Genomic DNA, 57671 nt, shown 5'->3' with positions numbered 1-57671 from the left:
AATGCCCTGAATAAAGTGCGCAACAAACCCGGCAACAGGTAAAGCAACAAGTAAAACAACCCCTAACATTGCTGCTAAAATTGGTGAAAAATTAATAATATCGTGGATTATCGTCGAAATTCGAACATCTATCGTGATGGGAACAGAAAGCTCAGCGAGGGCAGCTAAATTGAACTGTGTTTGCACAATGCTGCCAACCAAAGCACCCGATAGGACCGCACACAAAAATGCAATGACCACTCGGAACATCGTGCCTCCTTATTAAGGAATTAATCGTTAAAAGTTACAGACAACCACTCATCGTCCTTATTAAATTGTAGACTCTTAATCGCACCTTTGCCTTCAATGTTGACCAAGTTTTGTTGCGCAGGCCACAACTCTTGTAGTGCTTTTTGCCGCACACGCAGTTCAGTCAAGCCTGCAATCTGCGGCGTTTCTTGATACACCCAAAAATCGCGGCCATCGATTTGGTAGCCAACACTGGTCAATGGCAAAGCTTCCCCTGCCGCCGACTCCAGCGCAAAGGCTTGTAACACATAGGCCGCAAACAACGCACGTGTCGCTTCATCGGTATGAATATCCGCCTGCTTTTTATTAAACAACTCACCCACTGCGTGTTCTGCATCATGTAGAACAAAACGATGCATCACCTCAATGTTACCGGTGCGCTCATTAAACAAAATAGTGGTCACAGCTGATTTGAGCTGATGGGCAGCAAGGCTCCCCATCACCAACAACGTGCCTATAACAACCGCGAATACTCTAATCGTCATTGTTCACAGACTCTAATTCAGTCTTCGCATCTTGCATAAGATCACGGCGAATATGGTCGCTACCGCGCTGCGCTTTGAATGCCTCAATGCGTGACGGGATGATCTGCCGCGGGTAGTAGTTATTGTCAATTGCGACATCCGCAGTTTCCCAATTAGGATCGACCGCAAAACCAACCACTTCTTTATCGGTCACAATCAGCTTGCTGACCTGTTGTGGGTTGCGACGCCAGATTTCAGCAGGAATGCGATAATCTTCAGTCGAGCCATCAGCATAGGTCATTTGCAACAAGATCGGCATGACAAGACCACCAAGGTTGCTAAAGTCCAACACATAGTAGTTTTTATCTTCTGCCACCGCGCGCTCGAATACCCGCCGCTCCCATGGTTCCAGCTTGGCAAGAAAATCTTGGTACGCATTACGTTGCTTATTGGTTACCGTAAAACGGTCATTTTCATCATGGAAGTCACGAACATCAGGATTCATTTCGACCCACGTTTTACGCCCTTCTGCACGATTACGCGCGACAAAGAATGACGTTGGCTTATTCGCCTCTTCGTCACGACGACGCTGCCAATCGATGTCAGGATCTTGTGTATCAAGTCGTAACTTGTAAACACGATCAAGACTAATATCGACATGATCGGTGCTGTAGAACCAACCACGCCAGAACCAATCTAAATCAACACCTGACGCTTCTTCCATGGTACGGAAGAAATCTGCCGGCGTCGGACGCTTGAACATCCAACGTTGCGCATACTCTCTAAAGGCAAAATCAAACAGTTCACGGCCAAGAATCACCTCACGCAGAATATTCAACGCTACCGCAGGCTTAGTATAGGCATTAGGACCAAGACGAAGCACGCTATCCGACTGCGTCATAATCGGTACCTGTACCGATGACTTCATGTAATCAATAATACTACGCGCCTCAACACCCCAAGGAATAGAAGGGTCCCATTCACGTCCGGCCACGCCGTCTAAAAAGCTGTTGAGTCCCTCATCCATCCACGTCCACTGGCGCTCATCAGAGTTGACCACCATTGGAAAGTAAATATGACCAATTTCATGAATCACGACACCAATCAAAAACCGCTTTTCTGCTAACGAGTAGGTACGAGAACCGTCCTCTTGCAATTCCGTTCGCGGGCCATTGAACGTGATCATCGGATATTCCATACCACCGACAGGGCCATTGACCGATTGTGCGGTTGGATAAGGGTAGTCAAATGCGAAGCGACTGTAGACTTCCATCGTGTGAATTACCGATTCAGTGGAATACTTCTTCCACAGATCGCCACCTTCTTTTGGATAAAACGACATCGCTAATACTTCAGGCTGAACACTGCCGCCTTGCTGATAACCTTTCGCGTCCCAGATAAACTTACGCGATGAAGCCCAAGCAAAATCACGGACATTTTCAGCAACAAAACGCCAGGTTTTACGTTCGTTAGTGCCAGCCTTCTCGTTTTCTAGCGCTTCTTCTTCAGTTACGACAAAAACGGGACGTTTCGCATCTTTGGCTTGCTCCAAGCGACGGCGTTGTTCCGCCGTTAAGACTTGTTCAGGGTTTTGTAGCTCACCTGAAGCGGCGACGATGTGGTCGGCGGGCACATCAATGGAGACCTCAAAGTCACCGAACTCCATCGTAAATTCACCGCTACCTAGAAACTCTTTATTGGTCCACGCTTCATAATCCGTAAAAGCAGCTACCCGCGGATACCATTGCGCCAGTAAGAAAATGGCATTGCCACCTTCGCGCGCATCATCGGGAAAGAGTTCGTAGCCAGAGCGCGCATCCATAGCGTCTTCTTCGACGATGTTATAACCAAAATCGATGGCTAACTCAGTTGTTGCGCCCGGTCCAATCGGCTCTGCTAGATCAACACGCATGTTGGTGCCGACAATGGTAAAGCGTAACGGTGCTTCCTCGCCATTGGCCACGCGACTGATCACGAAGCCAAGCGCGTTATCACTCATAAATTGCTGGCGCCGCAAATCACCTAACGATAGTTTTGCCGGCGTATCGATGCCATCAAGACTAACTTCCGGACGGCTGCCAAATGTTGCGCTGCGTTCAGCTCTTGAATCACTACGAAAGATATTTTGATCCAACTGAATCCAAATGTATTTCAGCGTATACGGCGAGTTGTTGGTGTAGGTGATGGTTTCTGTCGCATCCAAACGACGCTTTTCTTCGTCCAAACGTACGTCGATGATGTAGTCCGCGCGTTGCTGCCAATAGTGTTCACCTGGTTCACCCGCTGCACTACGGTAAACATTCGGGGTAGGCAAAACTTCGTCCAATTGACGAAACTTGTCTTCAAAACTCCCTTTGGTCTGCTGAATCGCAGAGGCTTGGGCCAGATCACTCAGACCAAAACTAGTGAGTCCAACAAGGGTACAAACGAACCACAGAGAAATACGGTGCATGGGCGGTCTCTTTCAAATAAAGGTCGAAAAAAAGTACCAAAATTTGTACACAAACACCATTTCATTAATCGTAAAAACTTAACGTTTGTCGCTTTCATTACTTTACACTACGCTTATTTATGTGAAGCTACTGATATTGAGAACCCTGTGACCGCATTTATTCAGTCCTTTTCTGCCTCCTCGCTGCGTTACCTCGCGTTTATCGCACTGTGGTTGCTGGTGTGGTGGGCCGCTGTGCTCATGGAATACCTGCCCTATATCAGCCTTTGGTATCCACCTGCAGGGCTTTCTTTAGCAGCGTTTATTTTGATGGGAGCACGGGCTTTTTTCCCCGTACTTATGGCCAGTTTACTTGCCGGGTATTGGATGTACTTTATGGACGGCAGTAGCTTGTCTTTTGTTCAGCAATCGAACAATAGCTTAATGTTAGCCGCTGCCCATACCTGTGCATTTGCCATGGGTGGACTGTATTTTCGGAACACCATTCATCGCTGGCATACCCGACAGTTACCCCAACGTATTTTGTATTTTCTTATCATCACCATAGTGACAACCCTTGTGGGCGCCTGGTTTGGCGTGCTGGCGTTCTACGCCATCGGCAGTATGACGTGGGCACAAATCAGCCATAATTGGATTGCATGGTGGGTCGGTGATTTGGTCGGAGCTATGGTGCTGGCGCCGTTATTTATTCTCATTCTCAGCAGAGTTTGGAAACTCGACGTATCATGGCTCAAATCACGTGATGCCAACCCAATTAAAGCCAACGTCTACCGCGAACTTTGGAGTCGTAAACTCACGCTAATAATTACCATTGTCGCCATTGTCATGGTTGCCGATTATTACTACGAAGACCCAGCCATCGCCTACTTCATATTTTTTATCAGTCTGCCTCAGGCATGGCTGGTGTTTACCGAAAGCATGGAACACACGCTGATCAGTTTAGCAATCACCAGTACCTTGATTGCCATTTGGTTCGGGGTGATCGGCGTTACAGAACACGCATTGACCTATCAATTCGCCATGTGTGTTATTGCCGCAAACGCCTATTTCAGCTTGTCAGTACCCACCTTACTCAACCAAAACCGCCGACTCGACGCGAAAATAAAAGTTGATGCCTTAACCCAAGTTGCCACTCGAGAGCATTTCTTAAAGCAGGTTGAACATAAACTTGCGAGCAAACGTGAGCGTGACTTCCCTGTGTCTGTCGTATTGTTCGACATTGATCGTTTTAAAGTGATCAATGACACCTTTGGTCATTTAGTCGGTGATCAAGCCCTCGTCCTTGCCGCACAAAGCATACGATCAAACATCCGCGATTATGATCTGATTGCGCGCTATGGTGGCGATGAGTTTCTATTACTCCTGCCCGAGCAACGTCTTGAGCAAGCAACACTGACTGCAGAACGCCTCAAACACCAACTTCCAGCAATTGCGACCCCAAAAGGTATGGTACAACTCAACGCCAGCTTTGGGGTTGCAGAACTACAACCTAATGAAACTTTTGAAGACGCGTTCCAACGCGCCGATACAGCCTTATTGATCGCAAAGCGCAAAGGTAAGAACCAAGTGGTATCATCGGCGTCTCACGCCTAATAGAACCACTTAGCGATTACAGGATCCCACTATGGCAACCATCGACATTCTTGTTGGAACAACATCTGGCAATACCGAATATCTCGCTGATCAACTCAGTGAACAACTCGAACAAAACGGCCATACCACCCGGTTACACTACGAACCTGACTACACCGAACTCACTCAAGAGCTGACCCAAGAAAGCCTTTGGTTAGCCTGTATTGCAAGCCATGGTGCCGGTGACTATGGCGACAGCATGCTCGACTTTGCCGATGATCTGCACCAGCAACACGCCGACCTCGAGCCCTTACGCTATGCCGTGATCGCCGTTGGCGATAGCTGCTACGATACCTTCTGTAAAGCTGGACGCGACTTTGATCAAGAACTTGAGAAACGCAACGCAAAACGACTCGTTGAACGCCTTGAGATCGACATGGCAAATGACGATCCGGAGGAAAAAGCATCAACATGGTTAAATAGTTTCCTCCAAGCTTTGTGAGTAACAGCTGGATAAGATCCTTTGAGATCTGTAGATACACACTGTACAAACCTGTGAATAACTAAGCTTGTGGATAAACAGCCAAGTTATCCACGGTTTGATCAGAACAAGGATCAGGTATTGATCACAAGTTAACGGATCGTTTTGATCCTTATCAGACATGGCTTAGCGAACCTTATCCACAGAAATTCGAAAGCTAGTAGTAATAGTAATAAAAGATCAAAAAAAAGATCTTACTTATTTTATTTAGATCCTTTTTTAAAGCTGAACAAAATTTAACCGTTTCGATCTACGTCATTTCAAGTTAAACTATACGGCTAGGTTTTGCGGTGCATGACCCAACCCCATTTGCTTACGTTAGACGTTCTAGGATTACATTTATGTCGAATACCTCTACATACCATCAGCATTATGACGTTATTGTCATTGGTGGTGGACATGCTGGTACTGAAGCAGCTTTAGCAGCAGCTCGTATGGGCTGTCAGACATTACTTTTGACACATAACATCGAAACCTTAGGACAGATGTCATGTAATCCAGCCATTGGTGGTATTGGTAAAGGCCATCTTGTCAAAGAAATTGATGCGTTAGGCGGTGCTATGGCACACGCAGCAGATCGTGCTGGTATTCAATTTCGTACACTAAACTCTTCAAAAGGCCCAGCTGTTCGTGCCACACGAGCTCAAGCTGATCGTGAACTCTACAAAGCTGCCATTCGACGTTTTTTAGAAAACCAACCAAACCTAAGCTTATTCCAACAAGCTTGTGATGATCTGATCGTTGAGAATGATCGTGTGGTTGGTGTTATCACTCAAATGGGACTTAAGTTTTCTGCAAAAACTGTCGTATTAACCGTAGGAACTTTCCTTGGTGGCCAAATTCATATTGGTTTAGAAAACTACCAAGGTGGACGCGCTGGAGATCCTCCAGCAAATGCACTTGCGAAACGTTTACGTGAGTTACCTTTGCGCGTTGATCGTTTAAAAACGGGTACGCCACCACGTATTGATGCGAAATCAATCGACTTCACTGTAATGCAAGAACAACCGGGTGATACACCAACACCATTGTTCTCATTCATGGGAAAACCAGAAGATCATCCACAGCAGATCAGTTGTTATATCACGCATACGAACGATCAAACCCACGACATTATTCGTGGTGGTATGGATCGTTCACCTATGTATTCTGGGATTATTGAAGGCGTTGGACCACGTTACTGCCCTTCAATTGAAGACAAAGTAACCCGTTTTGCAGATAAAAATTCTCATCAAATCTTTGTCGAACCGGAAGGGCTCAATACTCACGAAGTCTACCCAAATGGTATTTCAACCAGTTTGCCATTTGACGTGCAAGTAGCCTTAGTTCGTTCAATCAAAGGTTTTGAAAATGCGCACATTACGCGCCCTGGTTACGCCATTGAGTACGATTACTTTGATCCTCGAGATCTCCAACAAACACTTGAGACCAAATACATTCAAGGGTTATTTTTTGCCGGCCAAATTAATGGCACCACAGGGTATGAAGAAGCTGGTGCACAAGGCCTCATCGCTGGTTTGAACGCTGCGCTACAAGCGCAAGATAAAGACGGTTGGGCGCCACGCCGTGATAATTCCTATATGGGTGTCTTGATCGATGATCTATCCACGCTTGGTACCAAAGAACCCTACCGAATGTTTACGTCACGTGCTGAATATCGCTTATTGTTGCGTGAAGACAACGCCGACATGCGTTTAACTGAGCAGGGTCGTGAACTTGGATTAGTGGATGATGCCCGCTGGCAACGTTTCAACGAAAAACTTGAAGCGATCGCGCAAGAACAACAACGTTTACGTAGCTCTTGGATCCACAAAGATCATCCTGCCGTTGCAGCAGTCAATGAATTGGTAAAAACACCGATCACCAAAGAAGTGAATGGTGAGGATCTGCTGCGACGTCCTGAAGTGACGTATGAGGCGATGATGGCAATTACTGATCTTGGTCCAGGTTTAAGCGATCGTGAAGCCGCTGAACAAGTTGAAATTCAAACCAAATACGCAGGATATATTGCGCGTCAGCAAGACGAGATCGCTAAGCAGCAACGCCATGAAACTACGCAGCTGCCTCTAGGGTTTGATTACGCTGGCATTAAAGGACTATCGAATGAAGTGATCGCTAAATTAAATGAGCATCAACCAGAAACCGTCGGCAAAGCCGCACGTATTTCGGGAGTCACACCAGCAGCGATTTCAATGTTGTTGGTGCATTTGAAAAAACAAGGACTGTTACGGAAAAGCGCCTAATGACATTGCAACAAAAATTAACGCAACTGCTCGATGCAGCTCACTTGGACATTGCTGCATCGCAGCAACAGCAGTTGGTGCGTCTGGTAGAGTTGCTCAACAAATGGAATAAAGCTTACAATCTAACTTCGGTACGCGACCCGATGCAAATGGTCAGTCGCCATATTGTGGATAGTTTGGTAGTGTTACCTTACCTCTCAGGTCAACGCTTTATTGACGTGGGTACGGGGCCAGGCCTTCCGGGCTTACCTCTAGCCATTGCACAGCCCGATAAAGAATTTGTGTTGTTAGATAGTTTGGGCAAACGCATTCGTTTTATTCGCCAGGTTTGTCATGAACTGGGTCTTAAAAATGTAAATGCTGTGCAAAGTCGAGTGGAAGACTATCAACCAGAAACTAAATTTGATGGTGTCATCAGTAGAGCCTTCGCATCGCTTAGTGATATGCTCACTTGGTGCCAGCATTTACCGCAGCCTCAAGGTCACTATTTTGCCTTAAAAGGTCAGTATCCTGAGGCTGAAATTGCAGCTTTGCCAACCGCGTTTAAGGTTGAAGACGTTTTCGCATTAGATGTGCCTGAGGTGGACGCTGAACGTCATCTCGTCATTATCTCAACAAGAGGTTAATTCCGTGGGTAGAGTAATTGCCATAGCAAATCAAAAAGGCGGAGTCGGTAAAACGACGACAGCTGTCAATTTGGCTGCGTCCATGGCCGCCACCCGTCGTAAAGTGCTCTTGATTGATCTTGACCCACAGGGCAACGCAACTATGGGGAGTGGTGTCGATAAATACGACGTGGAGAACACTGCCTATGAACTCTTGGTTGAGCAAAAACCCTTGCAAGACGTGGTCGTCACCGATACCAATGGCAAGTACCATTTGGTTGCTGCCAATGGTGATGTAACTGCTGCTGATGTGAAATTAATGGAAGAGTTTGCCCGCGAACAACGCTTGGCGAACGCTTTGAAACCGGTACTCGATCACTACGATTTTGTGTTTATCGACTGTCCGCCGTCATTGAGCATGTTAACTGTTAATGCGATGGCAGCAGCCGATTCAATTTTAGTGCCGATGCAATGTGAATATTACGCGCTAGAAGGACTTACCGCGTTAATGGATACCATTGAGCGCTTGGCCGAAGCTGTGAACCCTCGCTTACAAATCGAAGGTATTTTGCGTACCATGTACGACCCACGCAATCGCCTTGCGAATGATGTTTCGGAACAGTTGAAAGCCCATTTTGGCGATAAAGTGTACCGAACTGTGATCCCACGTAACGTACGTTTAGCAGAAGCACCTAGCTTTGGTGCTCCGGCCATGTACTACGATAAATCATCGACAGGGGCGAAAGCATATTTATCCCTCGCTGGCGAATTGATTCGTCGTGCGGAACAACAAAAGAAAGCCGACGCAGCGGCTGAAGCTTAAGGAACCAACGCTTTATGTCTGCCAAAAAACGAGGACTAGGACGCGGTCTAGATGCGTTATTAACGACCAGCAAGAATGTGCGAGAGCATGAGCAACCAGCGGTCGATGACGTGGAAGATTTAACCAAAGGTGAATTGCAAAAATTACCGATTGAATTCTTGCAGCCGGGTAAATACCAGCCTCGTAAAGATATGTCACCAGAAGCACTGGAAGATCTTGCCGCGTCAGTGAAAGCGCAAGGTATCATTCAGCCGATTGTGGTGCGTGAAATTGGCAAAGATCGCTATGAAATTATTGCTGGTGAGCGTCGTTGGCGCGCTGCACAGATGGCGCGTTTGGAAGATGTTCCATGCTTAGTGAAAGCGGTTCCAGATGAAGCTGCAGTGGCGATTGCGTTGATTGAGAACATTCAACGTGAAGATTTAAATGCGATGGAAGAAGCCACCGCATTACAACGTTTGTTAGAAGAGTTTCAACTTACCCATCAAGAAGTTGCTGACGCTGTTGGGAAATCGCGCGCAACAGTAACGAACTTGCTGCGGTTGAATAATTTAGAACAAGAAACCAAAACCCTTCTTGAGCGTGGCGATATTGAACTTGGTCACGCCAAACTCCTCCTTGCCCTTCAGGGTGATCAACAAAGCGACGTCGCGCGGACTATTGCCGCGAAAGGGATGACCGTACGTGAAGCTGAAAAGCTGGTGCGAGCGACGCTAGAGCCGAAAAAGGCACCTGCGCCAAAACAGCCAGATGCGGATATTCAACGGTTAGAACAACGTCTTAGCGAACGTCTAGGTGCTGCAGTAGCGATCAACCATGGCCGTAAAGGCAAAGGTAAAGTGGTCATTAATTACAGTAGTTTAGACGAGCTCGATGGCATCCTTACTCACTTTCAAGCGAGTGAAGACGCTTAATTGGCTTGCATTTTGTTGCAATTAAAACGCAAATCTTTATACTATCGCGGGCTTTTAGCCGAGGTTTGAAGCACGTGAGTGAGACGTTAACAAAAACCGGAAAACAACTCGCAATTAAACTGTTGCGCGTTCAAGCAGGCGCCTTATTTTTATTGGCCTGTACGTTTTCTTTGGTGACATCGTATGAATATTTTTGGGGTGTTGTTGGCGGCGGTGTAGCCGTGATGATTCCGACAGCACTCTTTGCATGGCGCGTTTTTGCCAAAGGCGGCGCGCGTGCGGCGCAACAAGTCGTCAGTAATTTTTATGCCGGTGAGGCTTTGAAGTTAAGCCTTACCGTGGTCTTGCTAATAGGCCTGCTCGTGTTCACTTCGCTCCCGCTGGTTGCGGTTAGTAGCGGTTACGTAGCAGTGCTTGTTGTGCAATGGCTGGCACCGATTTTGTTTTTAAAATCAACTTAAAATTGTGGGAATTAAGATGGCTGCAGAAGAGTTAACGCTCCAAGGCCACATTCAGCACCACTTAACGAACGCCAAGATGTGCTCGACCGAAAATGGTATTGAGTTCAACAAAGCGTGTAGTGAAGCAGGTTTCTGGACGTGGCACATTGACACACTCGCTTGGTCGATCGGACTAGGCATCCTGTTCTTAATGATTTTCCGTAGCGCAGCGAAGAAAGCAGACACCGGCGTGCCGGGTAAGCTGCAGTGCTTTATCGAAATGCTCGTTGAATTCGTTGGTGACAACGTTCGCGATACCTTCCACGGAAAGAGTAAATTGATCGCGCCATTGGCGTTAACCATCTTCGTCTGGGTTTTCCTGATGAACTTGATGGATTTGATCCCAGTTGACTTCTTGCCAGCATTTGCCGGTTGGGTCGGCGCGACCTTCTTCGGAATGGACTCGCACGATGTGTACATGAAGATTGTACCTACGGTCGATATTAATATGACCGGTGCCCTCGCCCTTGGCGTGTTCTTACTGATGATTGGCTACGGTATTCGCATGAAAGGCATCGTCGGCTTTATTAAAGAGCTTACCTTGCACCCATTCAGCGCTAAAAACGTCTTCGTACAAGCCCTATTGGTTCCATTTAACTTAATTTTGGAAATCATCGCGCTAATTGCGAAGCCGTTCTCATTGGCACTACGTTTGTTCGGTAACATGTATGCTGGTGAGCTGATCTTCATCTTGATTGGTGCGATTGGCTTGTTCCAGTTGCCATTGCATTTCGTTTGGGCGGTATTCCACATTCTGGTTATCACGCTGCAAGCGTTCGTATTTATGATGCTGACCATTGTTTACTTGAGTATGGCCAGCTCAGAAAGCCACTAGTTTTTGTAATTAACGTTTATTTTTTAACTTAACCTTTGAAATATCGGAGAAAATCATGGAACTAATGTTAGGTCTTAAATATATCGCTGTAGCATTGTTGATCGGTTTCGGTGCAATCGGTACTGGTATCGGTTTCGGTAACATGGGCGGTAAATTCTTGGAAGCGTGTGCACGCCAGCCAGAATTAGCACCTTCATTGCAAGTTAAAATGTTCATCTTGGCGGGTCTGATCGATGCGGTAGCAATGATCGGTGTTGGTATCGCCATGGTTCTGTTGTTCGTTCTTTAAGGCTCGGTACTTTTTTCGAACAACTGAACGAATAGGAGGGTGGGTCGATGAATATTACCATGACCCTAATCGGTGAATTAATCGCGTTTATCGTCTTCGTGCTGTTCTGCATGAAGTTTGTTTGGCCACCGCTGAACAATGCGATTGAAGCTCGTCAGAAAAAGATTGCTGATGGCCTTGCTGCAGGTGAAAAAGCTGAGAAAAGCTTGGAACAAGCGCAAGCCAAAATCGCTGACGAACTTAAAGACGCGAAAGCGCAAGCTGCTGAAATCATTGCTCAGGCGAAAAAACGCGCCGATGAGTCGATTGAAGACGGCAAGAAGCGTGGCGAGCAAGAGCGCGAGAAAATCGTTGCTGCCGGTCATGCGGAAGTCGAAGCTGAGCGCAACCGCTTACGCGAAGAGCTACGCAAGCAAGTTGCTGTATTGGCAGTTGCTGGTGCTAGCAAAATTATTGAGCGTGAAATTGATCAAAACGCTCACAGCGACATCGTTGAAAAACTGGTCGCTGAACTCTAACCAAAGGGGTTTGTGCAAATGTCAGAATTGACTACGGTTGCTCGCCCCTATGCAAAAGCAGCTTTTGATTTTGCACTAGAGCAAGGCGCTATCGAAAAGTGGCATGAGATGATCGTTTTCGCTGCAGCAGTAGCAAAAGACGAAGCTATGGCAACTTTTTTGAGTAGCGCCGAAACGCTAGATAAGAAGGTAGAAGTTTTCATTAACGTCTGCGGCGAACAGTTGGATGAAAAAGGCCAAAATTTCGTACGTTTGATGGCGGAAAATGACCGCTTGAAAGCTCTCCCTGCTGTGGAAAAACTGTACAGCGAATTCCGTGCCGATTACGAGCGCGAAATCGCAGTAGATGTAACCGCTGCTGTCGAATTGACACAGCAACAGCAGGACAATCTAGCACAAACGTTAGAAAAACGTTTTTCACGCAAAGTTAAGCTGAATTGCAGTGTCGATGCAGCGATTGTCAGTGGCTTATACATTAAAGCTGGTGACACCGTGATTGACGGTACGGTGCGCGGTAAGCTCGAACGGCTTACTCATGCACTGCAATCCTAATTGGGGACTTGAGCATGCAACTGAATTCAAATGAAATCGCAGAACTGATCAAAAAACGTATTGAACAGTTCGAAGTGGTCAGTGAAGCTCGTAACGAAGGTACTATCGTTTCTGTAACCGACGGTATCATCCGCATTCATGGCCTTGCTGACTGTATGCAAGGTGAGATGATTGAGCTTCCTGGCAATCGTTACGCTATCGCGTTGAACTTAGAACGTGATTCTGTAGGCGCCGTAGTTATGGGTCCATATGCGGACCTGCAAGAAGGCGTAAAAGTAAAATCAACCGGCCGTATCTTGGAAGTACCAGTAGGTCGTAACTTGCTAGGTCGTGTTGTAAACACCCTAGGTGAGCCGATCGATGGTAAAGGTCCAATCGACGCGGACGGTTTTGAACCTGTTGAAAAAATCGCACCTGGCGTTATCGAACGTCAATCGGTTGATCAGCCAGTACAAACTGGTTACAAATCTATCGATGCGATGATTCCAATCGGTCGTGGCCAGCGTGAGTTGGTGATCGGTGACCGTCAAACGGGTAAAACCGCTTTGGCAGTTGACGCCATCATTAACCAGAAAGACTCTGGCATTAAGTGTGTGTACGTAGCTATCGGTCAGAAAGCATCGACCATCGCTTCAGTGGTACGCAAACTTGAAGAGCACGGCGCATTGGAAAACACCATTGTAGTTGCAGCATCTGCTTCTGAATCAGCAGCGTTGCAATACTTGGCAGCCTACTCAGGTTGTACCATGGGTGAATACTTCCGTGACCGCGGTGAAGACGCGTTGATCGTCTATGATGACTTGTCGAAGCAAGCTGTTGCTTATCGTCAAATCTCATTGTTGCTACGTCGTCCGCCAGGTCGTGAAGCTTACCCAGGTGACGTGTTCTATCTACACTCACGCTTACTTGAGCGTGCAGCACGTGTTAATGCTGACTACGTTGAGAAGTTCACCAACGGTGAAGTGAAAGGCAAAACCGGTTCATTGACTGCGTTGCCAATCATCGAAACCCAAGCGGGTGACGTATCAGCGTTCGTACCAACCAACGTGATTTCAATCACCGACGGTCAGATCTTCTTGGAAACTGACTTGTTCAACGCTGGTATCCGCCCTGCTGTTAACGCAGGTATCTCGGTATCGCGTGTTGGTGGTGCAGCACAGACCAAGATCGTTAAGAAGCTTGGTGGTGGTATTCGTTTGGCATTGGCCCAGTATCGTGAACTTGCAGCGTTCGCGCAGTTTGCTTCTGACCTTGATGAAGCAACGCGTGCACAGCTTGAGCACGGTCAACGTGTCACCGAATTGATGAAACAGAACCAATATGAGCCAATGAGTGTTGCGGAAATGGCAGTGTCTATTTTCTCAGCTGAAAAAGGCTACCTCAAAGATGTGGCGCAGGACAAAATCCTCGACTTTGAAAGTGCGTTAATTGCGTACATGAAGAGCGAGCACGCCGATCTGATGGCTGATATTGATAAAACTGGCAACTATAACGACGACATCGAAGCTAAGCTGCATGAAGGTTTGAAAACCTTCAAACAAACGCAGTCTTGGTAAAGAGCAGTGGCCGCTTTCACAAGTGGCCACACGTCGTTGAGTTAACAGGAGATTATCATGGCCGGCGGTAAAGAGATAAAAACCAAGATCGGGAGTATTAACAATACTCAGAAGATCACTAGCGCAATGGAAATGGTTGCTGCGTCGAAAATGAAAAAGGCGCAGGAACGGATGGCTTCAAGTCGTCCGTATGCCGATAGCATTCGCAAAGTGATCGGCCATGTTGCCCATGCCAACCTCGAATATAAGCATCCGTTCCTTGAAGAACGTGCTGTGAAGCGAGTTGGCTATATCGTCATTTCAACCGACCGTGGTTTGTGTGGCGGCTTGAACACTAACGAATTTAAAGCGGTAGTGAAGCATGCCCAAGCACAGCAAGAAAACGGTGTGGAAGTTGATTTCGCGGCGATTGGCAGCAAGGCAACGGGTTTCTTTAAACGCTTTGGAGGCCGTTTACTGGCGCAAACGTCAGGTCTTGGTGATAAGCCAAGCGTGACCGATGTGCTCGGCACCGTGCAAGTGATGCTTAAAGCTTTCGACGAAGGCAATATCGATCGCCTTTACGTGGTGTACAACAAGTTTGTCAACACCATGAAGCAAGAGCCAACGATAGCGCAATTGCTACCGTTGCCAAAAGCTGAAGGCGAAGAGCGCGAGCGCGTGCAATCAGGTAGCTGGGACTACCTGTACGAGCCAGGCCCACAAGCCATTTTGGATACCTTGATTCGTCGTTTCGTTGAATCAACAGTGTACCAAGGCGTGGTGGACAACATCGCTAGTGAACAGGCAGCGCGGATGGTGGCAATGAAAGCCGCTACCGACAACGCCGAAGACCTCATTGATCAGTTGCAGCTTGTGTACAACAAAGCACGTCAAGCAGCGATCACGCAGGAAATTTCGGAAATTGTATCGGGCGCCGAAGCGGTTTAAGGCGAAGCTTGCAAGAATTTTAGAGTTAGAGGAAATGTCATGAGTCAAGGTAAGGTCGTGCAAATTATTGGCGCGGTTGTGGATATCGAATTTCCACAAGACGCAGTGCCAAAGGTATACGACGCGCTGAAGGTGACCGACGGTGACCTCAAGGGTTTGACCTTGGAAGTTCAGCAGCAGCTAGGTGGTGGTATTGTGCGTGGTATCGCACTTGGTACTACTGATGGCTTGCGTCGTGGTATCAACGTAGAAAACACCGGTGAACCTATCATGGTACCAGTGGGTAAACAGACCCTCGGTCGTATCATGAACGTATTGGGTGACCCAATTGATGAAGCGGGCGACATCGGCGAAGAAGAGCGTATGTCAATCCACCGCGAAGCACCTTCGTATGAAGAGCAGTCAAACGCAACTGAGCTGTTAGAGACCGGTATCAAGGTAATCGACTTGATTTGTCCGTTCGCTAAGGGTGGTAAAGTTGGTTTGTTCGGTGGTGCTGGTGTTGGTAAAACCGTAAACATGATGGAGCTTATCCGTAACATCGCTATCGAGCACAGCGGCTACTCAGTATTCGCAGGTGTTGGTGAGCGTACGCGTGAGGGTAACGACTTCTATCACGAGATGAAAGATTCAAACGTACTCGACAAAGTAGCATTGGTCTACGGTCAGATGAACGAGCCACCGGGTAACCGTTTGCGCGTTGCATTGACAGGTTTGACCATGGCGGAAAAATTCCGTGACGAAGGTCGTGACGTTTTGTTCTTCGTAGATAACATCTACCGTTACACCCTAGCCGGTACCGAAGTATCTGCATTGTTGGGTCGTATGCCATCTGCAGTAGGTTATCAGCCTACCCTTGCAGAAGAAATGGGTGTACTGCAAGAACGTATCACTTCAACCAAGACAGGTTCAATCACGTCAATCCAGGCCGTATACGTACCTGCGGATGACTTGACTGACCCATCACCAGCTACCACGTTCGCTCACTTGGATGCGACCGTAGTATTGTCACGTGATATCGCGTCTTTGGGTATCTACCCAGCGGTTGATCCACTTGATTCAACTTCACGTCAGCTTGACCCGCAAGTTATCGGTAAAGAGCACTATGAAGTTGCCCGTGGTGTGCAATCAGTATTGCAGCGTTACAAAGAACTGAAAGACATCATCGCGATCTTGGGTATGGACGAGTTATCTGAAGAAGACAAGATGACCGTTTCACGTGCACGTAAGATCCAGCGTTTCTTGTCACAGCCGTTCTTCGTAGCAGAAGTATTCACCGGTTCACCTGGTAAATACGTCTCTTTGAAAGACACCATTGCTGGCTTTAAAGGCATCTTAGGCGGTGATTACGACGACCTTCCAGAACAAGCGTTCTACATGGTTGGCAGCATCGAAGAAGCGGTCGAAAAAGCCAAGAAAATGTAAGGACCGGGAGGTTTAAATGGCAGCAAAAACTGTACACCTTGACGTGGTCAGCGCCGAAGACAGCTTGTTTACTGGCGCCGTTGAGACCGTGCAAGTGACCGGTAGCGAAGGTGAGTTGGGTATCTACCCTGGTCACGCGCCTCTTATCACGCAAATCAAACCAGGTATGGTTCGTGTCGTGAAAGAAGGCGGTGAAGAAGAAATCATCTACGTTGCTGGTGGTGTGCTGGAAGTGCAGCCTCACAACGTCACGGTTTTGGCTGATACAGCCGTTCGCGGTGAAGAGCTTGATGAACAACAAGCTCTTGATGCGAAGAAACGCGCTGAAGAAGCAATCGCAGATTCAAGTTCTGACCTCAGCTACGCAGAAGCTGCGGCAGAATTGTCTCGGGCGTTGGCACAATTGCAGATTATTCGTAAATTACGTAAATAATAGGCACCAGCCCAAAGTAACTCGTAAAAGCCCATTCGTTTTCGGATGGGCTTTTTTGTCTTTACGGCAGGAGCCGAAAGAGCTTCCGAAAAGATTCTGCAAAGGCACTAAAGCAGTGGTTTTCGGAAGGTTTTTCACCTGTTAATTTGACGCAATACCGCTAAAATAAGCGGATTATTTATTTAACCAGCATTCAAGGGACGGACCCATGTCATTAAGTGTAGTCGTGTTGGCCGCCGGAAAAGGCACACGTATGCGGTCGGCATTGCCGAAAGTACTCCACCCCGTCGCCCATAAACCTATGGTGCAGCATGTGATTGATGCTGCGCGCAATTTGCAATCCGACGCGATTCACGTGATCTACGGTCATGGCGCGGAGGCGTTGTTGGAGCGCTTAGGCGAGCAGCAACTGAACTTTGTCGAGCAAGCCGAGCAACTCGGTACAGGACATGCTGTACAACAGGTCGTCCCCCACGTTGGTGACGACGAGCACGTGTTAATTTTGTATGGTGATGTACCGCTTACCCGCGTCGCTACGCTTGAACAGTTGGTTGCAGCAGGGCGTGATACTGAGTTGGCGTTGCTGACGGTTACGCTTCCGGATCCAACCGGCTATGGACGTATCTTGCGTGATGCTGATGGCAAGATCACCGGTATCGTTGAACAAAAAGATGCCACACCCGAGCAGTTGCAGGTTTGTGAAGCCAACACCGGCATGATGTTGGTGCAAGGCAAGGCCCTAAAACGCTGGCTAAGCCAGTTATCCAACGATAACGCACAAGGGGAATACTACCTGACGGATATCGTTGCTATGGCCTCGGCAGAGGGCGTAAACATCGCTTCAACTCAACCTCAGGACATTCATGAGGTAGAAGGCGCCAATAACCGTGTACAACTGGCCGCACTTGAACGTGCTTACCAACAGCGCCAAGCCGAACAATTGATGATTGATGGTGCGACTCTCCTTGACCCAGCGCGCATTGACGTACGTGGTAAGGTACAGATTGCCAATGACGTGGTGATTGACGTGAATGTTATTTTCGAGGGCGATGTGGAACTTGGCGAAGGTGTTGTCATCGAAAGTCACTGTATTTTACGCAATTGCCGTATTGCCGCCGGTACACGGATTAAGTCGCACAGCATTGTTGAAGATGCTGATGTGGCGGAACACTGCGAAGTAGGTCCATATGCGCGCTTACGTCCAGGCTCGATTCTCGAGCAAGGCGCTAAAGTCGGCAACTTTGTCGAAATGAAGAAAAGTAGATTAGGCAAAGGTTCGAAAGCGAATCACCTCACCTACTTAGGTGATGCGGTGATTGGCGCACAGGTGAATATTGGTGCCGGCACCATCACCTGTAATTATGATGGGGTGAATAAGTCGACCACAACCATAGCTGATGGCGCTTTTATTGGCTCCAACAGCTCTTTGGTCGCACCGGTACGTATCGGTAAGCTTGCCACTGTGGGTGCAGGTTCAACCATCACTAAGGATGTCGAGGACGACGAGCTGGCGATCGCTCGTGGGAAACAACGTAATCTTACTGGCTGGCAACGGCCTCAGAAAAAGGGATAAGTAGTATGTGTGGTATTGTTGGCGCAACGTCGGAACGTCGCATCAGTGAGATCCTCCTCGAAGGTCTGAAGCGTCTTGAGTACCGTGGCTACGATTCAGCAGGGTTAGCTGTATTGAGCGACGATGGAGTGATTGAAAGCATGCGTCGTACCGGTAAGGTACAAGCCTTGAAGGACGCGGTGGGTGAGCACCCCTTATCAGGCACCACTGGTATCGCGCATACTCGTTGGGCCACCCATGGTGGCGTTACCGAAGCTAATGCCCATCCGCATATCTCTCATAACTGTATTGCGGTGGTGCACAACGGCATTATCGAAAACCATGAAACGCTGCGCGAACAGTTGATTGCACAAGGCTATACCTTCGATTCTGACACCGATACCGAAGTGATTTGCCACTTGGTGCATCAGGCACGTAAAACGCACGACGATTTGTTTGATGCCGTGCAAGCTGCCGTGCGCCAACTTGAAGGGGCTTACGGTACTGTGGTTATGGACTGCAAAGAGCCCGGCCGTTTGGTCGTCGCGCGTTCAGGCAGCCCGCTGGTGATCGGCTTAGGTATTGGTGAGAACTTTATCGCCTCGGATCAATTAGCCTTGTTACCTGTGACACGTCGTTTTATGTACCTTGAAGAAGGTGATATGGCGGATATCACGCGCACCGCGGTGAAAGTATATAACGCGGCCGGTGAGCCAGTAACCCGTGAGATCCATGAGTCTGATGGCCAGTACGATGCCGGTGGTAAAGGCAACTACCGACACTATATGCTGAAAGAAATTCACGAACAGCCAAGTGCCGTGCGTAATGCGCTTGATGGCCGATTGTTGGACGGTAAAGTTGCTGATAACGCCTTTGGTGAAGGGGCGATGGAACTGCTGAAAGGCATCGAGCACGTGCAAATTGTGGCCTGTGGGACCTCGTACCATGCCGGTATGGTGGCGCGCTATTGGTTAGAAGCTCTGGCCGGTGTGTCGTGCAATGTCGAAATTGCCTCAGAATTCCGTTATCGCCAGTCTTATGTGCATCCAAATAGCCTATTGGTGACCATTTCACAGTCAGGTGAAACGGCCGATACCCTAGCCGCATTGCGCTTGTCGAAAGAGCTTGGCTATAAGGGCTCGTTGACCATTTGTAACGTGTCGACGTCATCGATGGTACGCGAATCTGATTTAGCGTACATGACCCGTGCTGGTACCGAGATTGGCGTCGCTTCAACCAAAGCCTTTACGACGCAGTTGGTGGGCTTATTGATGTTGGTGTTGGCCTTAGGTCAGTCACGTGGCCTTTCTGCGGACAAACAAGAACATATTGTTACCGCTTTGAAAGCCTTGCCATCGAAGCTTGAAGAAGCTTTGCTGTTAAGTGATGAGATTGAAGCCTTAGCACCTGAGTTTGCCGACAAATACCATAGCTTGTTCCTCGGTCGAGGCTCACAGTACCCGATCGCGATGGAAGGCGCCTTGAAGCTCAAAGAGATCTCTTACATTCACGCGGAAGCTTATGCTGCTGGCGAGCTCAAACATGGCCCATTGGCGTTGATTGACGCTGAAATGCCAGTGATTGTGGTGGCGCCGAATGATGAGCTGCTCGAGAAGTTGAAGTCGAATGTCGAAGAAGTTCGTGCCCGTGGCGGCATCATGTACGTGTTCGCCGATAAAGACGCTAACTTCAAAGGCGATGAGAACATGCGTGTGATCAACGTCAGCCATTGCGACGAGCTGATTGCGCCGATCGTGTACACCATTCCGTTACAGTTGCTGTCGTACTTCGCTGCCATCATCAAAGGCACCGACGTCGACCAACCACGTAACCTCGCCAAGTCGGTGACGGTTGAGTAAGCCGGTGGTAACACTTTGTGATTAAGGGCTCTTCGGAGCCCTTTTTTGTTGGTGAGCTGGTCTTCAAAAACCGCTGTGTTGACCCTCCTCGCTTGTCTTGTTAAATTTAACAAAAATAAAACATAAGGCCATTTCAAAGCAAGGCATGTTCGAATCGGATGAAACGCATTATTTTAGGAGGGCTTACCCTCCTCATCGCTGTGTCAGCCTATTACTACGTTCAAACACCGGAGCCTGCAGCGCTGGGCTCTGTTGCGCCTACTTCGGAGCCGCCGGAGAAGTTAAGCCCCACGATTCCTACAAATAGCCCAGCGGCATCCCAAACCGAAATGTCCAGCACGCCCGCAGAGCAAAGCGCACTGGATGAGAAAGCATTACGTATTGCGGCAGCACTGGAAAGGTTTGGTGATTTACGCGGTAGAGCGTTGATGGATGCTTTGAAGGAGGATCCTTTAGCCAAGGGCATTGGCGCGGAGATATTGCTGGCGATGGTTGAAGCTGGGTATTTGGATAGCAATGAATCTATCTTTGCTTCAGGGGAATTTGGCGCTTACTCGCCGATGTATATGGCAGTTTTGATTACTGAAGGCGAACTGAGTACGGAATATTTTCAACGTTTTCTAGATTTAGGCGCACAAGTGGCTACAGACGATGATTGGTTAAATTTAATGGCTTTCTCGGAACTAGATAAAGGCGTCATAGAGCTCTGGTATGAAGCTGCCGCGGTTGGACCAGAACTGCACCAACAACTGATTAATTATAGTTTATATGACGGTAGTTTAGTGCTTAGTGACCTTATTATGAATGATAAAGGTGGTCGCTATGATTCACTAACCTATAGTGGCGACTACTACGAGAATACTCTTGAAACGTTGACCTCTTATCAATCGACAACCGACGAAAAAATCGAAGATTTTTACCAACGAGAATCGGCTTATATCGCTGAGGGACAATCATTTAATATTTTCTATTTTCACGAGAGCTCGATACGCCGTGCAGAGTTGTTAATCAACTATGGTAACTTGCCCGTAGAACAACGGCAGCAAGTGCAAGCCAGCCGCGAGGCTCTTAAAACCGATCTACGGCGCTTAAAAGAGCGCTTCGCTCAGTAAGGAGAGGCACTTGGGTTGGGTGTATTTAGCGATTGCGATTGTATCTGAGGTGATCGGTACGCTGGCGCTGAAAGCGTCAAATGGTTTTAGTCATAGTGTTGCGAGTACGGTGTGTATTGTTGCGTACTGCATCGCCTTCTACTTTTTATCCTTAGTGGTGAAAACCGTGCCCGTTGGCGTTGCTTATGCGGTTTGGTCGGGAGCGGGTATCGTGCTTATCACATCTATTGCCGCGCTCTGGTTTAAGCAAATTCCGGATCTGGCTGCGTTGATAGGTATTGCCCTGATTATCGCTGGTGTGGTCGTTATTAATGTATTTTCGAAATCGATGAGCCATTAGTTTTTTATGAACAATAATGCGGCAGTATAGGAAAAGTTGGCATCACAAGGAGAAGGGCTATGAGAAAGTTACTCTTGCTGGTAATTATTGTTTATGTCTGCTGGCACTATTATTCCCTGAATAAGGTCACATCGGCTGAACAGCCTGCGCTTGACGTAGCGCCGCCGTCAAGTTACCAACCGACTTCGACCCATTCAGGTTTTAAGTGTGACGGCCGCACACATTGCAGCCAAATGACCTCACGTGCGGAAGCTGAGTTTTTCATTCGGAATTGTCCTGGTACCAAAATGGACGGTGACTATGACGGTATACCTTGTGAGAATGACTCTCGCTTCTGATTTATAAATCACTTACCTATCGTTAGACTTTTGTTATATTCTGGTGAGCAAAGTCGCTGTATAACAAGGAAAATTAATGATTCGTATCTTGGTTGTAGGTCTCACGTTGTTGTTTACCAAGGTTGCTGTTGCGGATGATGCGATTGCGCAGCTAAGTGAACGTGTAAAGATGAAAACGCAAGTGATGGTGCTAGGTAGTGCGCATCTCAGCACCATTAAAGAGCCGCTTGCAGCTGATGCGTTGCAAGAGGTGCTTGAACCACTGGCGCGGTTTAAGCCGACAGCGATCGGTGTTGAGACGTTGCGTCCGGAAGATATTATCGCCATGCAACATGGCAGTGAAGCTTATCATCCTATTTTGCAACAGTTCGTCGGCACACGGCTACAAACTCTTGCCGAGCAACAACAGCAAACGCTTGCTGTCACGGCATCCCAGGCGTTAGCAGCGATGCATGAACTGCTGGCTGAACAGTCCCTAGATAGCGCCAAACGCATACAACTGCTTCAGTATGCGATTGCAGGCTATGCGACCGATACCGCCGCGTTGCAGTGGCATTACCTTCAGCGTCAGGCGCCGCAAGATAGCTTGTCATCGGAACTCGTGGATTACTTGAATCGACTCACTTCGACCAACAATGAACGTAACTCCGTTGCAGCTGCACTCGCTCAGCGCTTGCAGTTGAACCGGATCTATCCGATTGATGATCACCTCGATAAAGATATGTACGCGCCCGTGGTTGAACGCTTGATGCCTTCTTATATGGCGTCCGAGTACATGAAAACACTACAAGCCAGTGACTACATTTCGAAGCCTGAACAATTGAAACAAACTGGCTTGGAGCGTGGAGAATGGTTACCTTTATTTCAATGGTTGAATAGTGAGGCGTATCAACAGCAAGTTATTAACACCGACTGGACTGCGTTCGTTGATAAAGATCTAGACCCGGAATCGGCATTGGCGCGTTTTGCGCTGTGGGAAGTACGTAATTTGAATATGACGTCCAATATTATGCGTGTGGTCACTGAGCACATTGGTGGGCGTGTGGTAATTGTGGTTGGGGCGAATCATAAAGTTTTTTTAGAGCGCTATTTGGCAAATATGATTGCTGTGGAGTTAGTGCAGTTCAATGACCTGATCGCTAAAGAATAAGGACATAATATGAAACGCTACTTACTGATTTTCGTTGTTTTGCTAACCTTGGTTGGCTGTACTCAGCCGATTCCACAGGACAAGCTCAATTATGTCGGCGAATGGCATGGCGATGGCGTTTACTTACTTATTTCTGCAGATGGCTTGATGGCTTATCAGCGGGTCGATGGCTCGACGCAGATACAGATGCAAGGGCCGTTGAAAGAATTTAACGGAGATGACTTTGTCTATGGCTTTTTCGTATGGACGTCGACATTTGAAGTGAGTCAGGCGCCCTACTTCGAAGATGGGTCTTGGTACATGGTGGTTGATGGCGTGAAGCTAAAAAAACTCACTGACCAAGAGCTGATAGAGCTCTAACGCACCTTATAAAGGCTTGGCATGGAACAACTCGGTTTTTGGCTATTGGTGATCATGGTACTGCTGTATTTTGTGAGTGCACTTTTTAGTGTGATTGCCGCTGTTGCAGGGCTATTTCGTCATCAGGGTAAGCAAGCCCTACTGAGTATAGCTTTGTTAGTGGGCTGTACCTTTACCACACTGCTTAGCGCGAGTCCGTTCTTGCAGTTGTCTGGCATTATGCGCCTGGATGAGCAGCTGGCGATACTTGCGATCGTTGCGGTGAACATTGGCTTTTTAGTCTGGATCGTTCTCTCGCGGCGTCAATTTCTTGAACACTCCAAGCAGCAAATTTCAGACAACAATTAAAGCGATGAACAGCAAATGGAATACATTGATTGGCAAGATTTTCAAAAAGTAGATATTCGGGTCGGTACGATTATTGCCGTGGATGACTTCCCAGAGGCGCGTCGCCCTGCGTACAAATTACAGATTGACCTTGGCGCGCACCTTGGGGTGAAAAAATCGAGTGCACAAATTACCGACTTGTATCGCCCAGAAACCTTGATCGGTAAACAGGTTTTAGCTGTGGTGAATTTTCCGGCCAAGCAAATTGGTCCCATCATGTCAGAGTGTTTGGTGACAGGGCTACACCGTGACGATGGCTCAGTGGTGTTGGCGACCGTCGACCTCCCCTTGCCAAATGGCGCGCGTCTCGCTTAGTTCAGCCGACAAAAATGTTCTATGTGGAACCATGAAAATGCAGCCGGTATTCACTGTGCTCAGTATGGGGCGTTGCGCGCTGATATTTGTTAGCATAGTGTATCTTAAATTGGCGCACGTAAATGGACGAAAACGTTACACCCCAATAAATGTGGTGTTCAAGGAGCTGTCGTGAAAAAGTTTTTTGTGTTGTTATTTGTGATTGTGGTGGTGGTTGGCTCGTACAGTTACTACGTTCACCAACCTCAAGAAAACACTGATGTTGCCGTGGAGGAAGTGACCACTGAAGTCGTAGCGCCAGCCCCTACATCACCTTCCCAACCTTCACAGAACATTGTCGCAACGCCTGAAGAGGTCCCTGTTGAAGCCTCGGTTGAAGTGACTGAGGCAACGACAACGAACAACGACGCTGATCTCTCGCTGCAAGAACTGTTGGCGAAATACCGAGATATGCCGGTGGATGAGTTGGGGTTTGCGTTGCTATCCAATCCAGAACTTAATGGCCGCCAAGCAGAACTCCTGTTAGCAATGGCAGAGCAAGGAATTATTGGCGTCAACGACAATTTGTTGGGTGATATGTCAGTGATGAGTTTAGCGATGGTTACGGGAGAAATGAGCTATGACCAATTTGAGCAATTTTTGCAGTTAGGCGCATACGTTGCCAATGATGAGTCTTGGCAGATTGCCGTGGGCGTGCAGAATAACCGTCGCATCATCGAGCGTTGGTACAATGAGGCGCGTATTGGCCCTGAGTCGCATGAACAACTGCTGCGCTCAGCGATTATTACTGGCAGCACCGAGCTACATGATTATATCGCTAATGATAAACAGGCACTGTTGGACAACTACCAACTGGCAAGTGACGAATTGGATATGTTAACGCAGTCGCTTTCACAGTTCGGCCAATTTGCCGGTGAGGTCGCAGAACAGATCGCGTCGCATGAAAACCCTGCAGAACAAATGTTTATGCAACAGAATATGGAAAAGGCACTACGCCTTCATATTAATCAAGCGACCCTGTTAGTGGATTATTTTGAGCGTCGTGGTGAATCTGAGAAAGCTGATGAAATGCGCGCTCAAATTGAAGCGTTAAAGGCCCAATTAGAGCAATTGCTTTCGCAAAACGATTAACCCCAATGTCGTCTTCGCGCGTGGAGTTGTATCCTACTATGAATTATTTTGACAGTCCCTTTGCCGGAAAACCCTTAACTGAACAAGTCGAGGACCACCCAAATATCAAGGTGGGCCGCCATAGTTACTACTCTGGCTATTACCATGGTCATAGCTTTGCAGACTGTGCACGTTACCTTAGTCGTGAGCGGGACGATGTTGACCAACTACATATTGGCAATTTTTGTTCGATTGGTTCAGGCGCGGTGTTTATGATGGCCGGCAACCAAGGCCATCGGATGGACTGGATCAGTACGTTTCCATTTTTTTATCAAGACCACCCGTCATTTGCTGCTGCTCAAGATGGCTTTCGGCGTGCCGGTGACACTGTGGTGGGTCATGATGTATGGATTGGCTCAGAAGCAATGATTATGCCTGGGGTGACGATTGGTAACGGCGCTGTGATTGCGAGCCGTGCGTTAGTAACCAAAGATGTTCCTAGTTATGCCGTGGTCGGTGCTAACCCTGCGAAAATTATTAAGTACCGTTTTGCACCAGAACACATTGCGTTACTTGAAGAAATGCAGTGGTGGTTGTGGCCGGATGAGGTGCTGGAAGCAGCAATGTCTCATCTTTGTTCCAGTGCAATTGAGGCCTTGTATTCGTTTTGGGAGAAGAATGTAAAGGCGTCGTAAGTGACTACCATTCTTAGTGATCTTTGCTAGAGTTAACAATGTGTTTTCACTCTATTAACTAAAAGAAGGAACGTCCAATGAGCTTTTTATGGTTTCTGTTGGTAGGTTTAGTGGCCGGTTGGTTAGCCGGTACCTTAGTGAAAGGTGGTGGCTTCGGTCTATTGGGTAACATTGTCGTTGGTATTATCGGGGCGATGTTAGGCGGTTTCTTATTTGGCGCCTTAGGTTTATCCAGTAACGGCGGCATCATTGGCAGTATTGTTGTGGCAACCATAGGAGCGGTGGTCCTGCTGATTATCGTGCGGGCGCTGAAGCGCGCATAATCCCCTTCTAGGTAGTTGCAATCGCCATGTCAGTCATTAACATGTGCTGACATGGCTAAACCTCGCAAAAAACAACCCTCACGCACTGTTCAGGTCTCCTGTGGCAAATGCCATGCCCTGCTCTATAAATACCGTAAAGGTGGTAAAGGCGCGTTAGTAAAGTGCTTCGTTGAACGCATTGTAGATGATCATACCCATGAGGCGTGCACCTGCCCCAGCTGTGGCCAAGTGTTTGCGCGTGAAACCATGATCCGCGGCGCGCCAGCTTACAAAATGATCGGCGGCAAGGTGATGATGAAGTGACGACCTTTAGTCGTCACTCGTGAGTGGTCCTTTGCACAAGGTGCAATCACCATCTGTGCTGGCTGAACTCTCTACATAACGCAATTTGTGCGACGCTTTGCTACGATTCGCAGTGAATTGATAGCGTTGTTCCCGCACGTGTGGCTTTTTGGCAATAAACTGACACACGGCGCCGAGTCCAGAGTGACGATCGCCTTCGTGAATTTCACGTTCAATGGCGTGATTGATTTGGATCTCAAAGCCTTTAAAGGCGCGTGTTAACTCTGCACAGTTGAGGAGTAAATCAGCGTTATCAGGGCCACCTGTGTTGTAGTGTAATTGCCCGTGTGAATACCCTTCAAGTAAAAAGAAACCTCCGGGCTTTAAGCTCGCTGCAATTTGCTCATAGAGATGAGCACGCGCGGCGCTGGGTAAATGGCAGAAAATCGCGACCACACCATCGTAATGTTGCTCTGGAAGTAAGGCGTCGCTGAGGTCGATACATTGCGTTTGCAGTTTAACGCCGCGTTGTTGGGCTAAGTGTTGCGCTTTATCGAGACCCACTTGTGAAATATCCATCGCACATACTGTTGCGCCAAGCTCAGCGAGATAGACGGAGTTACGTCCTTCACCGTCGGCAACGCATAGCACGTGTGGATGTTCGTAGCTGTTGAGCAATGCTGCGGCATGTTCATGGAGAAAATCATTCGGCGCGGTGCCATAAATGTAGTCTTCAGTGTTATAGCGTTCATCCCAAGGGTTGTTCATACTGCGTCTCTCGGTGGTGGTACCAAGCGGCGAACGCGTCGGCGCTTAGTGGTTTAGAGAAGAAATAACCTTGCCCGTAATCACACCCGAGTTCGACCAAGTAGTCAAGGTTTTGCTGGGTTTCAACGCCTTCGGCGAGTGCTTTGATGCCCATTTTTTGGGCTAAAGCGACAGCTGCCGCACAAATATGACTGGCGCCTTGGTCTTCAGGTAAATGCTTAACAAAGAGCTGATCAATCTTTAACAACGAGATCGGCAAGCGATAAAGGTATTGTAGCGATGAATAACCAGTACCGAAGTCGTCGATAGAGACGGTAATTTTTGCTCTGGTTAATCGTAATAGCTCAGAAACGACTTCATCGATGTCTTGGATCAGCGTGCCCTCGGTGATTTCGAGTTCGATGGCACTGCCATCCACTTGAAACTCCTCAAGCAATCCAAACATCATCTGCGAAAACCCTGGTTGTAGTAAATCATGCCCGGTCACATTGATCGAAATGGGGATGGTAATCCCTTGTTGTTGCCATTGTTGGACTTGTTGAATCACCGCACGTAGAACAAATTCACTGATACGAAGAATAAGCGTGCTGTGTTCGGCGTCGGGGATAAACTCATCAGGACGGATCCAGCCACGCTCTGGATGGTGCCAACGAATCAATGCTTCAGCGCCGATCACCTTTTGACTTTTTAAGTCGACCTTGGGCTGGTAGTACATGAGTAATTGATTGTTTTCGATGGCATCGCTCACCTCGGCCATAAGCGCCAGTTGTTTACTGATGTTTGCTCCTACTTCTGGAGTATAGATAAAACTATCGGTGAGTTTTTCATTGGCGCGTGCGATAGCGATCTCAGCGTGCTTTAGGGTTTCATTCGGATCTTGCTCTGAGGCATCGAGGCGCACACCGCTAAGGTGGCGGCTCACGTAAATATTCAAGCCGCCATAGCGGACAGTTTCAGTGATGGTGGTTAAACAGTCGTGCATCAGACGCTCGATGTCTGACATGCCGACGTCGTCTACCAAAACCGCAATTTGTGTGGCATGAGTGCGGTAGACTTCGAGGCTGTACTGTTGCAGCTGGGTGAGGTTGTCAGCGTAAGTTTTGATGATGGTATCAATCACTTCAAAACCAAATGCTGAGCGTAGCGCCATGCTGTTATCGATATTACAGGTGACTAAAAAAGGTGTGCGTCGCTGAGTACTGTAATCTTCTTGCGCCATATGCTTGGCGAGTTGTTCTAATAGAGCTTTCCGATTGGGGAGTTTACTGATCGGGTCTCGCCGCGCGATCACACGTAAATGCGCGACATAGCGGCGGCCAATATCACTCGAGAAGCCGGCCAGTAAGCCGACGGCCGCATACGCGCAGGTACGAAACATCCAATTCAATGGTTCTTGCATTTCTAGGGTGCTGGTATTAATCGGCATCCAAGGGCCGAGGGCAACACCGCCAACCAATGCAATAAGTAGACCGCCTCGATACCCCAATAAGGTGCCGGCGAGGACGATGGGAATATACATGGTGTGCGAGTAAACGTATTTAATCCCACCGGTGTGCCATACCAGCAAGGTAATGAAAGCGACCGCAATAAGCAAAACACTGACAAATAGCATGCGTCGCGGGAGCGAGGCATTACGAAGTAACGACGAATAGATAAGGTTCATGAACAGCGCCTTTTAAAGCATACCCTTTAGTCTTAGGCGCTGTTCATGTGCTTGTCTATATGACGATCAGCATTTTTTCCCAGCAAAGTCAGCGGCGCTATGCCGTTCATGGAGTTGTTCGGCCTCGTCACCCCAGGCGCGATTGACCAAACGCCCCCGCTTTACTGCAGGGCGTGCGCCGATTTGTTTCACCCAACGAATGAGGTGAGGATACTCGCGCACTTGTAAGAACTCTGCCGCATCATAAGCTTCATTGTTCACTACTGCCGCGTACCACGGCCAAATCGCGATATCTGCAATGCTGTATGTTTCACCTGCAATGTAGGTGTGTTTCGCTAATTGCTGATTGAGGAGATCAAATTGGCGCTTTACTTCCATCGCGTAGCGATTAATGGGGTATTCGTATTTTTCTGGAGCGTAGGCATAAAAATGCCCAAAACCACCGCCTAAAAACGGCGCAGCGCCCATTTGCCAGAACAGCCAATTCAGGGTTTCAGTGTGTTGACGCGCATCTTTCGGCAGAAAAGCATTAAACTTCTCGGCAAGATAGAGCAAGATGGAACCGGATTCAAAGACGCGTGTTGGTGGTTGCGTGCTGTGATCCATTAGCGCTGGAATTTTAGAGTTAGGGTTCACGGCGACAAAGCCACTGCTAAATTGCTCACCTTCGGAAATATCAATCAAAAAGGCATCATACTCAGCATTTGACACACCAGCTTCAAGTAATTCCTCAAGCATAATGGTCACTTTTACCCCATTAGGCGTCGCCAAGGAATACAGTTGAAGTGAGTGGTCACCAACAGGGAGTTCCTGATCAAATCTAGCGCCAGCAGTTGGCCGATTGATTGAAGCAAACTTGCCCCCGTTGTTTGGATCCCACTGCCAAATGCGTGGCGGGGTATAACTTGAATCACTCATAAGAAGGTTCCTTTCGTACCACAAAAAAGTCCGTGTTCAGCATAACTGAACACGGACCTGATTTGCGAACTTGGTTTGTAATTAGACTTACTTAAAAGTTATACATCACGTTTAAGAAGACTTGGCGACCAAGTTGATCGTACTGTGAATACAACATTGCGTTACCCACAGTTGATGCAGCAGAAGGACTACCGTACGGAGGCTTCTTATCAAAGATGTTGGTCACACCTAGGGTAACATCTAGGTTGTCTTCAAATGTCTTTGAAACTGAAGCTGTGTGGTAGAACGTGCTTGGTGCATCAGCGATGAAAGTTACGTCTGAACCACGGTAGGTAGTAAGGTTACCACGCGTGAAACGCTCATAATTTTCGACACTGCTTAAATAGCGCGTTGCCCAAGTGTAACGCCAGTCATCACGCTCAAGTGACGCAGTAAGGGTGCCTGAATGGCGTGGGCTACCTAGTAGGCCAACACTATCCAGTACTTCGCTATCTGCGAACTGTTGTGATGCACGCTCGATTTGGATGGTGTGATCCACACGAAGACGTAAGAAACCGACCGGAGTATCATCTTGGTAGCTAGCAACCACATCGATACCACGAACGAATTGGCTCGCAATGTTCACGTAACCACCGTAAACCTCGTCAATACCCCAGTTACCCGTTTCAGTACCGTCGTTACGCGTGAAGCGGTCACAGAACGGCTCGTCTTCAAAGTTCTCTGACAAGTAACATTGATTCAAGATATCGACACCAGTGATGTCGTCGACTTGGTTTTCAATAGTAACTTTGTAGTAGTCGACAGACGCCGCGAACGTATTCTCAGGGCTTGTCCATACCACACCTACACCTTCATAAACGGAGGTTTCAGCTTTAAGTGATCCTGCGCCACCACCGGTATAGGCAGTACCTGAACCGAAGTCTTGTGCATAATCACCGGGGATGCCGTCAGCTTGACAGTTTTCCAGAACAGTTGGGTTGATGGTGCCGTTTTCAACACGTTCTGCCCAGTTCCAGCATGGATCGCTACGCTGATCGAAGAATGATGATTGATCACCTAAGTACAACTCGAACAATGCTGGTGAACGGAATGACGTACCACGTGAAGCACGTACACGAAGGTCATCGTTGATGGCCCAGTTGATACCAAGTTTGTACGTGGTATCACTACCGTAGGTGTTTACGTCGGTCCAACGCGCAGAGGTTGTTAAGTCAAACTGTTTAACAGCAGGTAAGTCGCGCAGTAATGGAACTTGGAATTCAACGTACGCTGCTTTGGTCGATTGACGACCTGCCGTGATGCCTGCGCTTGTCATCCCCCAAGAGTTTTGTGAAAGCGTTGCTTCCCCAGGGGTGTCGACGATCTCATCGGTCTGATAGGCCACACCAAATGCGGTCGCAACCGTACCTGCAGGCAAGTCAAACAAATCACCGGTCATGTACGCATCAATCGCATCTTGCTTATAGATGGTTTTCCCGAAGTCCATACCGAATAAGAAGTCACGCGTACCTTGGTCGAAGTTACCGCGAACGTATTCAGGATCCCAGAAATCGATAGCGTAACACTCACGCTTTGAAATTGGTGTAAGTTCACCTTCACACGGATCACCCCAAACTGCATTGGCAGCCATTTCTAAGGCATCTTGGTAGATGATCTTCGTGTCATACGTACCGCTGTTTAAGCTGCGCTGCCATGAAACATCCCAAGTCCAGAAGCCAAGAGAACCTTCAAGGCCTAACACGCCACGCGTGTAATCGATGGTGGTGGTGCTACCTGAGTGATCGGTTACTGCTGTTGGGTCGAGGTAAACGTAACCATCCCAACCATCAACTAAGCCAGCCCATGCTGGAATGAAGGGTTCCCAGAATTGACGGTAGCTGTTGATTTTCGTTTCACGTACGCTGTGAAGAAGTTCACCGTACATGCTAATTGAGTCAGTTAAGTCATATTCAACTTGACCGTAAATTGACCATGACTCGGTACGTGGGACCATGGTTTGAAGGTCTTGGAACGGGTGATCCGCGTCCAACCAACCGTCTGTTTCACGGCTATAACCTACCGGGTACCAACCATCAGGCGCTGCAATATCACCTGGCTGTTGTGGATCGTAGGTAGGTAAACCTGCGGCCGCACGTAAGCCGTCATAGTCGTAGTTTTGGATGGTCGAGGTATAGTTGCCTGCGCCAGCATCCCAAAGCCACATGCCGTAAGGCAAGTCATTACAGTGGTAATCGTTGGTACGTGGGTCGATAGGATCTGCACGTTCGCCTGTTTCAGCGTCAAATAAGTAACGCTGGCCACAAGCAAAGTGGTCACGGTCGCCACGTGCCATTTCTTTTTGTAAGCGGTAATCAGCAACTAAACGGTATGAACCGCGATCAAATGCTTGACCATAAGTACCGTTGAGACGGTAGTTTTCACCACCTGACTCAGTTGGCTGGTTTGCGCTGAAGTTAATCGCTGACTCGTCACCACGTTTGGTGATGATGTTGATTACCCCGGCAATCGCATCTGAACCGTAAAGTGAAGATGCGCCGTCTTTTAGGATTTCAACACGTTCAACCGCAGAGACTGGGATTGAGTTCATGTCAAACGCAGCAACTTGACCTCGTGTACCTGCGGGACCGGCACGACGGCCGTTCAAAAGTACCAACGTCCGGTTTGAACCTAAGCCACGCATTGAGATGGATTCGTTACCTGCACCACCAGCGGTAACATTACCGACAGACATTGCTGCAGTTAACTGGTTCGAACCTGAAGCGATGGTTGAGGTCCGTAGCAATTCACCAAGTGTGGTAAGACCTTGATCAACGGCAATTTCTGTAGAAATGATTTCGATAGGTGTCGAGTTCTCGAGACCGTCGGTACGGATACGTGAACCAACAACAGTGATTTTTTCTGCTTTTTCTTCGGCTTGAGCGTCTTCATCTTGTGGTGCGGTATCTTGAGCATAAGCGCCCGTAGATAGCAAAGTAGAAGTTGCACCGAATGCTAAAGCTAAACGAATTGATTTAGCAATGCGATTGGTTTGTTTCATTTTAGTAATCCCTAGATCGTTATAATTTTTGTTTTTCGCGAAAACAAACTTGTTGCTTAATTGTTTAAAAATAACTAAAAAAGCGAACAACAATTTGAAGATTAGCTAAAATTTCAAATAATTCACAGTAAAAAGTTTGGATGGGGTTGAATTAGCCTGCGTTGTATGTACAGCTTTTTGGGATACAAAAAAGCTCGCTCAGTAATCTATTGAGCGAGCTTTTGCATTTGTAATAATTGAAGAAGCTTTAGTTTTGAACTTCGATGTCGTTCTCAACAGATTTTACACCTTCAATACCGCCTGCGATTTGTGCTGCAAGGTCAGCCATATCTGCTGTTGCGACAACACCGCTGAGCACAACGCTACCGTTAATGGTTTCAACATTGATGCTCATGGCGTCCACTTGCTCGGCATCGACAAGTGCTGCTTTCACGCGACCTGTGATGGCGGCATCACTAAGAAAGTCGCCTGCTTTGCCGGCAGCCTGTTTGGTTTCATCCCAGGCGCTGCCTGCTGCTTGTTTGGTTTCATCCCAAGCGTCGCCTGCAGCATCTTTGGTATCATCCCATGCATCGCCAGCAGCATCTGCGCCGTCTTCGGCAGCCTGCTCTGCATCATTGGCCATGTCGTTGGCTGTGGCTTGAGCTTCTTCCATGGTTTGCTCAGCTTTATCTTCTGCTTTGTCCTGCTCTGCAGGGCTACACGCTGCTAAGGTCAAACCTGAAAATAGAGCAATAAGTGCTAAACGATTCGTGTTTTTCATGTAATAACCCTCTGTTTTTGAATTAACTTCCGACATTAAGCGTAGCTAATCTTTACGATTTTGCGAGTTCGTTTACTTGAGTTTTGCGTTCTTGTTGAACTGTGCGAAAGTAGAGGGCGTTACACTATTGTCGATCTTGAGGTACTTATGGCGCTGTTAGGTAATATTCTTTGGTTAATTTTTGGCGGTTTTGTAATGGGGCTAGGTTGGTGGCTTGCTGGTCTAATCGCAATGGTCTCCATTATCGGCATCCCGTGGGCGAAAGCTTGTTTCGTTATCGGGCGCTTTGCGTTTTTACCCTTTGGCTATGAGGCCATTAGTCGCCGTGACTTAACCTTGCGAGGTGACGTGGGAACAAGTCCCCTAGGACTGATTGGCAACATTCTGTGGTTGATCTTCTTTGGTTGGTGGCTGGCGCTTGGGCACCTCGCCTCAATGGTGTTTATGTTTATCACCATCATCGGAATTCCGTTTGGAATTCAGCACTTCAAATTGGCGGTCATTGCCTTAATGCCGATTGGCAAGACTATTGTCGCCAAAGATGTGGCTAGGGTAGCGCGCCGGGAAAGTGCAGAGGCGTACGTGAACCGTCAACGCAATAAATAGGGGGTTGGAATGTCGTGGATGATCTATGGAGCTTATGGTTACACCGGCGAGCTTATTGCCGCTTATGCGAAAGAGCGAGGCGAGCAGCCTGTATTAGCTGGTCGTAATGGCGAAAAGTTAAAGGCAGTCGCCGAGCGTCTTGATTTACCTTATCTGGTGCTGGCGCTAGATGATCCACAAAAGTTGCGCGCAGCGCTTGCTGAACACGACCTTGTTTTGCACTGCGCGGGGCCTTTTGAACTTACCGCCGCACCAATGATCGATGCCTGCTTAGCAACAGGAACGCATTATCTTGATATTACTGGTGAAATAGATGTCTTTGAGCTCGCGCATGCGAAGCATGAACAAGCGCAACAGGCCGGCGTTGTGTTGTGCCCAGGTGTCGGCTTTGATGTTATTCCGACGGATTGTATGGCGGCCCAGTTGAAGCAGCAGCTGCCCGATGCCGTCGCACTACAGTTGGGCTTTGACTCCACCTCTCGAATGAGCCGTGGTACCGCAAAAACCAGTGTCCGTCGATTGGGAGAAGGTGGCGCGGTGAGACAAAACGGTAACATCGTTGCCGTACCTTTAGCCTATCAAACGCGAACGATTGATTTTGGGGCTGGCGAGAAGTTAGCGATGACGATTCCGTGGGGCGATGTATCCACGGCGTTTTATACGACGGCGATTCCGTCCATCGAGGTCTATGTACCGGCTTCACCAAAGCTGGTGAAGCGGCTGCAACGGCTGAACGCCTGGCGCTGGTTGCTGCGCTTTGAATGGGTTAAAAACTACTTACAGAAGAAAGTGGAACAGCAGCCTGCTGGCCCGAGTGAACGCCAATTGGAAGAGGCGATCACCTATGTGTGGGGCGAGGCGCGTGCCGCGAACGGGAAGACTGTCAGTCAGCAATTTAAAGTAATGAACGGCTATAAATTAACCAGTCGAGGCGCTGTCGATGTGGCCTGCTTTATTTTGCAACAACAGCCTAAAGGTGGCTATTACACCCCGGCACTGCTTTGTGGTGCTGATTTAGTTGAACGCTATTTTGTTGATGTTTAAGGGATGAATCATGTTTCGAGCGATCGCGGTACTAAGTTTAGCCATCTGGTCCGTCACTCCGGTGTTTGCACAAGATGTCTCGGATGCTAAAGATAAAGAGGAAGGGGTCACCCCCGAAGAGTTTGTCAGTGACGACATCGTCGGCCGTTTCTGGGAGCTCGGTGAGGACCAAAAGCGCGGCATTTTTCAACTGCGCACCTATCAGCCCAACTTTTTGTTGCCGGTACATCACAGCTCGGACATTAACGTGCAGCCTGAGTCACCGACCCGAGGGCCATCTGATCCACTCGATAGTTACAAGCCGAACGAAGTGAAGCTACAAATTTCGTTGCGAACGAAGTTGTTTGAGGACTTCTTACTGCCTAATGCCGATCTTTGGGTTTCTTATACGCAAAAATCGCTATGGCAGGCCTGGAACCATGATGACTCCTCGCCTTTCCGTAGTACCAATTATAACCCTGATGTGTTTTATATCGTGCCTTGGTCAGAGGATTTCGACTTTATTCCTGGCGACGCACGGGTGCGCTTTGCCAAAGTAGGTTTTGCGCATGAATCCAATGGTCAAACCAAGCCAAGCTCACGCAGCTGGAACTACTTTCACTTTGGCGGTGCTGTTGAATGGGGTGATCTCTTGTGGGAAACCACCTGGAAGCAACGCGTAAATGAAACCGGTGACGACGACGATAACCCTGATCTCGTGCGCTATCGCGGTAACTTTGAGAATAAATTGTCTTGGCGCAATGACTTAAGTACCTACAGTGTCACCCGCATTACCCGTGAATTCTCGTGGGACCGTGGCTCGTGGCAGGTCGACTTTACCCATCCAGTGAACAGCGATAAGCCTGACGGACTACGTTTTTATATCCAGTTCTTCTCGGGCTACGGTGAAACCTTATTAGATTACAATCACCGTCAAAATCGCATTGGTTTTGGTTTCTTACTGCTGAATATTTAATAGGTGGGTCATGACCGACAATTACGTGTTACGGTTGTACCAGAAATGCTTGGCGTACCCTTTTGGACGCCAGCTGTTTTCGTGGTTTTTCGCCCGCAAAGCGCCTTATTTTCGCAGTATCAGACCGCTTATTACGGAGTTAAAGCCAAACTTTTGTGAATTACGCTTCAAAAAGCGCAAAGCGGTCGAGAATCATATTGGGACTGTGCATGCCATTGCGCTCTGTAACGGGCTTGAAATGGCTATGGGAGCGTTAGCCGAAGCGAGCATTCCGAAGCATTTGCGCTGGATTCCTAAGGGAATGTCGGTAAACTACACCGCCAAAGCTGACAGTGACATTCGTATTACTGCTGAAACGTCTGCCGACGCATGGCATCCAGGCGACCTACCAGTACGTGTTCGCGGGTATCGAAGTGACGGTACCTTGGTCATTGAAGGCGAGATAACCATCTATGTTTCAGCCAAACCTTCTAGGAAGCCATCATGAGCCAATTACCTGCATGTCCAAAATGTGAATCACCTTACGCCTACGAAGATGGCGCGATGCTTGTGTGCCCAGAGTGCGGCCACGAGTGGTCAGCGAATGAGCCTGTTGAAGTAGGCAAAGTGTATCGCGACGCCAACGGCAACGAGTTGCAAGATGGCGATACCGTGACAGTCATTAAAGATTTGAAGGTCAAAGGCTCGTCATTGGTTGTAAAGGTCGGCACCAAAGTGAAGAATATTCGCCTTACCGACGAAGGGGATCATGACATTGATTGTAAAATTGATGGCATCGGCCCGATGAAGCTCAAAACCGAGTTCGTCAAGAAGGCTTAAAATGGACCAAGGCGGCAGCGTTTCAGGCGCTACCGCCCTCTCCTTTCACTTTTTAGTGTGCCGCAGGTACCTGCGCCGCGAACCGTTGCGGTAAGCGTTGTACCAGTTTACGACGTAATGGATGCCAGAATACCGACAGCAGCAGCAAGCCAGCCCCAATCACTAAGCCGATCACCGCGGTGCCTTCATGGATCAGGCCAACGCTGGCCAATACCTTGCTGAACACATAAATCACATAAGATAATGCTGAGATCATTAAGGCGCGCCGATCAATGATCAGCGAAATCATGGCCAGTACGGCATAGCCAAGGATGGTTAATCCTGCCTGCAAATAGCCGGCGTCGAAGGTTGCCCCTGCAAGCGTGACAAAAATAGGGTGAACCAGCAAGGGTGCCGCCAACAAATGCAGCCAAAATGCTACGTCAGCCCGCCGTGTTTGGCGTGCAACATCACTACGATCCCAGCGTAGGGCTAAGATGAAAGTGATCACCCCTGCACTAAAGAGCCCAAGTTTAAACACCACCTCTGAAAATGCAAAGACGGCAACCAATAAGGAAAGTGCCACGCCAATACTCGTTGCAAGTATCGCGGCTAAGGTGATCGGAACACGGAAGCGGAACCAATGCACGATAGCCACAATCGCGCTTAATGCAAAGGCTGCAATAGGTCCAAAGGCTGACTCGGGTTGCAGCGTGGTGAGGGTAACGACAGTGCCCAAAAACACCCCGCCCAAGCATGTCAGCAATAAGAAGATAGACGGTAAAGCCATTTGACGTTTACGGGTAAAGTATTCGGCGAGGCCCCAACTGGTGGTTGCCACTAAGGCCCCCCCAAGCCAAGCGCCAACGAGGTTGCCCAGCGACCAGAGTGCGGCCAATGCGACACCTGCGGCAATCACCACGAAAATATCGTTAAAGCCACTGACAAAGCGCACGTACTCTTCGTCTTGCAATTGCGTGGCGCGTTCGCTTTCGACAAACTGGCGTAGCGCATCAGCTTGTGCTTGGCTGATGATATTTGCACTGACAGCAGCGTTTACGTCATGATCGGTATACATGTTTCTGCTCCTGATGTTACATCCAGCGGCGATGACTGCTGGCAATAGCGTGCGTCCAATCACGCTGTAGCTCGAGCGCCTTCTCACTGGGAAGATATTTAATCGTCTCACTCCCCGCCGCGGTATGCAGGATTAAATGGTGAAAGCCCAACATACGTAACCAAGGCCCTTGCACCACATCAATCTGTTGTATTTTATGGCGTGGGTACCAATTTTCACTACGGCCAATTACCCCGCGTCGCACCGCAAACCACTGCTCGCGCGAGGTACTGGCAAAGGTGTACCTATAGTTGTACCAGCGCAAGGTAAAGTACACTTGTAGCACAAGCCACAGGCCACCAGCAAAAATGAAACTGTACTGTTCCAGCTCTAGCGCGAAGTAGGCAAACGCCAGCGCCCCGGGCGTCAGCACGGCTACCCACAAGCTGGGTTTGAGTAATGCTAAGGTCGACAAACGCTGCCAATGCACGTCGGTGGCGTTAGGTAGCCGTAGGTATTCGCGTAAGGTTGCGAGTAATGCAGGTGCGACAACCGGCAGCATGAATTGTTGTGCTGAAGGTTGTCCGGCGCTTTGTCGAGGTTGGAGTTGACTGACTTTGAGTACGCTGCGATTGAGCAGGCGCGCGCGCAAATTGCGGCGAATACGGACCGCTTGTAATTTCGGATAACGAAAACTAAGGGTGCGAATGGTAAACGCGCCGGAGCGGGCCTGAAAGCGATCGCCCTCAATGGTGACGGTGAGATCGTGAAACAGCACTAAGCTAACGACGATTGCGAGGATAAATAACACCAGTATAGGTACGACGAAAATCAGCACCACCAGCAACCAAGCGGTGTCCTGAGAAAACCATGAGAGGTGCTGATCCAACCAAGGCTCGATGTAATTATCGAACACATCAAATTGTCCTGCGGGATACAACAGCAAGGCCAGCAATACGAAGAGTTTGTTATCAATAATGCCGGCCCGAATAATTTCTGCGGTGGAGAAGTGTTGCCGGAACCCAGGCTCCTCAGCAGGCGTGGTTGGGGCGCCAGAAGTTTGGGGCGCTTGTGTTTGTGTCTCGAGCATTTGCTGGCGTAAGTAATGCGCACGCTCGAGCGATAATCCTGGAATCATCACTTCTTTGCCCGCAGAGCCGGCACTATCAACATTGAGTAGCGTTAAGCCAAAGGGGCGGAAATACCAAGTCTGATGAATTTCTGCTTGTTGGATACGTTCGTATTTGAGCGTTAAGTGTTGCCGGTTGAGCACGCCCGTCTTTACATGCACGGCATCATCGGCGATGGCATACCAATAAAAGCGTTGCTGTAAAATCGCATTGATAATAATGAAAACGACGTAGCCGCCAATAAAAATATAAAGCAGCCAGATGTTGTTTTTTACCGCAACAAAGATCCCTAAAAACGCCGGTAGCAGATTCGATAAGTTGGTCACCAGTTGCTTGATTTGGCGAAAGAAAAAGAACGCCATGGTGAGCAAAGGTGTGCGTTGCCAAGCGAGTTCACTCATTGCCGTCAACGTCCTCCGTCGGCTCGTTGGCGATGGTGGTTAGCAGTTCCTCTTTAAAGCGCATGGCAACATCAGGTGCCAAGCCTGGTAGGGTTAAGTCAGCGCCACCACTACCGGCGGTATAGATTGCCAGGCGAGCAATGCCAAAGAGTCGTTCGAGAAAAGCTTGCTTGTATTCGACATGTTGAATGCGATTGAGAGGTACCGCGCGAATACTGCGAAACAAGGCTCCATGTTTGAGGTGCATGGCCTCTTCAGTACGGGCATATGCAGTAAACAGAAAGCGACGAGAGGCGAAAAACACGCTGAAGAATAGGGTTAAAAGCAGCCAAATCAGCACCAGCACCCACCAAGGAACAAGATTAATAGGTGTGACCTCAAACAGGTAAAGCGCGATGCCAATAGCGCCCAAGATCAGCATCGAAAACAGAGAGTGAAGCTGTAAATAGGAGCGGTAGCTCTGCTCTGGAGCGACCCACTGAATGGTCATAGTTTGATTTTCCTTCCATTGAACCCAGAAGTGTATGATTCATGTTGCTGCAAATAAGCTAACACGTTTAACGTCGCAGGTAAGCGTGGAAATGTTACCAAACATAACGAATCGTTATGCCCGCTTGTAGTTCACGGCCGACGCCCGGTTCAAATGCTCGTCCGCTTCCTTGATTGACCACCACAGCCCCCACGTAATCTCGGTCGGTGAGGTTATGTAATTTGAGCCATGGTCCTAGTTCTAGGTCTTGCCAGCGCCAGTCGCCTTGGTACGCGAGATGCCAAAGCGTTGCACTTGGCGCAATGACGGTCATGTCTTCATTGGCTGAAATCGTGCCACGATAGCTCCCAATGAGCCGGACTTGGTGCGCGCTGCTGGGTTGCCACTCGAATTGCCAATAAGCTTGTCGTTCAGCCACACCTGGTAAACGACGACCATCGCTGTAGGTCGCATCGAGCGCATGTGCATTGAATTGTGTTGTCCAGTGAGGTGTGAAGGAAAGCTGCAGGTCAAGTTCAAGCCCTTGGCGCTCGGTCTCAGCAGCATTTTTATAGGTTGTGCGGCCGTCAATGCTTTGATCGACGACCAATTCATCGTAAGTGGTAATGTGGTAACCGACCAATTGAGCTTGGAGGTTGTGACGTTGCCACTTTTGCCCGATCTCCCATTGTAAATTGCGGGCTGGCTTAAGTTCAGTATTCAGGCCGGTAGCGTTGTTGCGATACGCCATCTCGGTTAATGTTGGCGTTTCAAAACCGGCGCCGCGACTGAGATAAACCGACCAGCTCGGCGTTAGTTGATAATGCAGGCCACTCATCCAACTCCAGTCTTGCATGGCGGTACGACCACTATCGTCAGGGTTGTCTGGGGTAATGTAGCTATCATTCACGGTAAATTGCGTGTGTTGGTAGCGTGTTCCCAACAGCCATTGCCAACGTGGTGCCAGTTGCCAATTGGAGAGAACGTACGCCGACTGGGCTTCAACGTTGCTGTCCTCATTGCGGCGTAACGCGCCTTTTTCGCCGAAGTTATTCACAAAACCAAAGCGCCGGTCGTTTTGCTGCGCAAGTTGAAATCCGGCACTAAGCTGCCAGTCAGGTAGTGTACTTGGGGTCCAATGATAATCACTGTGAATGCCGATAAAGTCGCGCTTTAAATCAATGACGGCGCCGCTACTGGTGAGGTCGTCACCTTGAAACGGCAAATATTGTTCAATCGCGCGCCAGCCTCGCCATAAGGTGATATCTGCCGCATGCGCGTCTTCTTGATAAGTGATACTGGTCGATAGTTGCTCATGCTGAATGGCTTTGCGCGTGTTGTAAGTGCTGGCGCGAGCAATGGTTTGGCTGGGATCGTTACGCCAGTCATCGGGCGTTAAAGCGCCTGGGTCTTCGAGCAGCGGTGCATTGCTGTTGTCATAGCGTAAGATGAGTTGCGTGGTTGGACTGAGCTGACGATACCAGCGACCCGCAACATGACTACGGCGAGCTTGGTTGTGCGCGCGTGGGCCGTCGGTGCGAAAATGAGAGGCCATGATGCGCAAGGCCTGCTCGTTCTCGTGCCAGTCGTGTTGTGCCTGTGCACGGATGAGGGCGTTTGCGCCTTGTGCAACGTTTAGGGTACTCGTTGTTGCTTGCGGAGCAGCGCTTTGCCAGTGGATCACCCCTCCTGCGGCGTTACCATACAATACGGCGAGCGGGCCACGAATGATTTGCACGTTATCAGGTTCGTCGAGCAAGATGCTTGACGTTTGTGCTTGGCCGTCCGGCATGCTTAGCGGTACCCCGTCGAGCTGTAATAACACTCCCCGTACGCCAAAAGCTGAACGCGCGCCAAATCCACGCATACTGATGCGCGTGTCTTGTGCATAGTTGGCGCGTGAATCACTTTGTACCCCAGCGATGCCTTGCAACAGCTCATCCGCATCAATACGCGGCCCAGGCAGTTGCGCATCGGTGCTGCGGTGAGTGATTGCTGCAGGCAACGAACGGCTTATCAAAGGTTGAGAGGCATTGATTTGCAGGCGCTCAACGTTAACCTCGGCGCGTTCAGCAGATGTGGGGGTGGCGGTACTGGCCATACTGACGCTCGCGCTGAGCGCGAGCGTCAACAACGATGGAGACGGCATAATAGTTACTCAGCAGCGTTTGTGATCCTGATAAAGCGACCGTTGCGATCATCGGTAATCAGGTAAATCGCCCCATCAGGACCTTGGGCGATGTCACGGATCCGTTGCTGAATAAGCTCAGCAAACAAACTCTCTTCATGCATAACGCGCTCACCATCAAGATCAAGTCGCGCTACTTTGGCACCTTTTAAGGCCGCAATCAGCGCATCGCCTTGCCAAGCCGGGAACATATCGCCAGTGTAGAAAATCATATTCGATGTGGCAATTGAGGGAACCCAGTAGTAGTGCGGTTGCACAGTACCTTCAGCGTGGGTTTGATCGCTAATAACACTGCCATCATAGTCCACACCATAGGTGGCAATCGGCCAGCCGTAGTTTTTCCCTGCCTCTGGAATATTGATTTCATCACCGCCTTTGGGGCCATGTTCCACGGTCCACAAGGCACCGGTTTCTGGGTGAATCGCCGCCCCTTGGACGTTGCGATGACCATAGGACCAAATCGCATCTAAGGCGCCATCATCCCGCACAAAAGGGTTATCTTTTGGAATGCTGCCATCAGGCCAAATGCGGACGACCTTACCATGGTGGTTGTCGAGGGTTTGCGCATCATCCATCGCCGAATAGCGGTCGCCTAAGGTAATAAAGAGGTGTCCCTGTGGCGAAAACACTAAACGCGAACCGAAGTGGGCACCACTTTTGTATTTAGGTGCACCGCGGAAAATGACGGTGACGTCGGTTAAAGCATTGCCGTTGAGTTTGCCGCGGGCGACAGCGGTACTGTTGCCGTCGCCTCCTGCTGGATCGGCTTCAGCGTAGCTTAGGTAAACCCATGGTGTGTCTGCGAAGTTAGGATCAATGGCGACATCAAGTAGCCCGCCTTGGCTCTTATAGACCACGTCAGGCACGCCTTTGATAGGGGCGCTGATGGCACCATTTGGACTAACGCGGCGCAGACTTCCTGATTTTTCGGTAATCAGCGCGTCACCATTTGGCAAAAACGCCAGCCCCCAAGGAAAATTCAGCCCTTCGGCAACGGTGGTAGCGTTCACCTGATGGCGCTCGGTAGCAGCCGTTTGGCCATAGGCCGGTTGCCAGAGCGCCACACATAAACTTAGTGCGCTGGTCAACGTAACGAAAGCGGTCTGAGTGGTACGTGACATGTGAAGATCCTCAGTCGGTAATAAATTGAATAATTTCTATCCTACGGCAAGGTACGTTCAGGTAACAAGTCCGCAATAATTTCAGCTAGCTTGCGGAAGGTCTGACGGCGGTTGGTGGTGCCACGATAAACCAAGCCTATGTCTCGAGAAGCCTGCTGTCCGGTCGGTTGTAGGGCAACTAAGTCGGTACCGTTGAGAATACCGCGGTCGATCGCCATTTGCGGAATAAAGGTGGCCCCCAGACCTGCATCGGCCATTTGTACGAGACTATGCAAACTGGTTGCGGTAAATGGGTTGATCTTGGTGGAATCCGCCAGCTCACAGGCGGCAACGGCGTGGCCGCTGAGGCAATGCTCTTTTTCTAATAAGAAGATCGACGCATCAGGTAACTGGTTGTACACCACTGGCTCGCTGAGTGTCTCGGCAAGTGACTTGTGCATCACCAATTTGAATGGGTCGCGGCCTAGCAGATAGCTTTGATTGCCTTGTAAGTCCATCGGTAAAGCAAGTACCACAACATCAAGCTCACCGTCGCGCAGCAACTGTAAGAGGGTCTGCGTGGTGTCTTCGCGAATCTGTAGTTGTAGCAAAGGATGATGTTGATGAATATGTTTGGTCAGGTCGCCGAGCAGAAAAGGCGCAATGGTTGGAATGCAGCCCAACCGTAGTGGGCCTTCCATTACTTTGCCTTGGCTTTGGGCGAAGTGCAGGAGTTCCTCACTTGCGGTGAGAATACGGCGTGCTTGCGTGACAATTTCTTCCCCAAGTCCGGTAAAAAGAAATGACTTATGATCACGTTCAATGAGCTGACACCCCAGCAGTTCTTCTAAATTTTGGATGCCGCTGCTCAAGGTGGATTGGCTGACATGACAGGCCTGCGCCGCACGGTTAAAGTTTTGGTGTTGGTGCAATGCCAGCAAGTACGTCAGATTTTTTAGGCTAGGTAATTTGCTCATAATGCCCTCAGAAAAAGATTAATCATATTTTCCGATTATCATAATCCGTTTTATTCGTTTTAACAAATGAGTCAGCTCCCCTATCATTCATTCCGTAGCGAGATGGCAGGCCCTTCACCGCCATCGCAAACGAATTTTAAGTAACCCTTTAAGGAGCATTAATCATGTTAACAGTTGGCGATAAATTACCAGAATTTTCAGTTGTAGCTGCGAAACCAGGTTTCAACATGCCAGAAGAGAACGGCGAAAGTGCGTTTGAAACCATCACCAACGACAGCTTTGCTGGTAAGTGGAAAGTGATTTTCTTTTATCCGAAAGACTTCACCTTTGTTTGCCCAACAGAAATTGTTGAGTTTGCCAAGTTGAACGAAGAATTTGCGGACCGTGATGCCATCGTTTTAGGCGGTAGCACTGACAACGAATTTGTGAAACTGGCATGGCGCCGCGAACACCCAGATCTGAAAAGTTTGCAGCAGTACTCGTTTGCTGACAATGGTTCATTGATTGACGGTTTGGGCGTACGTGACAAAGCTGAAAACGTCGCATTACGTGCAACCTTTATTGTTGACCCACACAACGTGATTCAACACGTGTCAGTGAACAACTTGAACGTTGGCCGTAATCCAACTGAGATTCTGCGCATTCTTGATGGTTTGCAAACCGATGAGTTGTGCCCATGTAACCGCGCGGTTGGTGGAGACACCCTGTAAGGGACATCATTTCCCCACATTTGATGATGTCCCTTTGAGTGCCGCTTCGGCGGCACTTTTTTTAACGGAGGAATTTCAATGAGCATTGCAGATTACAAACAAGGCTTGGGCGACCACGGCAAAGACACCAAACTTAACTTGTCGAACCTTTTCGGTAATGTTGAGACCTCTGGTATGAGCCCAGTTCAGTTTTACGGTACCGCCCTTTCGTTAGCTTATGCGTTGGCAGACGATGCCTTGATTAGCGCTGTCGAAGCTGAAGCGGAAGACAAGGTTGAAGCCAACGTGTTTGGTGCCGCCAAACTTGCCGCCACTTTGATGGCGATGAACAATATTTACTATCGTTTCTTGCATTTAAGTAGCGATAAACAGTTTGCGAAAATGCCTGCTGGTTTGCGCATGAATGGTATGGCAAACCCAGGTGTTGAGAAGGCAGATTTCGAGTTGTACTCCCTTGCCGTTTCTGCACTAAACGGTTGTGGTATGTGTATTGATTCACACGTTGGCGTCTTGTTGAAACATGATATTTCAGCCCAAGTGATTCAAAACTCGATCAAAATGGCAGCGGTACTCAACGCTGCGGTGACAGCCCGTCGACTCGCGTAACAAAACGCTTCGAAAGTTGTCATATGTTTGTCATGAGTGTGCGTTAGATTACGCACCAACTTCCCTGAGATCTGGTTGTTGTAACCCTTGTTTGCCCGGCTTCGCGCCGGGCTTTTTTTTTGTGATTCGAACGCTGCGCTCTTCGTTAATCGTTATTCGAAAAACCAAAAACCAAAAACCAAAAAATAAAATATGTTCTTTACTTGTATTGGTTTTTGATGAGGTAATGCTGTCTTAACGAATAACGAATAACGAATAACGAATAACGAATAACGAATAACGAATAACGAATTTGATGATTCCCCCGACAGTAGCTACGCTTGTGAAACCCTCTTTTTAAACAAAGGAGTCCCATGCAAGTTAACTGCGAACGTCTGAAATCCAACCTGATTGAACTCTCCAAAATTGGTTATAACGAGGCCGACGGTGGTGTCTATCGACCGGGCTACAGTGACGCTGATATGCAGGCGCGTGGCTGGCTGCAAGATAAAGCGCAAGCGGCAGGCTTTGAGACCTTTATGGATGGCGCTGGGAATGTGTTTTTCGGCCGCGGCAAGCGCGATAAAGATGTGGTCTTAATGGGCTCGCATATCGACTCAGTGCCTGCTGGGGGGATGTTTGATGGTGCCTTGGGGGTGATGGCAGCGTTGGAAGTGATGCAAACCCTAGATGAACATAACGTCGATTTGGCAACACCTCTGTGGGCCGTTGCCACGGCTGAAGAAGAAGGCCGCTTTGGCGGCATGTTGGGTGCGCAAGCGATCGCCGGCAAGCTCAACCCGGAATGGTTAATGTCCGCGCATGACGCCGATAACCTTTATTTAAAAGACGCCATGGCAGCACAAGAGCTTGATGTTATGGCTGCACTTGAGGCGGCTTGGCAACCTGAGCAGTTAAAGGCGTACCTTGAACTGCATATTGAACAAGGCCCGGTGTTGTTCCAAGAGAACTTGCAAATTGGCGTGGTTGAAGGAATCTCTGGGGTGTTTAAATGGATTGTACATTTGAAAGGTAAAGCTGATCATGCGGGCACCGCACCTATGGACATGCGCAGTGATGCGTTTATGGGGCTGGCTGATTTTGCGCACGAAATAGAACGCATTATTGCTGAGAATGGCACCGATAAGACCCGTATCACTGTGGGTAAAGTGGAACTTAAGCCAGGTTATCCACATACCGTCCCCGGTGAGGCAGTCTTTACTATCGTTGGCCGTGATATGGATGAAGGCGTAATGCAAGAAGTTGCGAGCGCCTGTCGCAAGGCGCTGTCGGCCATCGCCCGCAAACATCGCTTAATGTTCGAATATGAGCAAACCAGTTGGTTAGCTCCCTCGCCATGTTCGGAGCCCTTAACGCAATTGATTGAAGAGCAAGTGCAACAACTCGGTTACCGTTATACTCGGATGCCAAGTGGTGCAGGGCATGACACGCAGTTCTTAAGTGAACTTACCGAGGCTGGGCTTATTTTCATTCCTTCGGTGAATGGCGTGAGTCATGCCCCGGACGAATGGTCTCATTGGCATGATGTTGAAATGGGAGCCAATGTGTTGTTGCACGCAGTGCTAGCGACAATGAAGGATATTGGCAACTAATGTGCACAAATTGTTTGATCTAGCGCACTGATATTTGTCAAAAAATAGGCGTATAATCCCCGTAAATCATGTGGAGATAGCTGAGGGGTGGCGTACGGTTATGGAGCAGAAGATTGAAGTGATGTCCGCGGACAAGGTAAAAATCCAGCGTCCCGATCCGAAAAAAGGTAATAACGACTATTCACCACGAAGTCGCATTTATGTGCGCGACGTGAAAGGTACCCTTGAGTACTTTCGCCGCATTTTTGGCTTCATCTTGTTATTCGCATTCGCAGCTATTCCTTGGTTGCAATGGAACGGTGACCAAGCCGTCCTGCTTGATATCGCCAACCAACGTTTCCGTATTTTTGGGATGACGCTGTGGCCACAAGATTTAACCATCTTGGCATGGCTAGCGATTGTTGCCGCCTTTGCTCTTTTCTTTGTGACAACCTTATACGGTCGCGTCTGGTGTGGCTTTATGTGTCCACAGACGACATGGACCTTTATTTTCATGTGGTTTGAGAAGAAGTTTGAAGGTGCCCGCAACAAACGTATCGCACTTGATAAGCGGCCGTGGGACTTCGATAAAGTGTGGCGTAAAACCGGCAAACATGTGTCTTGGTTGATCGTCTCACTGTTAACCGCCCTCACCTTTGTTGGCTATTTCACTGACATTAGCGACCTCTTTGTTAATTTCTTCACCTTTGGGGCGAGTTTCTGGGCGGTGTTCTTCGTCCTATTATTTACCTTTTGTACCTACGGGAATGCCGGATGGATGCGTGAAATCATGTGTACGCACATGTGTCCCTATGCGCGTTTCCAGTCGGCCATGTTTGATCAGGATACCGTGACGGTTTCATACGTTCCTGCCCGCGGTGAACCACGTGGACCGCGCTCGAAGAAAGTGGATCCAAAAGAGAAAGGTCTCGGTGACTGTATTGACTGCAACATGTGTGTGCAGGTGTGTCCAACCGGCATCGATATTCGTAACGGCTTGCAATATGAGTGCATTAACTGTGGTGCGTGTATCGATGCGTGTAACGAAGTCATGGACAAAATGGGCTACGCTCGTGGTCTGATTCGTTTTACTACTGAACGCAACTTGCAAGGCGGGCGTACCCGTAAAGCACGCTTTAAAGCGGTGGGTTATTTTGTCGTGATGATTGTGATGACCGCACTGTTTATTTGGGACGTTGCCACCCGTCAACCGCTCGCCGTAGATGTACTGCGTGACCGGAACCAACTGTATAACATCAATATGGATGGGTGGATTCAAAACGTTTACACCTTAAAAGTGTTGAACAAGTCACAGCTGTCCGAAACCTATACCATTACCTCGGAAGGCTTCGCACGGAGCGAGTTAAGCGGTAAAACCACCATCACGATTGAAGGTGGTGGTATCGCGACAGTGCCATTGACCTTATCTGTACATCCAGATGATGTTACTGAGCGCGTACAAGATGTGAACTTTGTCGTACAGAACGTGAATGACCCTGATGTTGTTCATGTGACAGAAACGAGCTTCTTGTATGAGTAAGGCGCTTGACGCTGCAACGGATTTTAGTTTTGCAGGCTTAACGCCGGATTTGATTGCCAACGCGCTAGCCAGCGTTGGCGTAGACCCGGCGTCTGGCTTATTAGCACTGAATAGTTACGAAAACCGTGTCTATCAATTTGTGGCGGACGATCGTTGTCGCTATGTGGCGAAGTTTTATCGCCCTGCGCGTTGGAGTGATGCACAAATTCTCGAGGAACATGCGTTTACCGCGGAGTTACTCGCGGAAGATATCCCTGCGGTTGCACCATTGGTTCTCGATGCGCAAACGTTGCATCGCTTTGAAGGCTACCGTTTTAGTGTCTTTCCAAGTGTCGGTGGGCGTGCGGTGGAACCTGGTGACCTTGATCACTTAGAGCGTATTGGCCGACAAATTGGTCGTTTGCACGCAGTCGCACAGCAGGGCCAATTTACCTACCGAAAACAGCTTAATGCGCAAGATTTCGTCGCCGATTCGCTGGACACCTTGCGCGCCACACCGTTAATTCCAGACAACCTGCAACAAGCGTTTTGGGCGATTCTCGAACCGCTCGCTGAGCAGTTGTATAGTGTTGACCTCAGTAAATTTGCGCAACAACGTTTGCATGGTGACTGTCATCTTGGCAATATGCTGCTGCGTGATGACTTACTCACCTTTGTTGATTTTGACGATGCAATGACAGGTCCAGCGATTCAAGATCTCTGGATGATGCTGGCAGGCGACGATCGTCAACAACGCTGGCAACAACTTGATGCGTTGGTGAGTGGTTATGAGGAATTTTGTGAGTTTGATGAGCGTGAGACGGTTTTGATTGAACCCTTGCGCGGTTTTCGCATCATACATTACATGGCATGGTTGGCACGGCGTTGGCAAGATGCTGCTTTTCAGCGAGCGTTTCCTTGGTTTGCCGAGCAACGTTACTGGGAGCAACAAGTGCTGGTACTGAAAGAGCAGTTTGCAGCATTGCAAGAAGCTCCGCTTGAACTACGCCCCAATTTTAACTGTTAATAGAACACTACAGGAATCAACTATGAAGAAGTTGTTATTGGCCGTTTTGGCATTGATGATGTTTCCCGTTGCGGCCCAGCAATTTAAGGAAGGCGTGCACTACGAAGTCATCGCTGAGCAAGCCACAGAACAACCAGAAATTCGTGAGTTCTTCTCATTCTATTGTGGCGCTTGTTTCCGTTATGAGCCGATTGCTGGCGCTTTGGCGAATCAGTACCCTGACGCCTTTACCAAAACCCATGTGTCCTTTATTAACTATAAAGAGCAAGGCATGATGATGAACCAAGCATGGGCGCTGGCGCAGCAGTTGGGCAAAGAGAAAGAAATTGCCGCAGCCATTTTTGATCGTAACTTTGTGCAGCGTGCCATGATCGGCTCCACTGAAGATTTCGCTGCCGTCTTTGAAATTCACGGTGGTGTTGAAAAAGATAAGTTCGAGAAAATGGTGAACAGCTTCTCTGTGCGTGGCATGGCCAATAAAATGGACCGCGACGCTGCCAACTATGGCGTGAGCTCAACCCCAACCTTTATTATCAATGGTAAGTATAAGTTGTTGCCGCAGGGCTTCCGTGACAGCAACAACTTTATGGATGACTTCATCGCTGCGGCGGGTTATCTGCTAGAGAAGTAAGCTTCGTTATCACTTCATCTTTATGTGTCCAGCGTTGGTTGAGCCAGCGCTGGAAGTTTTCTTTAAACACCTCGTCATTAAAGTAATCACCAATCAGCTCTTCTTGCATTGGCAAGGTTTCTACATTTACGTAAACATCGCGTAACTGCCCGCTAAGTAATTGCCAAACCGTTGCACCTTTTTGGTTTGGGTAAACAATAGTGATATCTAAGATGGCATCAAACTGGCTGCCCATAGTTTGCAGTGTAAACGCGGTACCACCAGCTTTCGGTGGTAATAAGTGTTGATAGGGACTGTGCTTTTTACGGTGTTTTTCTGGAGTAAAACGCGTGCCCTCACAAAAGTTGATGACGGTCGTGGGAATGTGTCTGAACTTGGCACACTTCTTTTGCGTGGTGACAATGTCTCGTCCTTTTAAGTGCGGTTTGCGGGCAATTTGTTCACGACTGTAGCGCTTCATAAAAGGCATATCTAAGGTCCAGCAACCGAGACCAATAATTGGCACCCAGAACAATTGCTGTTTCAGGAAAAAGCGCGGCATTGGCATGTTACGTGAAGCAAGGTGCATCAACACCAAAATGTCGACCCAACTGCGATGGTTGCAAAGGATCATGTACCAGCGGTCGCGGTGTAATTGCGCATCGCCATGAATATGCCAGCGCATGGGCTGGGTGAGTTTGAACATCCATGACATGGCGTAGCCCCAAAGGCGAAAGAGCGCATTCGCACAGGTTGAGAGCCCACGTTGTACTGCTGGAATCGGAATGAGAAGTTTAGGTAGGCCCACCAGAATGACCAATAGACCGATGATCGCTGTGGCAACGGCCCCGAAAGTGAAATTGATTAAAACACGAAAAGGCGCAAGCAATAAGGTGAGCATGAGGTTTTCCTAACCAACAAAATATTAATTCATCATACGTAAAGAGATGCGGTTTTCTCAAGCCATCGTTTTCAACCTTACAACAAAGCTTGCCAGCACAAGAAAAAACGGCTAATTTATACTGTATATATATACAGTGTTTAGTGAGGCTGTTATGGCACATCCCTTACAAGAGTTGGTGCACAAAGGATGGCTTTGGCAAGGTCGGGAGGCGACCGAACAACTTGCACCAGAACAGTTTATCGATAGCGGCTGGCCTGATCTCAATCGTCGTTTAGGCGGTGGCTGGCTGCGTGGCGCGGTACATGAGTTACAAGTGCGGTGCCACTTTCAAGGTGAGCTGGCGTTGCTCATGCCGACCTTAGTGGCACAACAAAAGCCCTGCTTGTGGGTGAACCCGCCCGCCATGCCCTACTGGCCCGGACTCGCGCACCGGCAATTGGCGCGCGCGCCTTTATGGCTACAAGAGCGAGATCCCAAGCTTGCGTTGTGGGCTATAGAGCAAGCGCTGAAAAGTGAAACCCTTGGGATCGTGGTTGCTTGGCTTAATAAGCCTGAGGCTGCTGTGGTACGTCGCCTGCAACAGGTTGCCGCAAAGCATGATCAGCTGGTCTTTATTGTGACCGCTTGGCAGGCCAGCACAGAAGCACGTGCCTATGTGAACCGGCTGCAATTAGATTGGCAAAATGAGAGCTTACAGATTGCGATACTGAAGCGCCGAGCAGGTTGGCCATTGCCTGCTTTTCCTTGTGCGGTGAGCTCCTTCTTACCCCCACGTCGGCAGCGTAGCGCATGAGCCAAGACAAGCTTTGGTGGTATTTGTTGACCCCAGCACTCTTGCTTGATGAGCAATTGGCTCTGCAGCAGCAAGAGCAACGACGACAGCCGCAGGTACTCTGCGAGAATGAAGGGCAGCGTGGCCGTACGGTGGTGCAGCTGAATCCAGCGGCAATCGCTGCTGGCATTCAAAGAGGTATGCCGGAAGTGTTAGCTCAAACCTTGGCGCCGACGTTACAGAGTCGTGATTACGATCCTTCACGTGAAACCACTGTATTACAGCGGTTGGCACAGTGGCTGCATCAAGATATTGCCCAAATAGCCCTTTACCCGCCAAATGGCTTATTGTTTGAAGTTGCTGGATTACGCCGACTATATGGTGATTATCTAGAGCTTGAGCAACGTTTGCATCAACGCTTACGTCGCTTAGGGGTGCGCTATGTCTTAACTGCTGGTGACAGCCCATTAATGGCACGGGTCTTTGCGCAAGCAGGTCAAAGTGGTGTTGTCGCGTCGCGGTCACAACGACAGCAGCGGTTAGCGCAGATTAACATTGCCCAAAGCCTATTGCCTTTAGTGTCCCAACAAAGACTGCAAGAGTTAGGCATCGCAACACTTGGGGCTTTACTGAAGCTCCCCGAAGCAGAGCTGGGGGCGCGCTTTGGGCGAGCCATCCTTGCTTATTTGGCTGAGCTTAAGGGACAACTTTGCCCGCCACAACAGTGGTATCAGCCGCCGGAAACCTTTACAGAGCGTCTCGATCTGCTCACTGAAGTGAGTTCTTGGCAGCAACTTCTTTTCCCTTTGCGGCGTTTGTTGCAGCAACTCGAAGCGTTTTTACAATCACGGCAGTGGAGTGTTACGCAGCTTATCTTGTGTGCTTATCACCGTGATAAAAGCCAAACTCAAGTCACAGTCGCTTTCGCCCTGCCGCTCTGGCGTCAACGGGATATGCAACAACTGGTGCAACTGCAGTTGGAGCGTCATCAGCTCCCTAGCCCAGCGTTAGAAATTGCCGTCCAAGCGAAAACGTTCAGCGCTCGCGAGGCGCAACATCAAAGTTGGGTTGCTGAACCTCATACCGAAAAATATGCTCAGCATGACCTACAAGCTTTGCTCGGCAAGTTGCAATCGCGTTTAGGGGAGCAAGCGATTCGCCAGGCCCAAGCGCAGGCCGATTGGCGTCCTGAAGCTGCACAATTGTGGCAACCTCAGTTAAGCACAGAAGCCGCTCCAGCAGATTTAGTGCGACCTTTATGGTTGCTCCCCGAAGCACAGCCGATAACGCTCGATAACTGGCAGCTCCAATGGGGCCCTGAACGTATTCAAACCGCTTGGTGGGATACTGAAGCTGTCGGACGAGATTACTTTATTGCCGTGGATGCGCAGCAGCGGCAGGGATGGGTGTTTCAAAGTCAGCAACAATGGTATTTGCATGGTTGGTTCAGTTGAACGTGTTCACAACTGGCGCCCTATTGCTTTGCAATGTGTGACGAACTATAGCTTTTTGTGCGGAGCTGGGCATCCTAGCGAGTATGTACAGCGTGCCGTCGCATTGAACTATCAAGCGTTAGCGATTACCGATGAGTGTTCGGTCGCTGGCGTGGTGCGCGCCTATTTAGCGCATAAGGAGCAAGCAGCAGACTTACAACTGATTATTGGCAGCTTCTTTCGGGTGCCGCAGCTGGGTACACTGATTGTTCTGGCAAAAAATCGGCACGGCTACGGCCAGTTATGTCAGCTCATTAGTCGGGCGCGTGGGCGAGCAAAGAAAGGCGAGTATCAGGTGAACCCTGAGGACTTCCAACAGGCGTTAGACGATTGCTTTGTGCTTTGGCGTCCTTGTGATGAAAGCAGCTTCAAAGAGTATGCCGCCCTGCTCCAGCAAGCGCTGACGACGCGACTTTATTTGGCTTACGCACGACATTTTCATGCCGATGATGCAACACGCTATCGTCATTATGAAAGCTATCAACATGACTCTGGGCTTCCTATTGTTGCCGTCGATGAAGTGCTTTACCCTGAGCCGCAGCGGCAACCTTTATACGATGTGCTAAGCGCTATCCGTCAGCGTCAAACTGTGACACAAGTGCGTGCAAGCTTACCGCCCAATGCAGAACATTACTTACGTAGTTCAGAGCAGTTGCAACGTTGTTACCCGCAAGCGTGGTTGCGAGAGGCTGAGAACATCGTGGCGCAATGCCAGTTTACCTTGCACGAGTTAAGCTATGAATACCCCTCTGAGCTTGTGCCCGCGGGAATGACTGCCAGCATGTATTTACGTGAGTTGGCTTATGCAGGGGCCAAAGAACGTTTTCCTGATGGGTTGCGCAGTGACGTACAGGAGAAGCTAGAGAAAGAGCTCAAGCTGATCGCTGAGTTGGGATATGAATATTTCTTCCTGACGATTTATGATTTGGTGTGCTTTGCCCAACAGCAAAAGATTCTCTACCAAGGTCGTGGTTCTGCGGCGAACTCGGTGGTCTGCTATTGTCTAAAAATTACTGCGGTAAACCCAGATCAAATTGATGTTTTATTTGAACGCTTTCTATCGAAAGAACGTGATGAGCCGCCAGATATTGATGTCGACTTTGAGCATCAACGTCGTGAAGAAGTCATTCAGTACATTTATAAGAAGTATGGTCGGCATCGCGCAGCACTTGCCGCTACGGTGATTCGTTATCGATTACGCAGCGCCTTGCGCGATGTGGGGAAAGCGCTTGGCTTTAACGAGCAAACGCTGGGCCATTATTTGCAGCATATCGATCGTCGCGATCAGCAATTGGATTGGCAGCAGCAGTTGCTGGCGCAGCAGCCGGGGTTGGCTGCTACGCAACAGGGGCGCTGGTTATTACAACTTACGGAGCAGTTGTTGGGTTACCCGCGCCACTTGTCGCAACATGTCGGTGGTTTCGTGATTGCTGCGGGGCAGCTGTCTGAGTTGGTCCCTATTGAGCATGCGAGTATGGCTGATCGTACAGTGATCCAATGGGATAAAGACGATCTTGAAACGTTAAAGCTGATCAAAGTGGATGTACTTGCACTTGGCATGCTCTCTGCGTTACAGCGTATGCTGCAACTTGTTGCGCAGTATTATCAACGCCCATTGACGCTTGCTTCGATTCCTACTGAGGATGCCGACGTCTATGCCATGTTACATAAAGCAGACTCTGTAGGCGTGTTTCAAATTGAGTCACGCGCACAAATGAGTATGTTGCCGCGTTTACGCCCTACGACCTTTTATGACTTGGTGGTTCAGATCGCAATTGTCCGGCCTGGCCCTATTCAAGGTGATATGGTGCATCCTTATTTACGGCGGCGCGCGGGTGAAGAAGCGGTGACCTATCCTAGCGAAGCGGTACGCCAGGTTACTGAACGCACTTTGGGTATACCTATCTTTCAGGAGCAAGTGATTAAACTCGCCATGGTTGCTGCTGGCTTTAGTGGTGGCGAAGCTGATCAGCTGCGGCGAGCAATGGCCTCGTGGCGTAGTACGGGGAAATTACAACAGTTTGAGCAGCGGTTGATAGAAGGCATGCGAGTGCGAGGCTATAGTGAAGCGTATGCGCGGCGCATCTACCAACAAATTTGTGGTTTCGGGGAATACGGCTTTCCAGAGTCACACTCGGCGAGTTTTGCCAATTTAGCTTATGCCTCTGCTTGGTTTAAGTGTCATTACCCTGCCGCGTTTTATTGCGCGCTATTAAATAGCTTACCTATGGGGTTTTATTCAGCAGAGCAATTATTGCAAGATGCCCGTCGCCATCATGTCACCGTTTTGCCTGTGGATATCCAAACCAGTACCTGGCAACACCAACTTGTCGCCCAACAATGTGGGTATGGTATTCGGTTGGGACTACGTTTCGTTCGAGGTATCGCTGAGCAGCAGATACAAGAGCTTTTAGCACAACGCCCAGCAACCGGCTTTACTTCACTTCTGGCCTTGCAGCAAGCAGGCGCCACCCCGGCGTTGATTCAACGTCTTGCTGCTGCGGATGTATTACGGACACTCAGTGGCCATCGCTATCAAAGCCAGTGGCAAAGCTTGGCGCTGAAAAGCGAGCAACTACCGTTGTTCGCTGATGGCGAGGGACAAACGTCAAAGGTGCAATTGCCCGCTCCCGACGAAGTGAGTGATATCGCTGCCGATTATCGTAGTTTGCGAGCATCGGTGAAGCGCCACCCGTTACAGTTGTTACGTGAGCGAGGGCTCATGCGCGGTCTGCGCACAGCGGTAGAATTACGACACTGTCGACATCAACAGCTGGTGCGTGTGGCGGGGCTGGTGACTGGACGGCAACGGCCGGGAACTGCTGGAGGTGTTACCTTTATTACCTTGGAAGATGAAACCGGTTGGATCAATGTGGTGGTATGGGCGCAAACAGCACGGGCGCAGCGTGCAACCTATTTAACTGCGCAGCTACTGGTGGTGACTGGGAAAGTTGAAATTCACGGTGATGTTATTCATGTCATCGCTGGACGGTTAGAGGATGGCGCTCCGCTATTGCAACAGCTTGAGTTAACGACGCGCCGCTCCAGAGACTTCCATTAATCGTCTATGGCTGTGACTTCGGTGTGGTAGTCGTCTTTTAAGATGACGTAGTTGCTCGCCGAAACAGGTAAGAAAGCTTTTTCTTCAGCCGTTAATGGGCGCGCTTGCTTGACTGGACTTCCCACATAAAGAAAGCCGCTTGCCAATCGCTTTCCTGGCGGCACTAAACTGCCCGCACCAATAATGACATCGTCTTCAACCACTGCGCCGTCCATAATCACTGCGGACATGCCGACCAGGATACGGGAACCTAGGGTGCAGCCATGTAACATGACGTGGTGCCCTACGGTTACATCGTCGCCAATAATAAGCGGATGCCCGTCTGGCCGCCCTGCACTTTTACGGCTGACATGAAGTACGCAGTTATCTTGTACATTCGTACGCGCGCCAATACGAATGAAGTTAACGTCGCCACGTGCAGCAACGAGCGGCCAAATACTACTTTGTTCACCGACCGTGACATCGCCAACAATAACTGCTGAACGGTCAACATAAACACCGGCTGCAAAATTAGGTTCGATACCACGATAACTTCGAATATCCCCGCTCATGACCTTTTACCTCTCAAATTGTTATCTTTATGATCTTGGTGACCTCCTTAAAGACTAGCAAAAACCCTTATAACAGGCGAGTTAATACAAAAATCGCTCGATTTGAACAACAAACCAGCAGTCAGCAAAAAAACATGCAAAAACTTGAAAATGGCGCTTGACGTGGCGAGTTAAATCTCTAAAATGCGCTCCACGCTTGAGGCAGGCAAC

The 57671-nt window shown here is 48.9% G+C and carries 57 protein-coding genes and 1 pseudogene (1 of these 58 running past the window's edge); 42 read left to right on the top strand and 16 right to left on the bottom strand.

The annotated features are described in order from the left end of the window. The 3 genes in view from G535_RS13010 to G535_RS0105570 are tightly spaced (at most 20 nt apart) and all read right to left on the bottom strand, a layout consistent with a single transcriptional unit that may run on beyond the window. On the bottom strand, positions 1 to 249 hold the 5' portion of the coding sequence (locus tag G535_RS13010) for a hypothetical protein (RefSeq protein ID WP_051206983.1). It extends 210 nt beyond the left edge of the window; 249 of the gene's 459 nt are visible here — the first part of the coding sequence; it begins with the start codon at positions 247 to 249; its stop codon lies beyond the left edge, outside the window. 20 nt (positions 250 to 269) lie between these two features. Beyond that, the gene (locus tag G535_RS0105575; protein ID WP_051206982.1) at positions 270 to 773 is read right to left on the bottom strand and encodes a DUF6702 family protein; all 504 of its coding nucleotides are present in this window, start codon (positions 771 to 773) and stop codon (positions 270 to 272) included. After that, a complete protein-coding gene (locus G535_RS0105570) occupies positions 763 to 3204 on the bottom strand; it encodes a M1 family metallopeptidase (RefSeq protein WP_026861158.1) in 2442 nt (813 codons plus the stop codon). The genes G535_RS0105575 and G535_RS0105570 overlap by 11 nt, the downstream gene beginning before the upstream one ends. A 147-nt stretch (positions 3205 to 3351) precedes the next feature. Here G535_RS0105570 and G535_RS14155 point away from each other — a divergent pair, with 147 nt between their 5' ends. The 28 genes and pseudogenes from G535_RS14155 (at position 3352) to G535_RS0105430 (ending at position 26784) form a co-directional block, all read left to right on the top strand. Further along, a complete protein-coding gene (locus G535_RS14155; RefSeq protein WP_169513603.1) occupies positions 3352 to 4797 on the top strand; it encodes a GGDEF domain-containing protein in 1446 nt (481 codons plus the stop codon). Between the two features lie 31 nt (positions 4798 to 4828). Continuing rightward, positions 4829 to 5278: a flavodoxin domain-containing protein gene (locus G535_RS0105560; RefSeq protein WP_026861156.1), complete on the top strand. Its 450-nt coding sequence runs from the start codon at positions 4829 to 4831 to the stop codon at positions 5276 to 5278. A 380-nt stretch (positions 5279 to 5658) separates the two neighbouring features. After that, positions 5659 to 7560, top strand: a complete 1902-nt coding sequence (mnmG, locus tag G535_RS0105555; RefSeq protein ID WP_026861155.1) for a tRNA uridine-5-carboxymethylaminomethyl(34) synthesis enzyme MnmG — start codon at positions 5659 to 5661, stop codon at positions 7558 to 7560. Between the two features lie 5 nt (positions 7561 to 7565). Continuing rightward, on the top strand, positions 7566 to 8186 hold the full coding sequence (rsmG, locus tag G535_RS0105550) for a 16S rRNA (guanine(527)-N(7))-methyltransferase RsmG (protein ID WP_026861154.1): 621 nt from the start codon (positions 7566 to 7568) through the stop codon (positions 8184 to 8186). Positions 8187 to 8190: 4 nt separating this feature from the next. Continuing rightward, entirely contained in the window at positions 8191 to 8988 is a 798-nt protein-coding gene (locus G535_RS0105545; RefSeq protein WP_026861153.1) for a ParA family protein, read from the top strand. A gap of 14 nt (positions 8989 to 9002) precedes the next feature. Continuing rightward, positions 9003 to 9902, top strand: a complete 900-nt coding sequence (locus G535_RS0105540) for a ParB/RepB/Spo0J family partition protein (RefSeq protein WP_026861152.1) — start codon at positions 9003 to 9005, stop codon at positions 9900 to 9902. Between the two features lie 74 nt (positions 9903 to 9976). Next, positions 9977 to 10363 carry an ATP synthase subunit I gene (locus G535_RS0105535; RefSeq protein ID WP_026861151.1) on the top strand — a complete coding sequence of 129 codons (387 nt, stop codon included), beginning with the start codon at positions 9977 to 9979 and terminating at the stop codon, positions 10361 to 10363. A gap of 16 nt (positions 10364 to 10379) precedes the next feature. Beyond that, positions 10380 to 11237, top strand: a complete 858-nt coding sequence (gene atpB, locus G535_RS0105530; RefSeq protein WP_026861150.1) for a F0F1 ATP synthase subunit A — start codon at positions 10380 to 10382, stop codon at positions 11235 to 11237. Positions 11238 to 11292: 55 nt separating this feature from the next. Further along, positions 11293 to 11526: a F0F1 ATP synthase subunit C gene (atpE, locus tag G535_RS0105525; RefSeq protein WP_026861149.1), complete on the top strand. Its 234-nt coding sequence runs from the start codon at positions 11293 to 11295 to the stop codon at positions 11524 to 11526. Between the two features lie 47 nt (positions 11527 to 11573). Then, positions 11574 to 12044, top strand: coding sequence for a F0F1 ATP synthase subunit B (atpF, locus tag G535_RS0105520; protein ID WP_026861148.1), 471 nt, complete (start codon positions 11574 to 11576; stop codon positions 12042 to 12044). A gap of 18 nt (positions 12045 to 12062) precedes the next feature. Then, positions 12063 to 12596 (top strand): F0F1 ATP synthase subunit delta, encoded by a 534-nt coding sequence (gene atpH, locus G535_RS0105515; protein ID WP_026861147.1) that lies wholly within the window; start codon positions 12063 to 12065, stop codon positions 12594 to 12596. 14 nt (positions 12597 to 12610) lie between these two features. Next, positions 12611 to 14152 (top strand): F0F1 ATP synthase subunit alpha, encoded by a 1542-nt coding sequence (gene atpA / locus G535_RS0105510; RefSeq protein ID WP_026861146.1) that lies wholly within the window; start codon positions 12611 to 12613, stop codon positions 14150 to 14152. A gap of 57 nt (positions 14153 to 14209) precedes the next feature. Then, a complete protein-coding gene (gene atpG, locus G535_RS0105505) occupies positions 14210 to 15082 on the top strand; it encodes a F0F1 ATP synthase subunit gamma (RefSeq protein ID WP_026861145.1) in 873 nt (290 codons plus the stop codon). Positions 15083 to 15121: 39 nt separating this feature from the next. Beyond that, positions 15122 to 16507, top strand: a complete 1386-nt coding sequence (gene atpD / locus G535_RS0105500; RefSeq protein WP_026861144.1) for a F0F1 ATP synthase subunit beta — start codon at positions 15122 to 15124, stop codon at positions 16505 to 16507. A gap of 16 nt (positions 16508 to 16523) precedes the next feature. Further along, a complete protein-coding gene (locus tag G535_RS0105495) occupies positions 16524 to 16940 on the top strand; it encodes a F0F1 ATP synthase subunit epsilon (protein ID WP_026861143.1) in 417 nt (138 codons plus the stop codon). 208 nt (positions 16941 to 17148) lie between these two features. Continuing rightward, a complete protein-coding gene (gene glmU / locus G535_RS0105490) occupies positions 17149 to 18513 on the top strand; it encodes a bifunctional UDP-N-acetylglucosamine diphosphorylase/glucosamine-1-phosphate N-acetyltransferase GlmU (RefSeq protein ID WP_026861142.1) in 1365 nt (454 codons plus the stop codon). Positions 18514 to 18518: 5 nt separating this feature from the next. Beyond that, entirely contained in the window at positions 18519 to 20351 is a 1833-nt protein-coding gene (gene glmS / locus G535_RS0105485) for a glutamine--fructose-6-phosphate transaminase (isomerizing) (protein WP_026861141.1), read from the top strand. Positions 20352 to 20509: 158 nt separating this feature from the next. Further along, positions 20510 to 21463, top strand: a complete 954-nt coding sequence (locus G535_RS0105480) for a hypothetical protein (RefSeq protein WP_026861140.1) — start codon at positions 20510 to 20512, stop codon at positions 21461 to 21463. A 10-nt stretch (positions 21464 to 21473) separates the two neighbouring features. Continuing rightward, positions 21474 to 21803 carry a DMT family transporter gene (locus G535_RS0105475; protein ID WP_026861139.1) on the top strand — a complete coding sequence of 110 codons (330 nt, stop codon included), beginning with the start codon at positions 21474 to 21476 and terminating at the stop codon, positions 21801 to 21803. Positions 21804 to 22003: 200 nt separating this feature from the next. Further along, a pseudogene (locus tag G535_RS14275) lies at positions 22004 to 22141 on the top strand (excalibur calcium-binding domain-containing protein); the annotation flags it as partial. Positions 22142 to 22217: 76 nt separating this feature from the next. After that, positions 22218 to 23291, top strand: a complete 1074-nt coding sequence (locus tag G535_RS0105465; RefSeq protein WP_026861137.1) for a DUF5694 domain-containing protein — start codon at positions 22218 to 22220, stop codon at positions 23289 to 23291. A 9-nt stretch (positions 23292 to 23300) separates the two neighbouring features. After that, on the top strand, positions 23301 to 23651 hold the full coding sequence (locus G535_RS0105460; RefSeq protein WP_026861136.1) for a hypothetical protein: 351 nt from the start codon (positions 23301 to 23303) through the stop codon (positions 23649 to 23651). A 21-nt stretch (positions 23652 to 23672) separates the two neighbouring features. Beyond that, positions 23673 to 23999, top strand: coding sequence for a hypothetical protein (locus tag G535_RS0105455; protein ID WP_026861135.1), 327 nt, complete (start codon positions 23673 to 23675; stop codon positions 23997 to 23999). A gap of 15 nt (positions 24000 to 24014) precedes the next feature. Beyond that, positions 24015 to 24353, top strand: a complete 339-nt coding sequence (locus G535_RS0105450; protein WP_026861134.1) for a tRNA-binding protein — start codon at positions 24015 to 24017, stop codon at positions 24351 to 24353. A gap of 171 nt (positions 24354 to 24524) precedes the next feature. Further along, the gene (locus G535_RS0105445; RefSeq protein ID WP_026861133.1) at positions 24525 to 25484 is read left to right on the top strand and encodes a hypothetical protein; all 960 of its coding nucleotides are present in this window, start codon (positions 24525 to 24527) and stop codon (positions 25482 to 25484) included. Positions 25485 to 25522: 38 nt separating this feature from the next. Beyond that, a complete protein-coding gene (catB, locus tag G535_RS0105440) occupies positions 25523 to 26158 on the top strand; it encodes a type B chloramphenicol O-acetyltransferase (protein WP_026861132.1) in 636 nt (211 codons plus the stop codon). A 77-nt stretch (positions 26159 to 26235) separates the two neighbouring features. Further along, positions 26236 to 26481: a GlsB/YeaQ/YmgE family stress response membrane protein gene (locus G535_RS0105435; RefSeq protein ID WP_026861131.1), complete on the top strand. Its 246-nt coding sequence runs from the start codon at positions 26236 to 26238 to the stop codon at positions 26479 to 26481. A gap of 51 nt (positions 26482 to 26532) precedes the next feature. Next, on the top strand, positions 26533 to 26784 hold the full coding sequence (locus G535_RS0105430) for a hypothetical protein (RefSeq protein WP_026861130.1): 252 nt from the start codon (positions 26533 to 26535) through the stop codon (positions 26782 to 26784). Between the two features lie 6 nt (positions 26785 to 26790). Here G535_RS0105430 and G535_RS13005 read toward each other — a convergent pair whose 3' ends face one another. From G535_RS13005 to G535_RS13860, 5 genes are all read right to left on the bottom strand, one after another. Then, the gene (locus G535_RS13005; RefSeq protein WP_051206981.1) at positions 26791 to 27531 is read right to left on the bottom strand and encodes an SAM-dependent methyltransferase; all 741 of its coding nucleotides are present in this window, start codon (positions 27529 to 27531) and stop codon (positions 26791 to 26793) included. After that, the gene (locus G535_RS13000) at positions 27512 to 29194 is read right to left on the bottom strand and encodes a putative bifunctional diguanylate cyclase/phosphodiesterase (RefSeq protein WP_051206980.1); all 1683 of its coding nucleotides are present in this window, start codon (positions 29192 to 29194) and stop codon (positions 27512 to 27514) included. The genes G535_RS13005 and G535_RS13000 overlap by 20 nt, the downstream gene beginning before the upstream one ends. A 66-nt stretch (positions 29195 to 29260) precedes the next feature. Beyond that, entirely contained in the window at positions 29261 to 30112 is an 852-nt protein-coding gene (gene yghU, locus G535_RS0105415) for a glutathione-dependent disulfide-bond oxidoreductase (protein ID WP_026861129.1), read from the bottom strand. A 91-nt stretch (positions 30113 to 30203) separates the two neighbouring features. Next, positions 30204 to 33149 carry a TonB-dependent receptor domain-containing protein gene (locus tag G535_RS0105410; RefSeq protein ID WP_026861128.1) on the bottom strand — a complete coding sequence of 982 codons (2946 nt, stop codon included), beginning with the start codon at positions 33147 to 33149 and terminating at the stop codon, positions 30204 to 30206. 247 nt (positions 33150 to 33396) lie between these two features. Further along, positions 33397 to 33912, bottom strand: a complete 516-nt coding sequence (locus G535_RS13860; RefSeq protein ID WP_051206979.1) for a BON domain-containing protein — start codon at positions 33910 to 33912, stop codon at positions 33397 to 33399. A gap of 147 nt (positions 33913 to 34059) precedes the next feature. Here G535_RS13860 and G535_RS0105400 point away from each other — a divergent pair, with 147 nt between their 5' ends. Genes G535_RS0105400 through G535_RS0105380 form a run of 5 tightly spaced genes read left to right on the top strand, consistent with a single transcriptional unit; the run spans position 34060 to position 37336 of the window. Then, positions 34060 to 34518 (top strand): YccF domain-containing protein, encoded by a 459-nt coding sequence (locus G535_RS0105400; RefSeq protein ID WP_026861127.1) that lies wholly within the window; start codon positions 34060 to 34062, stop codon positions 34516 to 34518. Positions 34519 to 34527: 9 nt separating this feature from the next. Then, positions 34528 to 35562 carry a saccharopine dehydrogenase family protein gene (locus G535_RS0105395; RefSeq protein ID WP_026861126.1) on the top strand — a complete coding sequence of 345 codons (1035 nt, stop codon included), beginning with the start codon at positions 34528 to 34530 and terminating at the stop codon, positions 35560 to 35562. 10 nt (positions 35563 to 35572) lie between these two features. Then, entirely contained in the window at positions 35573 to 36517 is a 945-nt protein-coding gene (locus G535_RS0105390; protein ID WP_026861125.1) for a phospholipase A, read from the top strand. A 10-nt stretch (positions 36518 to 36527) separates the two neighbouring features. Further along, positions 36528 to 37004, top strand: a complete 477-nt coding sequence (locus tag G535_RS0105385; RefSeq protein ID WP_026861124.1) for a hotdog fold domain-containing protein — start codon at positions 36528 to 36530, stop codon at positions 37002 to 37004. Beyond that, complete coding sequence (locus G535_RS0105380) at positions 37001 to 37336, top strand: zinc ribbon domain-containing protein YjdM (RefSeq protein WP_026861123.1); 336 nt, start codon at positions 37001 to 37003, stop codon at positions 37334 to 37336. The genes G535_RS0105385 and G535_RS0105380 overlap by 4 nt, the downstream gene beginning before the upstream one ends. Before the next feature lie 52 nt (positions 37337 to 37388). On the opposite strand, the gene G535_RS0105375 is transcribed toward G535_RS0105380, so the two are convergent. From G535_RS0105375 to G535_RS0105350, 6 genes are all read right to left on the bottom strand, one after another. Then, the gene (locus tag G535_RS0105375; protein WP_026861122.1) at positions 37389 to 38393 is read right to left on the bottom strand and encodes a hypothetical protein; all 1005 of its coding nucleotides are present in this window, start codon (positions 38391 to 38393) and stop codon (positions 37389 to 37391) included. 16 nt (positions 38394 to 38409) lie between these two features. Further along, positions 38410 to 39903, bottom strand: a complete 1494-nt coding sequence (locus G535_RS0105370) for a PH domain-containing protein (protein WP_026861121.1) — start codon at positions 39901 to 39903, stop codon at positions 38410 to 38412. After that, positions 39896 to 40393 (bottom strand): PH domain-containing protein, encoded by a 498-nt coding sequence (locus G535_RS13855; RefSeq protein WP_051206978.1) that lies wholly within the window; start codon positions 40391 to 40393, stop codon positions 39896 to 39898. Before G535_RS13855 ends, G535_RS0105370 begins: the two co-directional genes overlap by 8 nt. Before the next feature lie 94 nt (positions 40394 to 40487). Next, positions 40488 to 42521, bottom strand: coding sequence for a TonB-dependent receptor family protein (locus G535_RS0105360; protein WP_026861120.1), 2034 nt, complete (start codon positions 42519 to 42521; stop codon positions 40488 to 40490). 5 nt (positions 42522 to 42526) lie between these two features. Continuing rightward, positions 42527 to 43681, bottom strand: coding sequence for a PQQ-dependent sugar dehydrogenase (locus G535_RS0105355; RefSeq protein ID WP_026861119.1), 1155 nt, complete (start codon positions 43679 to 43681; stop codon positions 42527 to 42529). A gap of 41 nt (positions 43682 to 43722) precedes the next feature. After that, positions 43723 to 44637, bottom strand: a complete 915-nt coding sequence (locus tag G535_RS0105350; RefSeq protein WP_026861118.1) for a hydrogen peroxide-inducible genes activator — start codon at positions 44635 to 44637, stop codon at positions 43723 to 43725. Positions 44638 to 44801: 164 nt separating this feature from the next. On the opposite strand from G535_RS0105350, the gene G535_RS0105345 reads away from it, so the two are divergent. The 6 genes from G535_RS0105345 (at position 44802) to G535_RS0105320 (ending at position 50701) form a co-directional block, all read left to right on the top strand. Further along, on the top strand, positions 44802 to 45347 hold the full coding sequence (locus G535_RS0105345) for a peroxiredoxin (protein ID WP_026861117.1): 546 nt from the start codon (positions 44802 to 44804) through the stop codon (positions 45345 to 45347). Positions 45348 to 45425: 78 nt separating this feature from the next. Then, entirely contained in the window at positions 45426 to 45953 is a 528-nt protein-coding gene (locus G535_RS0105340) for a carboxymuconolactone decarboxylase family protein (RefSeq protein WP_026861116.1), read from the top strand. A 353-nt stretch (positions 45954 to 46306) separates the two neighbouring features. Continuing rightward, positions 46307 to 47545 (top strand): Zn-dependent hydrolase, encoded by a 1239-nt coding sequence (locus tag G535_RS0105335; RefSeq protein ID WP_026861115.1) that lies wholly within the window; start codon positions 46307 to 46309, stop codon positions 47543 to 47545. Between the two features lie 100 nt (positions 47546 to 47645). Beyond that, positions 47646 to 49064: a cytochrome c oxidase accessory protein CcoG gene (ccoG, locus tag G535_RS0105330; protein ID WP_026861114.1), complete on the top strand. Its 1419-nt coding sequence runs from the start codon at positions 47646 to 47648 to the stop codon at positions 49062 to 49064. Beyond that, positions 49057 to 50070, top strand: a complete 1014-nt coding sequence (locus G535_RS0105325; RefSeq protein WP_026861113.1) for a serine/threonine protein kinase — start codon at positions 49057 to 49059, stop codon at positions 50068 to 50070. The genes ccoG and G535_RS0105325 overlap by 8 nt, the downstream gene beginning before the upstream one ends. Before the next feature lie 22 nt (positions 50071 to 50092). Then, positions 50093 to 50701 carry a thiol:disulfide interchange protein DsbA/DsbL gene (locus tag G535_RS0105320; protein WP_026861112.1) on the top strand — a complete coding sequence of 203 codons (609 nt, stop codon included), beginning with the start codon at positions 50093 to 50095 and terminating at the stop codon, positions 50699 to 50701. Here the strand turns inward: G535_RS0105320 and G535_RS0105315 are convergent. Then, positions 50667 to 51581, bottom strand: a complete 915-nt coding sequence (locus G535_RS0105315) for an acyltransferase (protein ID WP_026861111.1) — start codon at positions 51579 to 51581, stop codon at positions 50667 to 50669. The genes G535_RS0105320 and G535_RS0105315 overlap by 35 nt on opposite strands. Before the next feature lie 154 nt (positions 51582 to 51735). On the opposite strand from G535_RS0105315, the gene G535_RS0105310 reads away from it, so the two are divergent. Genes G535_RS0105310 through G535_RS0105300 form a run of 3 tightly spaced genes read left to right on the top strand, consistent with a single transcriptional unit; the run spans position 51736 to position 56910 of the window. Beyond that, complete coding sequence (locus G535_RS0105310; protein WP_026861110.1) at positions 51736 to 52377, top strand: hypothetical protein; 642 nt, start codon at positions 51736 to 51738, stop codon at positions 52375 to 52377. Further along, complete coding sequence (locus G535_RS0105305; protein WP_026861109.1) at positions 52374 to 53810, top strand: Y-family DNA polymerase; 1437 nt, start codon at positions 52374 to 52376, stop codon at positions 53808 to 53810. Before G535_RS0105310 ends, G535_RS0105305 begins: the two co-directional genes overlap by 4 nt. Beyond that, positions 53794 to 56910, top strand: a complete 3117-nt coding sequence (locus tag G535_RS0105300) for an error-prone DNA polymerase (protein ID WP_026861108.1) — start codon at positions 53794 to 53796, stop codon at positions 56908 to 56910. Before G535_RS0105305 ends, G535_RS0105300 begins: the two co-directional genes overlap by 17 nt. On the opposite strand, the gene G535_RS0105295 is transcribed toward G535_RS0105300, so the two are convergent. Continuing rightward, on the bottom strand, positions 56907 to 57461 hold the full coding sequence (locus tag G535_RS0105295) for a gamma carbonic anhydrase family protein (RefSeq protein WP_026861107.1): 555 nt from the start codon (positions 57459 to 57461) through the stop codon (positions 56907 to 56909). The genes G535_RS0105300 and G535_RS0105295 overlap by 4 nt on opposite strands. Positions 57462 to 57671 lie beyond the last annotated feature (210 nt).

Source organism: Pseudidiomarina sediminum DSM 21906, from assembly GCF_000423165.1.
Classification (GTDB): Bacteria; Pseudomonadota; Gammaproteobacteria; order Enterobacterales; family Alteromonadaceae; genus Pseudidiomarina; species Pseudidiomarina sediminum.
The sequence above is the reverse complement of the archived record's forward strand: the minus strand, read 5'-3'. Positions and strand labels throughout refer to the sequence as shown.

Bases quoted from the DNA above. Each gene is read 5' to 3' on its own strand.
- G535_RS0105575 (WP_051206982.1), bottom strand. From the start codon at position 773: ATGACGATTAGAGTATTCGCGGTTGTTATAGGCACGTTGTTGGTGATG.
- G535_RS0105570 (WP_026861158.1), bottom strand. From the start codon at position 3,204: ATGCACCGTATTTCTCTGTGGTTCGTTTGTACCCTTGTTGGACTCACT.
- G535_RS0105560 (WP_026861156.1), top strand. From the start codon at position 4,829: ATGGCAACCATCGACATTCTTGTTGGAACAACATCTGGCAATACCGAA.
- mnmG (WP_026861155.1), top strand. From the start codon at position 5,659: ATGTCGAATACCTCTACATACCATCAGCATTATGACGTTATTGTCATT.
- G535_RS0105540 (WP_026861152.1), top strand. From the start codon at position 9,003: ATGTCTGCCAAAAAACGAGGACTAGGACGCGGTCTAGATGCGTTATTA.
- atpB (WP_026861150.1), top strand. From the start codon at position 10,380: ATGGCTGCAGAAGAGTTAACGCTCCAAGGCCACATTCAGCACCACTTA.
- atpE (WP_026861149.1), top strand. From the start codon at position 11,293: ATGGAACTAATGTTAGGTCTTAAATATATCGCTGTAGCATTGTTGATC.
- atpF (WP_026861148.1), top strand. From the start codon at position 11,574: ATGAATATTACCATGACCCTAATCGGTGAATTAATCGCGTTTATCGTC.
- atpH (WP_026861147.1), top strand. From the start codon at position 12,063: ATGTCAGAATTGACTACGGTTGCTCGCCCCTATGCAAAAGCAGCTTTT.
- atpA (WP_026861146.1), top strand. From the start codon at position 12,611: ATGCAACTGAATTCAAATGAAATCGCAGAACTGATCAAAAAACGTATT.
- atpG (WP_026861145.1), top strand. From the start codon at position 14,210: ATGGCCGGCGGTAAAGAGATAAAAACCAAGATCGGGAGTATTAACAAT.
- atpD (WP_026861144.1), top strand. From the start codon at position 15,122: ATGAGTCAAGGTAAGGTCGTGCAAATTATTGGCGCGGTTGTGGATATC.
- G535_RS0105495 (WP_026861143.1), top strand. From the start codon at position 16,524: ATGGCAGCAAAAACTGTACACCTTGACGTGGTCAGCGCCGAAGACAGC.
- glmU (WP_026861142.1), top strand. From the start codon at position 17,149: ATGTCATTAAGTGTAGTCGTGTTGGCCGCCGGAAAAGGCACACGTATG.
- glmS (WP_026861141.1), top strand. From the start codon at position 18,519: ATGTGTGGTATTGTTGGCGCAACGTCGGAACGTCGCATCAGTGAGATC.
- G535_RS0105480 (WP_026861140.1), top strand. From the start codon at position 20,510: ATGAAACGCATTATTTTAGGAGGGCTTACCCTCCTCATCGCTGTGTCA.
- G535_RS0105465 (WP_026861137.1), top strand. From the start codon at position 22,218: ATGATTCGTATCTTGGTTGTAGGTCTCACGTTGTTGTTTACCAAGGTT.
- G535_RS0105460 (WP_026861136.1), top strand. From the start codon at position 23,301: ATGAAACGCTACTTACTGATTTTCGTTGTTTTGCTAACCTTGGTTGGC.
- G535_RS0105455 (WP_026861135.1), top strand. From the start codon at position 23,673: ATGGAACAACTCGGTTTTTGGCTATTGGTGATCATGGTACTGCTGTAT.
- G535_RS0105450 (WP_026861134.1), top strand. From the start codon at position 24,015: ATGGAATACATTGATTGGCAAGATTTTCAAAAAGTAGATATTCGGGTC.
- catB (WP_026861132.1), top strand. From the start codon at position 25,523: ATGAATTATTTTGACAGTCCCTTTGCCGGAAAACCCTTAACTGAACAA.
- G535_RS0105435 (WP_026861131.1), top strand. From the start codon at position 26,236: ATGAGCTTTTTATGGTTTCTGTTGGTAGGTTTAGTGGCCGGTTGGTTA.
- G535_RS0105430 (WP_026861130.1), top strand. From the start codon at position 26,533: ATGGCTAAACCTCGCAAAAAACAACCCTCACGCACTGTTCAGGTCTCC.
- G535_RS13005 (WP_051206981.1), bottom strand. From the start codon at position 27,531: ATGAACAACCCTTGGGATGAACGCTATAACACTGAAGACTACATTTAT.
- G535_RS13000 (WP_051206980.1), bottom strand. From the start codon at position 29,194: ATGAACCTTATCTATTCGTCGTTACTTCGTAATGCCTCGCTCCCGCGA.
- yghU (WP_026861129.1), bottom strand. From the start codon at position 30,112: ATGAGTGATTCAAGTTATACCCCGCCACGCATTTGGCAGTGGGATCCA.
- G535_RS0105410 (WP_026861128.1), bottom strand. From the start codon at position 33,149: ATGAAACAAACCAATCGCATTGCTAAATCAATTCGTTTAGCTTTAGCA.
- G535_RS13860 (WP_051206979.1), bottom strand. From the start codon at position 33,912: ATGAAAAACACGAATCGTTTAGCACTTATTGCTCTATTTTCAGGTTTG.
- G535_RS0105400 (WP_026861127.1), top strand. From the start codon at position 34,060: ATGGCGCTGTTAGGTAATATTCTTTGGTTAATTTTTGGCGGTTTTGTA.
- G535_RS0105395 (WP_026861126.1), top strand. From the start codon at position 34,528: ATGTCGTGGATGATCTATGGAGCTTATGGTTACACCGGCGAGCTTATT.
- G535_RS0105390 (WP_026861125.1), top strand. From the start codon at position 35,573: ATGTTTCGAGCGATCGCGGTACTAAGTTTAGCCATCTGGTCCGTCACT.
- G535_RS0105385 (WP_026861124.1), top strand. From the start codon at position 36,528: ATGACCGACAATTACGTGTTACGGTTGTACCAGAAATGCTTGGCGTAC.
- G535_RS0105380 (WP_026861123.1), top strand. From the start codon at position 37,001: ATGAGCCAATTACCTGCATGTCCAAAATGTGAATCACCTTACGCCTAC.
- G535_RS0105375 (WP_026861122.1), bottom strand. From the start codon at position 38,393: ATGTATACCGATCATGACGTAAACGCTGCTGTCAGTGCAAATATCATC.
- G535_RS0105370 (WP_026861121.1), bottom strand. From the start codon at position 39,903: ATGAGTGAACTCGCTTGGCAACGCACACCTTTGCTCACCATGGCGTTC.
- G535_RS13855 (WP_051206978.1), bottom strand. From the start codon at position 40,393: ATGACCATTCAGTGGGTCGCTCCAGAGCAGAGCTACCGCTCCTATTTA.
- G535_RS0105360 (WP_026861120.1), bottom strand. From the start codon at position 42,521: ATGCCGTCTCCATCGTTGTTGACGCTCGCGCTCAGCGCGAGCGTCAGT.
- G535_RS0105355 (WP_026861119.1), bottom strand. From the start codon at position 43,681: ATGTCACGTACCACTCAGACCGCTTTCGTTACGTTGACCAGCGCACTA.
- G535_RS0105350 (WP_026861118.1), bottom strand. From the start codon at position 44,637: ATGAGCAAATTACCTAGCCTAAAAAATCTGACGTACTTGCTGGCATTG.
- G535_RS0105345 (WP_026861117.1), top strand. From the start codon at position 44,802: ATGTTAACAGTTGGCGATAAATTACCAGAATTTTCAGTTGTAGCTGCG.
- G535_RS0105340 (WP_026861116.1), top strand. From the start codon at position 45,426: ATGAGCATTGCAGATTACAAACAAGGCTTGGGCGACCACGGCAAAGAC.
- G535_RS0105335 (WP_026861115.1), top strand. From the start codon at position 46,307: ATGCAAGTTAACTGCGAACGTCTGAAATCCAACCTGATTGAACTCTCC.
- ccoG (WP_026861114.1), top strand. From the start codon at position 47,646: ATGGAGCAGAAGATTGAAGTGATGTCCGCGGACAAGGTAAAAATCCAG.
- G535_RS0105325 (WP_026861113.1), top strand. From the start codon at position 49,057: ATGAGTAAGGCGCTTGACGCTGCAACGGATTTTAGTTTTGCAGGCTTA.
- G535_RS0105320 (WP_026861112.1), top strand. From the start codon at position 50,093: ATGAAGAAGTTGTTATTGGCCGTTTTGGCATTGATGATGTTTCCCGTT.
- G535_RS0105315 (WP_026861111.1), bottom strand. From the start codon at position 51,581: ATGCTCACCTTATTGCTTGCGCCTTTTCGTGTTTTAATCAATTTCACT.
- G535_RS0105310 (WP_026861110.1), top strand. From the start codon at position 51,736: ATGGCACATCCCTTACAAGAGTTGGTGCACAAAGGATGGCTTTGGCAA.
- G535_RS0105305 (WP_026861109.1), top strand. From the start codon at position 52,374: ATGAGCCAAGACAAGCTTTGGTGGTATTTGTTGACCCCAGCACTCTTG.
- G535_RS0105300 (WP_026861108.1), top strand. From the start codon at position 53,794: ATGGTTGGTTCAGTTGAACGTGTTCACAACTGGCGCCCTATTGCTTTG.
- G535_RS0105295 (WP_026861107.1), bottom strand. From the start codon at position 57,461: ATGAGCGGGGATATTCGAAGTTATCGTGGTATCGAACCTAATTTTGCA.